Annotated in this window: 58 protein-coding genes; 16 read left to right on the top strand and 42 right to left on the bottom strand. The window is 61.2% G+C overall.

Features of this window, described 5'->3' with window-relative positions; translation table 11 throughout:
* Nucleotides 1-1179, bottom strand: a 1179-nt coding sequence (locus tag B0D71_RS29470; protein WP_133160967.1) for a type VI secretion system Vgr family protein, incomplete at its 3' end; no start/stop codon positions are given.
* A 243-nt stretch (nt 1180-1422) separates the two neighbouring features.
* Nucleotides 1423-2625 (bottom strand): NAD(P)/FAD-dependent oxidoreductase, encoded by a 1203-nt coding sequence (locus B0D71_RS29475; protein WP_103397836.1) that lies wholly within the window; start codon nt 2623-2625, stop codon nt 1423-1425.
* A 309-nt stretch (nt 2626-2934) separates the two neighbouring features.
* On the opposite strand from B0D71_RS29475, the gene B0D71_RS29480 reads away from it, so the two are divergent.
* Nucleotides 2935-3495: an RrF2 family transcriptional regulator gene (locus tag B0D71_RS29480; protein WP_103397837.1), complete on the top strand. Its 561-nt coding sequence runs from the start codon at nt 2935-2937 to the stop codon at nt 3493-3495.
* Between the two features lie 92 nt (nt 3496-3587).
* Here the strand turns inward: B0D71_RS29480 and B0D71_RS29485 are convergent, their stop codons facing one another.
* Nucleotides 3588-3923, bottom strand: a complete 336-nt coding sequence (locus tag B0D71_RS29485) for a hypothetical protein (protein ID WP_103397838.1) — start codon at nt 3921-3923, stop codon at nt 3588-3590.
* Nucleotides 3924-4210: 287 nt separating this feature from the next.
* On the opposite strand from B0D71_RS29485, the gene B0D71_RS29490 reads away from it, so the two are divergent.
* Both B0D71_RS29490 and osmE read left to right on the top strand, forming a co-directional pair.
* On the top strand, nt 4211-4450 hold the full coding sequence (locus B0D71_RS29490; RefSeq protein WP_103397839.1) for a hypothetical protein: 240 nt from the start codon (nt 4211-4213) through the stop codon (nt 4448-4450).
* Nucleotides 4451-4463: 13 nt separating this feature from the next.
* Entirely contained in the window at nt 4464-4814 is a 351-nt protein-coding gene (osmE, locus tag B0D71_RS29495; RefSeq protein ID WP_103397840.1) for an osmotically-inducible lipoprotein OsmE, read from the top strand.
* 123 nt (nt 4815-4937) lie between these two features.
* Here osmE and B0D71_RS29500 read toward each other — a convergent pair whose 3' ends face one another.
* The 10 genes from B0D71_RS29500 to B0D71_RS29545 all read right to left on the bottom strand — a co-directional run bounded on the left by B0D71_RS29500 (nt 4938) and on the right by B0D71_RS29545 (nt 13663).
* The gene (locus tag B0D71_RS29500; protein ID WP_103397841.1) at nt 4938-5138 is read right to left on the bottom strand and encodes an SPOR domain-containing protein; all 201 of its coding nucleotides are present in this window, start codon (nt 5136-5138) and stop codon (nt 4938-4940) included.
* A 117-nt stretch (nt 5139-5255) separates the two neighbouring features.
* Nucleotides 5256-5954 carry an alpha/beta hydrolase gene (locus tag B0D71_RS29505; RefSeq protein ID WP_103397842.1) on the bottom strand — a complete coding sequence of 233 codons (699 nt, stop codon included), beginning with the start codon at nt 5952-5954 and terminating at the stop codon, nt 5256-5258.
* Between the two features lie 45 nt (nt 5955-5999).
* A complete protein-coding gene (locus B0D71_RS29510) occupies nt 6000-6773 on the bottom strand; it encodes a 1,6-dihydroxycyclohexa-2,4-diene-1-carboxylate dehydrogenase (RefSeq protein WP_103397843.1) in 774 nt (257 codons plus the stop codon).
* Nucleotides 6774-6944: 171 nt separating this feature from the next.
* Nucleotides 6945-7958, bottom strand: coding sequence for a benzoate 1,2-dioxygenase electron transfer component BenC (gene benC, locus B0D71_RS29515; RefSeq protein ID WP_103397844.1), 1014 nt, complete (start codon nt 7956-7958; stop codon nt 6945-6947).
* 10 nt (nt 7959-7968) lie between these two features.
* Nucleotides 7969-8457 (bottom strand): benzoate 1,2-dioxygenase small subunit, encoded by a 489-nt coding sequence (benB, locus tag B0D71_RS29520; protein ID WP_103397845.1) that lies wholly within the window; start codon nt 8455-8457, stop codon nt 7969-7971.
* Nucleotides 8454-9818, bottom strand: a complete 1365-nt coding sequence (benA, locus tag B0D71_RS29525) for a benzoate 1,2-dioxygenase large subunit (protein WP_103397908.1) — start codon at nt 9816-9818, stop codon at nt 8454-8456. The genes benB and benA overlap by 4 nt, the downstream gene beginning before the upstream one ends.
* A 282-nt stretch (nt 9819-10100) precedes the next feature.
* Nucleotides 10101-11060, bottom strand: coding sequence for an AraC family transcriptional regulator (locus tag B0D71_RS29530; protein ID WP_103397846.1), 960 nt, complete (start codon nt 11058-11060; stop codon nt 10101-10103).
* A 168-nt stretch (nt 11061-11228) separates the two neighbouring features.
* Entirely contained in the window at nt 11229-12158 is a 930-nt protein-coding gene (gene catA, locus B0D71_RS29535; RefSeq protein ID WP_103397847.1) for a catechol 1,2-dioxygenase, read from the bottom strand.
* Nucleotides 12159-12213: 55 nt separating this feature from the next.
* Nucleotides 12214-12504 carry a muconolactone Delta-isomerase gene (gene catC / locus B0D71_RS29540; RefSeq protein WP_103397848.1) on the bottom strand — a complete coding sequence of 97 codons (291 nt, stop codon included), beginning with the start codon at nt 12502-12504 and terminating at the stop codon, nt 12214-12216.
* Nucleotides 12505-12514: 10 nt separating this feature from the next.
* On the bottom strand, nt 12515-13663 hold the full coding sequence (locus tag B0D71_RS29545; protein WP_165798769.1) for a muconate cycloisomerase family protein: 1149 nt from the start codon (nt 13661-13663) through the stop codon (nt 12515-12517).
* Between the two features lie 127 nt (nt 13664-13790).
* Between B0D71_RS29545 and B0D71_RS29550 the strand changes: the two genes are divergently transcribed.
* Nucleotides 13791-14678 (top strand): LysR family transcriptional regulator, encoded by an 888-nt coding sequence (locus B0D71_RS29550; RefSeq protein WP_103397849.1) that lies wholly within the window; start codon nt 13791-13793, stop codon nt 14676-14678.
* Between the two features lie 192 nt (nt 14679-14870).
* On the opposite strand, the gene B0D71_RS29555 is transcribed toward B0D71_RS29550, so the two are convergent.
* Nucleotides 14871-15110: a DUF1652 domain-containing protein gene (locus B0D71_RS29555; RefSeq protein ID WP_103397850.1), complete on the bottom strand. Its 240-nt coding sequence runs from the start codon at nt 15108-15110 to the stop codon at nt 14871-14873.
* Nucleotides 15111-15229: 119 nt separating this feature from the next.
* Entirely contained in the window at nt 15230-16129 is a 900-nt protein-coding gene (locus B0D71_RS29560) for a polysaccharide deacetylase family protein (protein ID WP_103397851.1), read from the bottom strand.
* A gap of 204 nt (nt 16130-16333) precedes the next feature.
* On the opposite strand from B0D71_RS29560, the gene B0D71_RS29565 reads away from it, so the two are divergent.
* Together B0D71_RS29565 and B0D71_RS29570 are read left to right on the top strand one after the other, a co-directional pair.
* Nucleotides 16334-17014 (top strand): SOS response-associated peptidase family protein, encoded by a 681-nt coding sequence (locus tag B0D71_RS29565; protein ID WP_103397852.1) that lies wholly within the window; start codon nt 16334-16336, stop codon nt 17012-17014.
* Nucleotides 17015-17275: 261 nt separating this feature from the next.
* On the top strand, nt 17276-17551 hold the full coding sequence (locus B0D71_RS29570; protein WP_103397910.1) for a hypothetical protein: 276 nt from the start codon (nt 17276-17278) through the stop codon (nt 17549-17551).
* A gap of 48 nt (nt 17552-17599) precedes the next feature.
* Here the strand turns inward: B0D71_RS29570 and B0D71_RS31530 are convergent, their stop codons facing one another.
* The 3 genes from B0D71_RS31530 to B0D71_RS29580 form a co-directional block, all read right to left on the bottom strand.
* Nucleotides 17600-17746, bottom strand: coding sequence for a hypothetical protein (locus B0D71_RS31530; protein WP_007978995.1), 147 nt, complete (start codon nt 17744-17746; stop codon nt 17600-17602).
* Nucleotides 17747-17812: 66 nt separating this feature from the next.
* On the bottom strand, nt 17813-18124 hold the full coding sequence (locus B0D71_RS29575; protein ID WP_165798771.1) for an AzlD domain-containing protein: 312 nt from the start codon (nt 18122-18124) through the stop codon (nt 17813-17815).
* Entirely contained in the window at nt 18124-18822 is a 699-nt protein-coding gene (locus B0D71_RS29580) for an AzlC family ABC transporter permease (protein ID WP_103397854.1), read from the bottom strand. The genes B0D71_RS29575 and B0D71_RS29580 overlap by 1 nt, the downstream gene beginning before the upstream one ends.
* 168 nt (nt 18823-18990) lie before the next feature.
* Between B0D71_RS29580 and B0D71_RS29585 the strand changes: the two genes are divergently transcribed.
* From B0D71_RS29585 to B0D71_RS29600, 4 genes are all read left to right on the top strand, one after another.
* Entirely contained in the window at nt 18991-19926 is a 936-nt protein-coding gene (locus tag B0D71_RS29585; RefSeq protein ID WP_103397855.1) for a sensor domain-containing diguanylate cyclase, read from the top strand.
* 285 nt (nt 19927-20211) lie between these two features.
* A complete protein-coding gene (gene dapA, locus B0D71_RS29590) occupies nt 20212-21087 on the top strand; it encodes a 4-hydroxy-tetrahydrodipicolinate synthase (protein ID WP_103397856.1) in 876 nt (291 codons plus the stop codon).
* A 60-nt stretch (nt 21088-21147) separates the two neighbouring features.
* A complete protein-coding gene (locus B0D71_RS29595; RefSeq protein WP_103397857.1) occupies nt 21148-21522 on the top strand; it encodes a DUF2784 domain-containing protein in 375 nt (124 codons plus the stop codon).
* A gap of 116 nt (nt 21523-21638) precedes the next feature.
* Nucleotides 21639-22556, top strand: a complete 918-nt coding sequence (locus tag B0D71_RS29600) for a LysR family transcriptional regulator (protein ID WP_103397858.1) — start codon at nt 21639-21641, stop codon at nt 22554-22556.
* Nucleotides 22557-22566: 10 nt separating this feature from the next.
* Here the strand turns inward: B0D71_RS29600 and B0D71_RS29605 are convergent, their stop codons facing one another.
* Together B0D71_RS29605 and B0D71_RS29610 are read right to left on the bottom strand one after the other, a co-directional pair.
* A complete protein-coding gene (locus B0D71_RS29605; protein ID WP_103397859.1) occupies nt 22567-24111 on the bottom strand; it encodes a sensor domain-containing diguanylate cyclase in 1545 nt (514 codons plus the stop codon).
* Nucleotides 24112-24196: 85 nt separating this feature from the next.
* Nucleotides 24197-24724, bottom strand: a complete 528-nt coding sequence (locus B0D71_RS29610) for a DUF3087 family protein (protein ID WP_103397860.1) — start codon at nt 24722-24724, stop codon at nt 24197-24199.
* Between the two features lie 234 nt (nt 24725-24958).
* Here B0D71_RS29610 and ppnN point away from each other — a divergent pair, with 234 nt between their 5' ends.
* On the top strand, nt 24959-26332 hold the full coding sequence (gene ppnN, locus B0D71_RS29615; RefSeq protein ID WP_103397861.1) for a nucleotide 5'-monophosphate nucleosidase PpnN: 1374 nt from the start codon (nt 24959-24961) through the stop codon (nt 26330-26332).
* A 90-nt stretch (nt 26333-26422) separates the two neighbouring features.
* Nucleotides 26423-26863 carry an NUDIX hydrolase gene (locus tag B0D71_RS29620; RefSeq protein ID WP_103397862.1) on the top strand — a complete coding sequence of 147 codons (441 nt, stop codon included), beginning with the start codon at nt 26423-26425 and terminating at the stop codon, nt 26861-26863.
* 182 nt (nt 26864-27045) lie between these two features.
* On the opposite strand, the gene B0D71_RS32535 is transcribed toward B0D71_RS29620, so the two are convergent.
* The 21 genes from B0D71_RS32535 to B0D71_RS29735 form a co-directional block, all read right to left on the bottom strand.
* Nucleotides 27046-27435, bottom strand: coding sequence for a DUF6124 family protein (locus B0D71_RS32535; protein WP_420825155.1), 390 nt, complete (start codon nt 27433-27435; stop codon nt 27046-27048).
* A gap of 462 nt (nt 27436-27897) precedes the next feature.
* On the bottom strand, nt 27898-28761 hold the full coding sequence (locus B0D71_RS29635; protein WP_103397864.1) for a CsgG/HfaB family protein: 864 nt from the start codon (nt 28759-28761) through the stop codon (nt 27898-27900).
* A gap of 31 nt (nt 28762-28792) precedes the next feature.
* Nucleotides 28793-29218, bottom strand: a complete 426-nt coding sequence (locus tag B0D71_RS29640; protein WP_103397865.1) for a curli assembly protein CsgF — start codon at nt 29216-29218, stop codon at nt 28793-28795.
* Entirely contained in the window at nt 29215-29607 is a 393-nt protein-coding gene (gene csgE / locus B0D71_RS29645; protein ID WP_103397866.1) for a curli production assembly/transport protein CsgE, read from the bottom strand. Before csgE ends, B0D71_RS29640 begins: the two co-directional genes overlap by 4 nt.
* Nucleotides 29604-30143, bottom strand: a complete 540-nt coding sequence (locus B0D71_RS29650) for a type II secretion system protein (RefSeq protein WP_103397867.1) — start codon at nt 30141-30143, stop codon at nt 29604-29606. Before B0D71_RS29650 ends, csgE begins: the two co-directional genes overlap by 4 nt.
* The gene (locus B0D71_RS29655; RefSeq protein WP_103397868.1) at nt 30118-30492 is read right to left on the bottom strand and encodes a type II secretion system protein; all 375 of its coding nucleotides are present in this window, start codon (nt 30490-30492) and stop codon (nt 30118-30120) included. Before B0D71_RS29655 ends, B0D71_RS29650 begins: the two co-directional genes overlap by 26 nt.
* Before the next feature lie 4 nt (nt 30493-30496).
* Nucleotides 30497-30970 (bottom strand): type II secretion system protein, encoded by a 474-nt coding sequence (locus B0D71_RS29660; RefSeq protein ID WP_103397869.1) that lies wholly within the window; start codon nt 30968-30970, stop codon nt 30497-30499.
* Between the two features lie 2 nt (nt 30971-30972).
* Nucleotides 30973-32811 carry a secretin N-terminal domain-containing protein gene (locus tag B0D71_RS29665; RefSeq protein WP_103397870.1) on the bottom strand — a complete coding sequence of 613 codons (1839 nt, stop codon included), beginning with the start codon at nt 32809-32811 and terminating at the stop codon, nt 30973-30975.
* The gene (locus B0D71_RS29670; RefSeq protein WP_103397871.1) at nt 32808-33326 is read right to left on the bottom strand and encodes a hypothetical protein; all 519 of its coding nucleotides are present in this window, start codon (nt 33324-33326) and stop codon (nt 32808-32810) included. The genes B0D71_RS29665 and B0D71_RS29670 overlap by 4 nt, the downstream gene beginning before the upstream one ends.
* On the bottom strand, nt 33326-33874 hold the full coding sequence (locus tag B0D71_RS29675; RefSeq protein WP_103397872.1) for a type IV pilus inner membrane component PilO: 549 nt from the start codon (nt 33872-33874) through the stop codon (nt 33326-33328). Before B0D71_RS29675 ends, B0D71_RS29670 begins: the two co-directional genes overlap by 1 nt.
* The gene (locus B0D71_RS29680; RefSeq protein WP_103397873.1) at nt 33861-34406 is read right to left on the bottom strand and encodes a PilN domain-containing protein; all 546 of its coding nucleotides are present in this window, start codon (nt 34404-34406) and stop codon (nt 33861-33863) included. The genes B0D71_RS29675 and B0D71_RS29680 overlap by 14 nt, the downstream gene beginning before the upstream one ends.
* Nucleotide 34407: 1 nt before the next feature.
* Entirely contained in the window at nt 34408-35211 is an 804-nt protein-coding gene (locus B0D71_RS29685; protein WP_103397874.1) for a hypothetical protein, read from the bottom strand.
* On the bottom strand, nt 35192-36898 hold the full coding sequence (locus B0D71_RS29690; protein ID WP_103397875.1) for a GspE/PulE family protein: 1707 nt from the start codon (nt 36896-36898) through the stop codon (nt 35192-35194). Before B0D71_RS29690 ends, B0D71_RS29685 begins: the two co-directional genes overlap by 20 nt.
* A gap of 84 nt (nt 36899-36982) precedes the next feature.
* A complete protein-coding gene (locus tag B0D71_RS29695; RefSeq protein WP_103397876.1) occupies nt 36983-37522 on the bottom strand; it encodes a response regulator in 540 nt (179 codons plus the stop codon).
* A 223-nt stretch (nt 37523-37745) separates the two neighbouring features.
* A complete protein-coding gene (locus tag B0D71_RS29700) occupies nt 37746-38699 on the bottom strand; it encodes a peptidylprolyl isomerase (RefSeq protein ID WP_103397877.1) in 954 nt (317 codons plus the stop codon).
* A gap of 13 nt (nt 38700-38712) precedes the next feature.
* Nucleotides 38713-40263: a cytochrome c/ABC transporter substrate-binding protein gene (locus B0D71_RS29705; protein ID WP_103397911.1), complete on the bottom strand. Its 1551-nt coding sequence runs from the start codon at nt 40261-40263 to the stop codon at nt 38713-38715.
* Between the two features lie 9 nt (nt 40264-40272).
* A complete protein-coding gene (locus tag B0D71_RS29710; protein WP_103397878.1) occupies nt 40273-40905 on the bottom strand; it encodes an SCO family protein in 633 nt (210 codons plus the stop codon).
* Entirely contained in the window at nt 40902-41558 is a 657-nt protein-coding gene (locus B0D71_RS29715) for an SCO family protein (protein WP_103397879.1), read from the bottom strand. The genes B0D71_RS29710 and B0D71_RS29715 overlap by 4 nt, the downstream gene beginning before the upstream one ends.
* A gap of 12 nt (nt 41559-41570) precedes the next feature.
* Nucleotides 41571-43523 (bottom strand): YncE family protein, encoded by a 1953-nt coding sequence (locus tag B0D71_RS29720; RefSeq protein WP_103397880.1) that lies wholly within the window; start codon nt 43521-43523, stop codon nt 41571-41573.
* A 201-nt stretch (nt 43524-43724) separates the two neighbouring features.
* The gene (mnxG, locus tag B0D71_RS29730; RefSeq protein ID WP_103397882.1) at nt 43725-49553 is read right to left on the bottom strand and encodes a manganese-oxidizing multicopper oxidase MnxG; all 5829 of its coding nucleotides are present in this window, start codon (nt 49551-49553) and stop codon (nt 43725-43727) included.
* Nucleotides 49554-49757: 204 nt separating this feature from the next.
* Nucleotides 49758-50366, bottom strand: a complete 609-nt coding sequence (locus B0D71_RS29735; RefSeq protein WP_103397883.1) for a lytic transglycosylase domain-containing protein — start codon at nt 50364-50366, stop codon at nt 49758-49760.
* Between the two features lie 206 nt (nt 50367-50572).
* Here B0D71_RS29735 and gspG point away from each other — a divergent pair, with 206 nt between their 5' ends.
* From gspG to B0D71_RS32030, 3 genes are all read left to right on the top strand, one after another.
* The gene (gene gspG, locus B0D71_RS29740) at nt 50573-51007 is read left to right on the top strand and encodes a type II secretion system major pseudopilin GspG (protein ID WP_103397884.1); all 435 of its coding nucleotides are present in this window, start codon (nt 50573-50575) and stop codon (nt 51005-51007) included.
* Between the two features lie 14 nt (nt 51008-51021).
* On the top strand, nt 51022-52209 hold the full coding sequence (locus tag B0D71_RS29745; RefSeq protein ID WP_103397912.1) for a type II secretion system F family protein: 1188 nt from the start codon (nt 51022-51024) through the stop codon (nt 52207-52209).
* 155 nt (nt 52210-52364) lie between these two features.
* Nucleotides 52365-53030: a hypothetical protein gene (locus B0D71_RS32030; protein WP_165798770.1), complete on the top strand. Its 666-nt coding sequence runs from the start codon at nt 52365-52367 to the stop codon at nt 53028-53030.
* Between the two features lie 84 nt (nt 53031-53114).
* On the opposite strand, the gene B0D71_RS29760 is transcribed toward B0D71_RS32030, so the two are convergent.
* Nucleotides 53115-54011, bottom strand: coding sequence for a LysR family transcriptional regulator (locus B0D71_RS29760; RefSeq protein ID WP_103397886.1), 897 nt, complete (start codon nt 54009-54011; stop codon nt 53115-53117).
* Between the two features lie 145 nt (nt 54012-54156).
* Here B0D71_RS29760 and B0D71_RS29765 point away from each other — a divergent pair, with 145 nt between their 5' ends.
* A complete protein-coding gene (locus B0D71_RS29765; RefSeq protein WP_103397887.1) occupies nt 54157-55584 on the top strand; it encodes a mechanosensitive ion channel family protein in 1428 nt (475 codons plus the stop codon).
* The last annotated feature ends 48 nt before the right edge of the window (nt 55585-55632 follow it).

Here is a 55632-nt window from a genome sequence, read left to right on the forward strand (position 1 = left end):
TGGGCGAAAGCACAGGCGCAGGGCGTAGGGCATGGCTTCGAAATCGCAGGTCAGGCTGCGGTCGCGGGCGGCGCGGATGGTGGTCTTTTTGATCACCACGCGGGGGGTGAAGGCCTTGGGTACGTCGCCGCTGATGGTCAGGACCTGACCCGGGGCCAGGGTGGCGCTGCTGCTGGTGCCGCTGAGGTGGGTCTGGTTGTTGAGGTAGCGTTCGTGGCGCAGGCGCGCGTAGAAAAAGCCGCTTTCGCTTTGCAGGTCTTCGTCGCGCAGGTGGGACTTGCCGAGCACGCGGTAGGGTTCGGCGTAGTGGTAGGCCTCGCCGTAAGTGTTGTCGGCGACGCCACGGGTCGTGGCCACGCCGTGGGTGGTGGGCTCGCCGAGGGTCTGGTCTACCTCGCCGTCGAGGTAGGCGCGGCTGTCGTCGGGGTGATAGGCGCGTACGCTGACCTGCTGCTCCACCACCCGGTGGCGGGTTCTCAGGGCCCAGACGCTGTCCTGCTCGCTGTTGCTGAAGCCCGAGGGCGAGCGCAGCGGCAGTTCGACGTCGAACTGGTAGCAGCGCTGGTCGTCACAGAACTCGACGACATCGAAGGCGAGCTCTTCGTGCTGGAAGCAGCGGTACCAGATGCCGACGTCGGCGAGGATCCGGCTGATGAAAGCCAGGTCGCTTTCCTGGTACTGCATGACTTGCTCGCGCTGCGGGTACTCGCGCTTGAGGTTGAAGCGAAAGTGCCCGGTGTCCAGACCATGGCGGTCGCGCAGAATGCTTTTGACGATGTCCGGTACGGATTGGTGCTGATAGATCCGCGTTTGCTGGCCGCGATCGAGCAGGGCCAGGCGCGGTTGCAGGGTGACTTCGTAGCGGGCTTCGTCGATTGAGCTGGACAGGCGCTGGCAGGCAGTGATGCGGCCGTACAGGGTGCGCAGCGGCATTATCGGCCTGGGCACTTCCCAGTCGAACACGGGTACGTTGGACGGCGCGTCGTACAGGCTGAACTCGGCGTATTGGCCGATGAATTTTTCCGCGCCGATGTCGAGGTCGCTGGCGGTGAATTCGATGCGGTAGAGGTAGGGTTGGCTGAGGTACTCATGGCCCTCGAAGGTGAGGACGTCGAGGTGGGTGTCGAGTTTGTCGATCTTGAGTGTGTGGCGGTTGTGGCCGAAGACGGTGCTGCTCATAATCAGTCCTTCCTGGTCTGAGGGGGACGTGCAGGAAAGGCTGTGCTTTCACCCGAGTCCTGGGGGGCGGAAGCTTTCACGAGGTTGACCGGGATAAACATCAGGTATTTCTGGCAATCGCGTAGGACGCTTCCGCATTTTAGAAGTGCATGTCTATGCGCACGGTGATTGCAATGGATGAAGCATCAAAAAAATCCCGCTCCGGATACCCGGGGCGGGATTTTTCTATTCAGATAACCGGTATCAGGCAATCGGAATCAGCGGATCAGCTGCAGCCCAGGCGGCGTTGCGGTCGGCCGCTGGCGGGTAGATCCATTGGGTATTGATCTGGGTTTTCAGCGACTTGGCCTCCTCCTTGACCCGCTTGACCTGACGATCCCAACCCTCGGTGTACACCGCGCCCCAGGCCCCGAGGTCCAGGCAGGTCACGTACTTCGGCTGGCTGTACGGCGTCGGGTCGACACCGAGGATCTGCGCCGCCACGTTATTGCCGGCGTGACGCCCCAGGACAATCGCGTGCTGGCAGGTCATCAAGGCGTAGTTGCCGATCTCGTCGCTGGCCGCGTAGGCCACGTCGCCGGTGGCATAAATGTCTTCCTGACCGATGACTTTCAAGTGTGCGTCGACATGCAGACGCCCCAGGTGATCACGTTCGGCGGGAATCTGCTCGGTCAGGGAGCTGGCGCGAACGCCGGTGGTCCAGACCACGGTTTTTGCATCGATGCGCGCCCCGTCGGACAGGGTGACGCCGTCGGTATCGACCGACACAACCGAAGCCTTCAAGTGCCATTTCACACCGGTCGCCACGCTGGCCTCGACGATCGATTCAGCGATTTCCTCACCCATCGAGCCGCCCACTTTATCGCCGCGGTCCACGATGATCACATTGATGTCGGCACGGTCACCGAGGATGGCCCGCAAGCGGGTCGGCATTTCAGTCGCCGTTTCGATCCCGGTGAAACCGCCACCGGCCACCACCACCGTGTTGCGCGCCTTGTTTTCGGGCTGGCTGGCCAGCGCCTTGAGGTGGTTCTCCAGGCGCACGGCCTGCTCGATCTGATCGACGTCGAAGGCATGTTCGGCCACCCCCGGCGTGTTCGGCGAAGCCAGGCGACTGCCGGTGGCCAGAACAAGTTTGTCGTAGCTGCAGACCTGTTGTGCACCTGCGGCATCGACATAGCCCACCTGTTTTTGCCCGACGTTGATGGTCTGCGCCGCGCCCTTGATGAACTTGACCCCTACAGCATCAAACAGATCGCCAATCGGCGCGGCCAGTTGATGGGCATTCGGTTCGTAGAAGCGCGGACGCACACGCAGTTCGGCCTGAGGCGCCAGCACGGTCACTTCAACATCGTTGTGGCCGTGAATGTCGAACAGGCGCGTGGCACTCAATGCGGTCCACATGCCACCGAAACCTGCGCCGATCACCAGAATGTGCTGTTTCATTTTTAACTCCAGGGGATAAACAAGTGTTGTGAGTCACGCTCATAGGGAGCGGGCATGAGGTCAGTATTTTTCGAGAATTGCTGACCGATGCCGCTCGAACAACTACGACTGTATTGATCCAAGTTAAATCCTGCAACCCGTTTTTTTCGATGGCAGCCATCGAAAGTGCCGACACCTCGCCAGAAAAGCCTCAAGAACGCGAATAACAAGGACTTTTCAAGCTGAAAAAGAAAATTCTTGGCGCGACGATTCGTTGCCTGGCTGGCTTTCGGCTGCTAGAATTGGCGACTAATCATGTCGGAGATTTGTATGTCTCTTTACAGCGCGGGTGTCGAATACGGCATCCACTGCCTGCTTTTTCTCGTAGGCAATGGCGGCGATTCGCGCGAGGCGAGCGTGCGCGACCTTGCCGAACTGCAAGGTGTTCCCCTGGACTATCTGGCGAAAATCTTCACCAAACTGGCCAAAGGCAAACTGGTGGTCGCCACCGAGGGTATGCGCGGGGGCTTCAAGCTGGCCCGGCCCGCTGACGAAATCACTTTGCTGGATATCGTCAACGCCATCGACGGCCGCAAGTCGATCTTCGATTGCCGGGAGATTCGTGGCCGTTGCGCCGTGTTTGACGGCGACCCGCCGGAATGGACAATGGAGGGTCTGTGCGCGGTCCATGGCGCGATGATGGTTGCGCAAAAACGCATGGAAGAAGCCCTCGCCCAACAAACCATCCTGGACATCGCCAGGAAATTCGGGCGCAAGGCTCCACCGGAATTTGGCGTCAAAGTGGAAAGCTGGATGAACGAGCGTCGCGAACGCAAAAGTGCCGCCCTGTCGAGCGAGCAAATCATCCAGACGACCAACCTTTCAGACTGACTCACACAAAAAAAACCGGATGCACACCAGGCATCCGGTTTTTCTCGACTCAGGCGAAAAGCGGTCGGCGACCGACTTTCTCTCTCCCGTGTTTACAAGCAGTCACGCACAACCTTGCGCAGGTCGCCGGACTTAGCCCAAGGCGGCCCCTGATACAGCGAAATCTGGCTGCCATCCTTGTATTTCACGATATCCAGCACTTCGTCGGCCGTGATCACGCTGGGCGCGGTGATCCGGTATCCATTGGATATCGAAATCTGGGTCGTATTCGAGACTTCATTTTGCCAGGCAGGCAGTACACACGCTGCATACTCTTTCGGCGTCTTCGTGCTGTGCTTGCTGACATTCGGCTCGCCCGGTACCAGCGACGCCGGCAACGAACACCCGGCCAGCAATGCCAGCGCGACTCCCCCCATCAACATCCGCATGCTGCTTCCTTAAATTCGAAAAAGAAAATGTAGCTCGCCGCTGTCCGCACAGCCATCCCAATGCTTGGGCGACAGTCATTGATATCGCTTTCGCCGGTAAGTTCCTTGCATGCGGTAATTTGATATCACCCTGCCCGTGAAAAAAACCGGCACTTGAGTAGAACAGCGTATTTTCACGTTCGCTTTCTATTTTCCGACCAAAGGAAATCCCGCTGATTCAGACGAACACAACATCCGGTGCGGTAAACGGGTCTAAAATTCCGGAGTGCAGTATTCAGGAGGTCATCATGTGGCTTAACGAATCGGAACAGGAACTTCGGCGTGATCTACAAGGGCTCGCGTCAGATTTGCGCTGGTCGGCAGTGGAGCTTTTGCGCATCGAGCAGCAACTGCGCCTGCTCGGGAACGAAATCGACGCGCAAGCCGTTCAAAAACTGTGTGCTTTGTTTCAGGGTGATGAAGAAAAACTGTCCGGCTATGCCGAGGAAGTGAAAGCCAAGGTCATTAGCCGCAACAAGGCTAAATAGCGGGAGCGCTGCCATGAACAGGCCTCTATTCACGCTGGTCGTCGCACTGACCGCGTTGGCAGGCTGCAGCACCAACTCGATCTACCAGGACCAGCCGCTGGTTGCGAAAGTCGATACCGGCATGACGCAGGAGCAAGTTCGGCAAATTGGCGGCCAGCCCCTGGCAGTCAGTGATCGCACCGTCGAACCCGGTACGTGCTTTGACTACAAACTGACTCATGCCGACCATCAGCAGCCATACAACGTCAGTTTCGATGGCCGTGGCATGGTCGACCACAAGAGCTTCATGACCTGCGCGGAATGGAGTCATACGCAGCTAAAGGCCCGGGAACCCTCTCGCCCCAGCGGAGGCGGCGGTTACTAGCGCCCTTGAGGATTTTGTAGGAGCGAGCGTGCTCGCGATGGGCTCAAGCGCGCCGGGGGTTAACCAGGCAACACGCGTTATCGTTCACGACCATCGCGAGCGAGCTCGCTCCTACAGGGGGCTTCATTTTGTTTGATCGCCGCCCGCAGGCCTGGCAGCACGCGCCCTGTAGCCGGGCAGCGAAGCGGCAAATGCCAGCGCTTCTTCCCGACTGGCAAACGAGCCAAGCCGATCACCCTGGGTGCATACCCGCCAGGGGCCGTTGTTCACGCTGAGTACGTCATAACCATTCATGTGCATCTTGTTCAACATCGGAACGCTCATAGTCACCTCCTCTCGGGCAGTGATCTCAGGTTGACTTGCCTACCTTACACCCACCCTTCTCCAAAATACCGACCAGACGTCGCCATGGAAATTCCCGAAATCGTCTGCACTTTGGCCCTAGCTCTTGGTCAACGCCGTCGCTGCCCTGTCGATCAATGCCGCCACTTCGGCGGGCATCGACGCCAGTGATGCATGGCTGGCGTTCAAGGTCAGAATCTCCCGGGCATTGAGTCGCGCGGCCATCCATTGCTGGTTTTGCGGCGCGATCATCCGGTCTGCGGTCGAAATCTGATACCACGATGGCTTTTTCTTCCAGGCCACCGTGCCAATGGTGTCAGCGAAGGTACTGGCCAGCGGCGCTTTCTGGGTGAGCCCCATGACCAACCCTTCGGTCGCCGGCAGATCCTGGCAGAAGCTTTCGTGATAGAGCTCAGGCTTGACCCACAGGTAACCGTCGCTGTCGGGAGCCAGGTTGGCCGCCGCTGCAGGCAGATTACGTTGTGTGATGCCACCGGGGCTTTCACCAGCGTCTGGTGCGAAGGCGGCGATGTACACCAGGCCCACCACATTCGGCTGGTCGCCGGCTTCGGTAATCACCGCACCACCATAGGAATGCCCCACCAGCAGTACCGGCCCCGGTACCTGGGCGACCATCTTGCGCGTGCGCTCGGCATCCTCGGCCAGGGACGTCAACGGCAACTCGACGGCACGAATGTGCGTATCACCGCGGCTAAGCAGTTTGACGATGACCTTGTTCCAGTGGGCAGCGCCGCCCCAAAAACCATGGACCAGCACGATCGTGGGTTTGTCACTCATCACCATGACTCCGTTGATTGCGGATGGGGTTGCCTGTCGCTCGCGTCAGCCCTGATCGCCGCCGCCCACGGGCATGACCATACCGGTGATATAGGACGCATCGTCGCTGGCCAGAAACAGAATAGCCCCCGCCTGCTCATCCAGCGTGCCGTAGCGTTTCATCAAACTGCTGTCGAGAGTCTGGTCGACGATCTGCTGGTACCAGAGTTTTTCCTGCTCGCTCTGCTCGGCACCGTTGCGGGGTATGCGTCGCGGTGGTGCTTCGGTGCCACCAGGCGCGGTGGCATTGACCCGCACGCCACGACCGGCGGTTTCGAACGCCAGACAGGCGGTCAAGGCATTCACCCCGCCTTTTGCCGCGCCGTAGGGCACGCGGTTGAGACTGCGGGTGGCGATGGAAGAGACGTTGACGATCGCTCCGCTGCCCTGCTCCAGCATGAACGGCAGCGCGGCATGGCAACACCACAAGGTCGGGAACAGCGAACGGCGAACCTCGGCCTCGATTTGCGACGCTTCATAGTGCTCGAACGGCTTGGCCCAGATCGTCCCGCCGACGTTGTTGATCAACACGTCGAGGCGACCGAAGCGCTCGACGGCGGTTTGCATCACCCGGCTGCATTCTTCGTATTGCTCAAGGTCGGCGGTCAGGGCCAGTACCTGACAGGTCGAGGCCAGTTGCTGCTGGACTTCGAACACCAGGTCGGAACGATCCACCAGGATCAGCTTCGCCCCTTCGGCGGCCATGCGCTCGGCCATCCGCTGGCCGATGCCTTGGGCTGCGCCGGTGATCAGCGCGACTTTTTCGTGAAATCTGTTCATGTGTACCTCATCGGTCAATGACGATGCATCGGTCGAAACACAATCCTGTAGGAGCGAGCCTGCTCGCGATGGTCGTAAACGAAAACGCGTATTTACTGGCTAAACGCGGAGTTCTCTAGTCCATCGCGAGCAGGCTCGCTCCTACATTGGGTCGTGGTAATCAGGGTCGACTCAAGCCGCGCTCGCGGCGAATTTCTCAAAGTAGAAGTTCGCAGGTGCGATGCCCTGTTCGCGGATGAACTGACTGACCGCCTCGACCATCGGCGGCGGGCCGCACAGGTAGACGTCGACGTCGCCATCGTTCAGATGCTTTGGCTCGATGTGCTGGGTCACATAGCCCTTGAGCGGGTGCTGGCTCTCGGGGCTGGCGACGCAGGCGCTGAAGGTGAAGTTGGGGATGCGCGCGGCAAAGGCTTCCAGTCGGTCGAGTTCCACCAGGTCGAAATCGTGGGTCACGCCATAGATCAGATGCAGCGGGTGATCGCTGCCCTGCTCGGCGATTTTCTCCAGCATCGCGGTGAACGGCGCCAGCCCGGTGCCACCGGCCAGCAACAACAGCGGCCGACGGATGTCGCGCAGGTAGAAACTGCCCAAGGGGCCTGCCAGCCTCATACTGTCGCCGGCCTTGGCCATGCCGGTGAGGAAGCTGCTCATCAAGCCGCCAGGCACGTTGCGGATCAGGAAACTGACCTCGCCGTCGCGCTGCAACGAGCTGAACGAGTACGCGCGGGTCTGCTCACTGCCGGGAATCCCCAGGTTCACGTACTGCCCCGGCAGGAACGCCAGTTTGCTCAAGGCCTCGCCCTTGATCGACAGCGCGATGGTGCTGTCGGACAGTTGGCGTACGGCGCTGATGGTGGCGTCGTAGCTGGCCTGACGGGTGCGGCAGACCTCTGAAGACGTCGGCACCCGCACCACGCAATCGCTTAGGGCGCGCATCTGGCAGGTCAGGACAAAACCCTGTGCGGCCTCATCAGGGCTGAGGGCGTCTTCGATGTACTCCTCGCCCAGATCGTATTGCCCGGCTTCGGCGAAGCACTTGCAAGTGCCGCAGGCGCCGTCGCGGCAGTCCAGCGGGATGTTGATGCCCTGGCGGTACGCGGCATCGGCCACGGTTTCGCCCACATTGGCATCAATGAACCGGGTGACGCCGTCTTCAAAATTGAACGCAATGGAATGGGTCATGACGGCCGCCTCACAAGTGGTAAACATCGATGACCTGGCGAACGTAGTCGTTCTTCAGAATCACTTTCTTGGCCTTGATGAGCGGGTTTTCGCCACGCACGTCGAGGGTGTAGAAACTGCTGCCGAAATAGCTGTCGACGGTCTTGTAGCGAAAGCTCAGGGTGTGCCAGTTGAAGCGCACCTTGCACAGTCCGTCGGCCTGTTCGAGCAGCTCGATGTTGCTGATGTTGTGGGAGGTACGGGTGTCCGGCACGCTGGCGCTGGAACGCTCGGTCTTGATGCGGAAGACGCGGTCTTCAAGGCCGGTGCGATTGCCGTACCAGATCAGCGAGATTTCCCGCTGCGGGTCTTCGGTCAATTCGTCGTTGTCGTCCCAGGACGGCATCCAGAACGTCGCGTCCGGGGCGTAAAGCTCCAGCCACTCGTCCCACTGCCGGTCATCGAGGTAACGAGCTTCGCGGTAGAGGAAATCGCGAACGGTATCAAAGGAAACGTTCATTGCACGTCCTCCACGGCGATCAGTTTCGACTGCTCGGCCGCCAGGGCCTTGAGCATGGTCTGCTGCCAGTACTTGTGTTGCAGCACGAACAGGCCTTCGTCTTCGGTGCGCACGCCACTGAGCAGCGGGTGCAGGTCGATCTCTTTGGCGGCTTCGTCTGCACCTTCGATCCAGTGCTCGGCACCCCGGGACATGTCGTTCCAGGTGGTGACGCTGCCCTGGTAGCTGGTCTGGCAGGAACGGAATTCCTCCAGATCGTCCGGCGTGGCCATGCCGCTGACGTTGAAGAAATCCTCGTACTGGCGAATCCGGCTCGACCGGGCGTGGTCGCTCTCGCCTTTCGGGGCGATGCAGTAGATGGTGATTTCCGTGCGGTTGACCGAAATCGGCCGGGCGATGCGGATCTGCGAGCTGAACTGGTCCATCAGGTACACGTTCGGGTACAGACACAGATTGCGCGAGTTCTCGATCATCCAGTCGGCGCGGGCCTTGCCGAAGTCTTGGGCCAGCTCATCGCGGCGCTCGTACAGCGGACGGTCCTCGGGGTTGGCCCAACGGGTCCAGAGCAGCATGTGGCCCTTGTCGAAGGAATAGAAACCGCCGCCCTGCTTGGCCCAGCTGCCGGCGCTCATGGTCGGGTTGCTGTCACCGGCCTCGCGCTGCTTGCGCTGGTTCTGGGTGGCCGCGTAGTTCCAGTGAACCGAGCTGACGTGGTAGCCATCGGCACCGTTTTCGGCGGTGAGTTTCCAGTTGCCTTCGTAGATGTAGCTCGAAGAACCGCGCAGCACTTCCAGGCCATCGGCGGACTGGTCGACGATCATGTCGATGATCTTCGCCGATTCGCCCAGGTGCTCGACCAGCGGCAATACATCGGCCTTGAGGCTGCCGAACAGGAAACCGCGATAGGACTCGAAACGCGCCACCTTGGTCAGGTCGTGGGAGCCTTCGCAGTTGAAGCTCGAAGGATAGCCGGCGTTGGCCGGGTCTTTGACTTTCAGCAGCTTGCCGGAGTTGTTGAAGGTCCAGCCGTGGAACGGACAGGTGTAGGAGCTCTTGTTGCCGGACTTGTGCCGGCACAGGGTCGCGCCGCGATGACTGCAGGCGTTGATGAAGGCGTTGAGCACACCGTCCTTGTTGCGCGCGATGAAGATCGACTGGCGCCCCATGGTGGTGGTGTAGAAATCGTTGATGTTGGGGATCTGGCTTTCGTGGGCCAGATAGAGCCAGTTGCCTTCGAAGATGTGTTCCATCTCCAGGTCGAACAACCGGGGGTCGGTGAACATCTCGCGCTTACAGCGATAGAGGCCCTGCTCGGGATCGTCTTCAAGCAGGGAATGCAAATATTCGGGTCGCAGGGTCATGGCCGCCGCCTCCATTGTTATTGTTCAGGCAGGGGTCATGCTAGGACGGGGCGACGGGGCGGAGTATCCGCGGGGTGCAGACCTTTATCCGTTTTGTGCAGGGCGAATTCGAGAGGGCAACGCTAAATCTGTGGCGAGGGGGCTTGCCCCCGTTGGGCCGCGAAGCGGCCCCGGCACTCTATCTGGATTACTGCTTCGTCCGGAATTACGGTTGCTGCGCAACCGAACGGGGGCAAGCCCCCTCGCCACAGCAAGCCCCTGTCCACAGGTTGTGCGGTGAACTCAATGCCGACGCTTGAGGGTATCGGACGGCAACTCGCCGAACTGTTTGCGGTAGCTGTCGGAGAACCGGCCCAGGTGCAGGAAGCCGTAGTCCATGGCCACTTCGGTGATGTTGCGCACGTTGCAGGTCGGGTCGCTCAGGCAGGCATTGATGCGTTCCAGGCGTTTCTGGCGCAGGTAGTTTTTCGGCGTAAGGCCGGCATTGCGCTCGAACAATCCGTACAGCGAACGCAGGCTCATGTGGGCCTGGCGTGCCAGTGCTTCGCTGTCGATGTCCTGCTTGAGGTGATTGGCGATGTAATCGGCAATCGCCTCGAAGGTGGCCGTCTGCGAGCCCGGTTCGAGGCGGCAGACATTGGTTTTCATCAGGCTGAGCATCTTGCTGACGATGATCTGCGTGTAATGCTCCTGCACCCTGGGAATCTGCTCGGTGGATTCGGCCTCCTGACAGATCATTGCCAGCAGGTTGACGAAACCTTCCAGCTCATTGAGCTGATAACGGTTTTCCAGAAACCTCACGCCCTGCTCCGGATAGCGCCAGCGCTGCTCATCGCAGACCGATTCAAACAAGCGGGTCGGGACTTTGAGGATGAATTTTTCGCAATCGGCGGAATAGGTCAGGTCCACCGGATCGTCGGGATTGATCAGCAGCAATTCGCCGGGGGCGAAGTAATGCTCCTGGCCGTGGCCGCGCCACAGGCAATTGCCGCGCAGCAGCACTTGCAGGTGATAGATGCTGTCCAGCGCACCGGACGTCACACGCACACTGGCGCCGTAGCTGATGCGGCACAGGTCGAGGCTGGCGAACTTGCGATGATCAAGGCTGGCCAGCGGACTGCCGGCACGGGGCATGAGAATGCAGTGGTTACCGACGTGCTGATTGACATAGCCCGACACCGCGTAAGGGTCGGCACGGTCGAATACTCTGCTGCGCTGACTCAACAGTTGAGCTTGCATCATCGGGTCACTCTCATTGTTGTTATGAGTTGCGTCGTTTCATTCTAGAACCGAAACACCTGTAGGAGCGAGCTTGCTCGCGATGGTCTCGAGAACACCGCGTTTAGCCAGTAAACACGCGTTATCGTTAACGACCATCGCGAGCAGGCTCGCTCCTACAGGGTTTTGCGATCAGTCTTCCAGTGCACGGACCCGCTCGTGGCGTTGTTGCTCTTGCGGCTGGGCAGACGACTGCAGGGTGAAATCGAAGTCGATTTCGGCAAAGCGACCGCTCACGCCATGGGCCGCCGCACGCTGCTGATCGTCACTGAAGGTGATTTTGGCGATCAGCTCGTCGCGGGTGGCGTAGGCGAAATCGTCGTGCAGGTATTGATCGCCGTCGAGGTTGATCTGGGTGGTCAGGTGGCGATGATCCGGCGCGGAAATGAAGAAGTGCACGTGCGCCGGGCGCTGGCCATGACGGCCCAGTTGATCGAGCAGTTGCTGGGTCGGACCATCCGGTGGGCAGCCATAACCCGACGGCACGATGCTGCGGAAACGATAGCGGCCTTCGGCATCGGTGACGATGCGCCGACGCAGGTTGAACTCCGATTGCGTGGTATCGAAGTACGAGTAGGTGCCACCGGTATTGGCGTGCCAGACGTCTACGACGGCGCCAGCCAAAGGTTCGCCAGCGGTGTTGAACACGCGGCCTTGCATGAACAGGGTCACGCCCGGATCGACGCCATCGTCGAGGCGCGCTTCGCCCTCGGACAACGGCGCACCGGCAACATACAGCGGGCCTTCGATGGTGCGCGGGGTGCCGCCGGATTTGCCGGCCTGTTCGTCTTCGGCATCCATCAGCAAGTCGAGGTAGTGCTCAAGGCCGACACCGGCCACCAGCAGCCCGGCTTCCTGGCGCGCACCCAACACGTTGAGGTAGTTGACGGCTTTCCAGAACTCTTCCGGAGTCACGGCCAGGTCTTCGATGATGTTCACCGAGTCACGCAGGATGCGGTAGACCAACGCCTTGGTCCGTGGATTGCCAGCGTCATTGAGCAGGCCGCTGGCTTCTTCGAGAAATTTCTGGACTTCGGCAGTGTGGGAAATCTTGACGTTCATTTTGAAGGGTTCCTCATCTTGTAATTATTAGCGTAGCGAGCTGAACAGGCTGGGCTCAGCGGTCATCGTCACGGATGGAAGAAGGATGCCGGCACATCGCGTCGATTTCGATGGCCATGTACGGGAACAGGGGCAATTGCATCAGCAGGTCATGCAGTTCCTGAACGCTGTCGACATCGAACACGCTGTAGTTGGCGTAGTGCCCGGCGATGCGCCACAGATGGCGCCACTTGCCCTGCTCTTGCAGGCGCTGGGCGAGGGTTTTCTCGTCCGCCTTCAATTTGGCGGCCGCTTCGGGATTCATGTCGACCGGCAGGTTCACGGTCATTTTTACGTGGAACAGCATAATGCTCTCCTCAGGCTTGATGAATGGCTGTGGATGTCTTGTCGCGGCGGAAGAACGCCAGGCGCTCTTCATCCAGGCTCAGGCCCAGGCCCGGTGTCTTCGGTACGTGCAGTTCAAAATCGCGATACACCAGCGGTTCGCTGAGAATGTCTTCGGTCAGCAGCAACGGGCCGAACAGCTCGGTGTCCCACGCCAGTTTGTTCAGGGTGACAAAGGCATGGGCCGAAGCCATGGTGCCCAAGCCACCTTCAAGCATGGTGCCGCCGTACAGGGCAATGCCGGCCGCTTCGGCGATAGAAGCGGTACGCAATACAGCACGCGGGCCACCGTTCTTGGCGATCTTCAGGGCGAACACCGAGGCTGCGCCTTCGCGGGCCAGGTTGAACGCATCCTCCACGCATTCGATGGATTCGTCGGCCATGATCGGCGCCGGGCTCATGGCGTTCAGGCGGGCCATGCCGGCGCGGTTGTTACGCGAGATCGGTTGCTCGATCAGGTCGATGCCGTTGGTACCGAGGATCCGGCAGGCACGAATCGCAACGGCTTCGTCCCAGGCCTGGTTGACGTCGACCCGCACACTGGCGCGATCACCCAGGGCTTTCTTGATCGCAATGACGTGGGCCAGGTCACGATTGACCTCCCCGGCACCGATCTTCAGTTTGAAGATGCGGTGGCGGCGCAGGTCGAGCATTTTTTCCGCTTCGGCGATGTCTTTTTCGGTGTCGCCGCTGGCCAGGGTCCAGGCCACCGGCAGCGCGTCACGTACGCGGCCGCCAAGCAACTCACTGACCGGCAGACCGAGGCGTTTGCCCTGGGCGTCGAGCAATGCGGTTTCGATACCGGATTTGGCGAAGGTGTTGCCACGGATGCTGCGCTCCAGGCGCAACATGGCGGCATTGACGTTGCCGCTGTCCTGGCCGATCAACAGCGGCGCGAAATGCGTGTCGATGTTGGTCTTGATGCTGTCCGGGCTTTCATTGCCGTAGGCCAGGCCACCGATGGTGGTGGATTCGCCGATGCCTTCGATGCCGTCGGCGCAACGCACGCGAATGATCACCAGGGTCTGGTTCTGCATGGTGTGCATCGCCAGCTTGTGCGGGCGGATGGTTGGCAGATCGACGATGATCGTCTCGATCGACTCAATGGCGGTTGCAAGCATTTCGATACCCGTCAGGTTCTTGAAGTTCTGGAATCGATTCTCGTACGGCTTTTTTTGCGATGCCAATATAGAATTGGTCTGACTTGATACCTTTAAGGTATGCAACCGATCCGCGTCTGGAGGCTCCATGGAACTGCGTCACCTGCGTTATTTCCAGGTATTGGCTCAAACCCTCAACTTCACCCGCGCCGCCGAGCTGCTACACATCGCCCAACCGCCCCTGAGCCGGCAGATCCAGCAATTGGAGGACGAACTGGGGGTGATGTTGCTGGAACGTGGCCGACCGCTGAAGTTGACCGACGCCGGACGGTTTTTCCACGAGCACTCCACCGCCCTGCTCGAACAATTGAACAAGGTCTGCGACAACACAAAGCGTATCGGGCTGGGTGAGAAAACCTGGCTGGGTATCGGTTTTGCGCCGTCGACACTGTATGGCGTGCTACCGGAACTGATCCGACGGCTGCGCAGTGGCGAGCCGCTGGAGCTGGAACTGGGGCTTTCGGAAATGACCACCCTGCAACAGGTGCAGGCGTTGAAGGCCGGGCGCATCGACATCGGTTTCGGCCGGATCCGTATCGACGACCCGGCCATCGTCCAGACCGTGCTCACCGAGGACCGCCTGGTCGCCGCCCTGCCCGCCGGTCATCCGTTACTCGCCGGCCCCATCAGCCTGCGGGAACTGGCCAGGGAACCCTTTGTGCTGTACCCCGGCAATCCACGGCCGAGTTACGCCGACCATGTGATCGCGCTGTTTGAGTCCTATGGCGTGAGCATCCACGTGGCGCAATGGACCAACGAACTGCAAACGGCGATCGGTCTGGTGGGGGCAGGAATCGGGGTCACGCTGGTACCGGCCTCGGTGCAATTGTTGCACCGCGACGACATCGGCTTCACCCCGCTACTGGAAGACAACGCCACTTCGCCGATCATTCTCAGCCGACGGGTGGGCGATATGTCGCCGGGGTTGAACCATTGTTTGCGGATGATTGATGAACTGTTGCCGCCCGCAGCTTAAGGAAATAGAACAGGTGGTGATCACCTGTGGCGAGGGAGCTTGCTCCCGCTGGGGCGCGCAGCGGCCCTAAAAGCCATTGCGCGGTTATGCTGAAATGAACGTATGAGCTTTTTGGGGCTGCTGCGCAGCCCAGCGGGAGCAAGCTCCCTCGCCACAGCAAGCGCCCTTACCACAGGTCAGTGTCCACCGGATTCAACCCGCGAAGGCCCGGCGTCCTGCCTTCATCTCGGTGCGCAACTCACCGACAAAATCGGAGATGGCGCGCACGCTGGTCAGTTCGGCTGTCGAAACGCCACTGATCAACAGCTCTACCCGCCCGGTGACGGGCTCGTAGACTTCGATGCGCAGCAGTCCAAGACTCTCCGTGCATTCGCACGACATCGGCTCAAAACCGGACTCTACGATGTTGCAAAGCACTGAAATCGGAACCATGGCCGGGGCCTCGGCGACAGTTGATCGGATTGGATCCGTCTCAGCATAGTTACACTTTCCGACACTGCAACAGAATCATTCGCAATGAGTGTTATCCGGCTCTCATTTTCTGCAGGTTTTTAACGGGCGTTTGCGCCCCAGATCCAGTTCCAGAACCCCGGCAACTCGACTGGCTGCGAACCGTCGCGCACGGTTCGCGCCATGGCGGCCCGCAGCAATGCGGCCTGATCCTCGTAAAACGGCTTGTCCGCGGTTTTCACCCCGGTCTCCCGGGCGCTGTCGAGCAGTATCTGCAAGTATTCACGGGTATGCCGGGCGGTATAACGGTTGAGGTCGTGGAAGGTCACCACCACCGGAATCACTCCATCGACCACCGGCAGTTCGCCACGGGCAATGCGTTCGCGCACTTCGGACATCGAGCGCAGCATGTGCGAGCGGCGCCGGGGGCTGGCGTTGAAGCCCCAGATCTTGCCGTCATTGGCGCTCAAGTCCGTCAGCAATACGTGCAGGCCATGCTGCTGATAAGCGGCGAAGGTGCGTTTGTCGTAGTTCCAGAATGGCGGACGCAACAGGATTGGGGGGGCGCCGGTAATCACCGCGATGTCGGCACTGCCATCAGCGAGGGCCTGTTCCAGCACCTGCGGCTCGAGCGAGCGATGATTGGTGTGCCAGGGCGTCGCCGTGTGAAAGCCCAGGATATGACCTTCGGCGTGTTCGCGCCGCATGATCTCCCGGCCCAACTCACTGCCACCTGCTCGCGGTGCCCGGGTTTGCACGAAGAACACAGCCTTGATCCCCGGTTGCAGCGGGTTTTGCGCCAGGCTCTCAAGCACCGTGACGGTCGGATTCCACCAGCTCGATGCACTGGGGCCGTCGTCGAAGGTCAGAAGAAAGCGGATCGGTGGTTGTGCACTCAGACGCTGTTCGGTCTGCGCGGTCATTTCGATGGGAGCCGCAATGCACCCCAGCAGACCAACTGCCATGGCGCATACCGTTAAAACCTTGAACAAGTGCTTCATGTTTTGCCTTGGGTCAGACCATCACGGTCACGCTTCAATTGGCCAGAATCCTTCACCGGATCATCCGTCCTTACCCCCATTGGGCGGCGGGTCGAGGTTGGATAGGGTACACAGGGTTTGGTTCCGGTGCTTGCCAGGCCCGTTTCGTCGCGAGCTACTAAACTGAAATCTCCGGTCAGAGCGTCTCAACCAGAGTGTCAGGCCATGTGTGGACGACTGTCGCAATACCGCGGGATTCACGACTTCGTGGCGGTGCTGAGCATCCCCGACGCGCTGATCAACCACGTCGGCAACGAACCCCTGGCGCACTATAACGCCGCGCCCACCACGCAACTTGCCCTGCTGCATCTGGAGAATGAGCGGCTGCATGCCGACGCCGTGCGCTGGGGTTGGCGCCCGCACTGGGCGACGGACCGCGTGGCACCGATCAATGCCCGGGTCGAGAAGGTCGCCCACGGTCCTTACTTCCGGGCAGTCTGGCCGCATCGCGCGATCTGCCCGATTGATAACTGGTTCGAATGGGTCGACGCCGGTGACGGCAACAAACAACCGTGGTTGATTCGGCGGCGGGATCGCAAGCCGGTTTTTTGCGCGGCGATCGGCCAATACCCCGTTGGCGGAGCCCCGCACAGAGAGCACGACGGTTTCGTCATCTTAACGGCCGACAGCGCAGGTGGCATGCTTGACGTGCATGACCGACGCCCGGTGGTGTTCTGCCCCGAACTGGCGCGGGAATGGCTGGACCCGGCCACGCCCAAGGAACGCGCCGAAGAAATGGCCTTATCCCAGGGCGAGGCCAGTGACGTATTCGAGTGGTACAAGGTCGACAAGGCCGTTGGCAATGTCAGGAACCAAAGTGCCGCGCTGATCAATAAAGTTTCATGAACTTATCAATAACGACAGTAAGGCAGTCATTAATAACATTCGTATATACGGGTATTGGCTCTACAACGTCAGGACGTGTGTTTCAAACAAGTAACAACTCAACTGGGACGTTTGTACCGCCTGTCAGACTCTGTAGTCGAAATAGATACAATCCCAGCAACTACGGCTAGCATTCGCGCCGGATTTCCGGCAGCTCAACTAGTTGACCAAAGAGTCAACAAGCAGGGAAATCTCATACAACTTGCCTTGCAGAGAACGAAATTGCGCGACGACAATAAAAACGATCGGGTCGTGGGTCTGGCGTGCGTTCATCTTACAAAGACGGAGCACTACCAACTCGACTGCTTTATCAAGCAATACATACAAACCCGCAACCTGCGATCTGTTCCCGATATCCATGAAATCCTGAGTTCAACCCTTGAACACTATCCGGGCAAACCGCCGGTGATGGTCAATGAACTGAACGCCTGGATCGACAAGACATTGGGATATCGCGCAGCCCACCCCGAATTTCCAGAGGTCCTGGAACAAGGGTGATCACGACAAAGCCCCGCTCAAAAGGCGGGGCTTTGTCGTATGCGCCGGTCAGAACTTGCGGTCAGGCTCTGACAGTTCCGTACCGTCGTCAGGATGCTTCCAGTCCGGTACCGAACGCTTCTGCTGCTCAATCTCTTCTTCCGTAGGTTCGTCCACGTCCTCTTCCGGGTCCGGACGCTTGGGTTCATTGGCCATGTTCACCTCTCTTCCTGAAGGGATCGCTCATCAACTTTAAGCGTAGAACAGATCGCCCTGCCCCGCTCACAGCCACCCGCGCAGCAAAAAGAAGAAGCCCATGCTCAACAACATGCTGAGCAACGTATTGCGCGTGTACAGCACCAGCCCGACCGCCACCAGCGAGCTGATCAGATAGGGGTTGTCCCAGTGCAGGTTCAGCTGTTTCTCCGGCATGAACACAATCGGCCCACAGATCGCAGTCAACATGCCCGGCACGGCAAACCCGAGGAACTGCCGGGCATTGCTGCTCAGGCGTACCGGCAGTCGCGGTTCCAGAAAAACATAGCGGTTGAGGAACACCAACACGCCCATTCCGACAATCACAGCCCAGACCATCATGTGCGTCCACCGTAGAATTTATTGCAGACAAACCCGGCGGTCATGCCCGCCAACCCCGACAGCACCAGCGCCGAGCCCCATTGCCAGTAGCTGAACAGCACCGAGCAGAACAGCGACACCGCCACGCACACCACAGTCGGCACATTGCGCACCACCGGGGTGATCAAGGCAATGAAGGTGGCCGCGATGGAGAAATCCAGGCCAAGGTGTTCAAGGCCGGGAATGCTGCTGCCGAGCACAATGCCTGCCAGGGTGAAGAGGTTCCAGGCGATATAGAACGTCAGGCCGACACCCAAGGCGTACCAACGGTTGAATTGCTGTTTGTCGTGCTGGCTGGTCAGGGCGAACAGCTCATCGGTGAGCAAGAACCCCAGCCCCGCACGCCAGCGCCCCGGCAACGGAGAAATCACCGAGCGCAGGCTCATCCCGTAGAGCAAATGCTGGGAGGTCAGCAGCAAGGTGGTGAGCAAGATCGAAAAAATCCCGGCACCGCCCTTGAGCATGCCGATGGCCACCAGTTGCGCGGCACCGGCAAACACAATGCTCGACAGGCCCTGGCCTTGCAGGGGTGTGAGGTTGGCTTCAATGGCCATGGAACCGGCCAGCAAGCCCCAGGGCGCGGTGGCCAGGGACAGCGGCATGATCGCTGCGGCCCCGCGCAGAAAGGCGCTGCGCGGCATGAGTGAGTTGGGCATGACGTTCTACAGACAGGGAAAGACCTGAGACTGTGCCAGCACTCGCGGCCGAAGGCTTGAACAATCTTGCTCACTGATACGACTGCATGCCATTCATCGGCTACCCGCTTGATTCGCCTCGGTGGTAGCAACATGATGGCGCTGCATTTTCATCGAGGCCGGCCCTTCATGAGTTCAGTCGAAACCGACAGCGACGTTTACAAAACCCTGCTTGAGTCGACCAAGGCCATTCCCTGGCGCATCGACTGGAAAACCATGACGTTCAGTTACATCGGGCCACAGATCGAAGAACTGCTGGGCTGGAAGCAGCACAGCTGGGCTTCGGTCAATGATTGGGTCGAGCGCATGCACCCGGATGACCGCAACTACGTGATGGACTTCTGTGTCTCACAATCGCGGGCCGGCATTGATCACGAGGCCGACTATCGCGCGCTGACCGAAAGCGGCGAGTACGTGTGGATCCGCGATGTGGTGCACGTGGTGCGCAAGGACGGTGAAGTCGAGGCGCTGGTGGGTTTCATGTTCGATATCAGCGAGCGCAAGAAAACCGAAGAACACCTGATCCGCCTGCAAAAGCAGCTTGAAGAGTATTCCTTCCAGGACGGCCTGACCGGCATCGCCAACCGGCGCATGTTCGACACCGTGCTGGAACGCGAGTGGAACGCTGCCCAACGCACCGGCTTGCCGTTGTCGGTGATCGTGCTGGATATCGATTACTTCAAGCAGTACAACGACCATTACGGCCACATCAAGGGCGACGATTGCCTGCGCCGCGTCGCGCAAACCCTGTCGATGGCTGCCAACCGACCGCGGGATTTCATCGCCCGGATCGGCGGTGAAGAGTTTGTCTGGCTGCTGCCGGAAACCGATGCCGAGTCCGCGCGGCTGGTGGCGCACAAGTGCCTGCACCTGATTCGCCAACAGCAGATCCCCCATGAATTTTCGAACGTTTCGCGGCTGTTGAGTATCAGCCTCGGCGTCGGCACCACCCTGGCATCGATGCATGTGACGGCCCTGGAATTCGTCGAACAGGTCGATCACCTGCTCTACAAGGCCAAGCACAATGGCCGCATGCGCGCTGAGTTCGCTGACTTTCGTGATTGACAAACGGCGCGCCGGCTTTTAAAACTGGACGCCTCACTCAGGGTGTAAGCACGTATGTCCGCAACCTTCGACCTCAACACTTCCGTCATTGGCTTGATTGCCAAGGCGCAAGGTTGCGTTGCGAACACCCTCAAATCGAAGAAACAGTCGCTCATGTGACCGGGGCGCGCTGTCCCGTCAGATGAGCTGACAGGACATTGAGCGCGACGGACCACCCTCCCCTTGCTTACTCTCCCTCTACGCTCCTGACGGTGACGAAATCGGTCAACCATCAGGAGAAAGTGCATGTCTGCGTTTCAAGGTATCTGGGTTCCACTGGTCACACCGTTTCACAACGGTGCCATCGATTTCGCCGGCTTGCGCCGGCTGGTCAGCCATTTGCTGGAGAGCGGCGTCGACGGCCTCATCGTTTGCGGCACCACCGGCGAACCGGCGGCGATGGGCAAACTTGAGCAACTGGCGGTGCTCGATGCGGTGCTGGAGCTGGCGCCTGCGCAACAGGTGGTCATGGGCCTGGCCGGTAACAACCTCAGCGAGTTGTTGCAGTTGCAGAGCGAGATCCTCAAGCGACCAGTGGCTGGCCTGCTGGTGCCGGCGCCGTATTACATCCGTCCGTCCCAGGCCGGTCTCGAAGTGTTTTTCCGCACGGTCGCCGATGCCTCCAGCGTTCCGCTGATTCTCTACGACATCCCATACCGTACCGGCGTGGCCTTCGAGCAGGCGACCCTGCTCAATATCGTCGCCCACGAGCGCATCGTCGCCATCAAGGATTGCGGCGGTAACTTCTCGAACACCCTCGCCTTGCTCAACAGCGGCCAGGTCGATGTGCTGTGCGGTGAAGACAACCAGATCTTCAACGCCCTGTGCCTGGGCGCCAAAGGCGCGATTGCCGCGTCGGCGCATGTCCATCCCGAACTGTTCGTGCAGTTGTACCAGCAGATCCGCGACAACCGGTTGGCGGATGGCCGCGCCACATTTTTCCGTTTGCTGCCGCTGATCAACAGCCTGTTCCTGGAGCCCAACCCGGCCCCGGTGAAAACCGCGCTGGCCCTGCAAGGCTTGATCGGTGATGAACTGCGTGCACCGATGCAACGCAGCAGCGAATCGATGACCGAACGCTTGAAAGGCGTGCTCAGCGCATTGGAGCGCGACAATCGATAGAGCCCCCGCCAACGGCCCGAGTACCATGGAGCGATTCGTTCAGCCTTCAGGGGCACCGACATGCTGTACCGAATCGCCGCAGACGGGCTGATGCTGTTTCACTTGCTGTTCATCGTGTTTGTGTTGTTCGGCGGGTTGCTGGTGCTCAAATGGCGCCACCTGATCTGGTGGCATCCGCCGGCCGCGCTGTGGGGTATGGCGGTGGAGTTCTTCCACCTGCCCTGCCCACTGACCGACTGGGAAAACCGCATGCGCCAAGAGGCCGGGCAAAGCGGCTATGGCGGTGGGTTCATCGAGCATTACATTTGGCCGGTGATTTATCCGGCGGGCCTGACGCCCGGGATTCAACTGGGGTTGGGCAGCGTGGTGTTGGTGATCAATTTTCTGGTCTATCTGCGACACTTCAGGCAATGGCGTTTGCGCCGAACGTCCTGAATCTGTAGGAGCTGGCTTGCCAGCGATGGATCGGGAATCTTGCATCGCACTTGCGGACGTCATCGCCGGCAAGCCGGCTCCTACAGGGTTGCGATTTTCGTTTGAGGATTTTGCACATGCTGTCGACCGAAGACCTGGCGCTGCTCGAAGCGATCCGCGAAACCGGCAGCCTGTCGCGGGCGGCGGCGCACCTGGGCAAGGCGCCGTCGACCGTGTCCTATGCGGCGCGGCAACTGGAGGAGCGCTTCGATGCGTTGTTGTTCGACCGCCGCCGCTACCGTTTGCAACTGACCCCGGCGGGCGAGTTGCTGGTCAACGAAGCGGCGCGGCTGATGCAGGACGTCTCGCGCCTGACCCAACGGGTCCAGCAAGTCGCCAATGGCTGGGAGAGCCGCTTGTGGATCGTCACCGACGAACTGCTGGAGTTCGAGACCCTGATCCCGGTGATCGACGAATTCGACGCGCTGCAATCCGGCGTACCGCTGCGCATCACCCAGGAAGTACTCAAAGGGGTCTGGGAGGCCCTGCGCGAAGGCCGTGCGGACCTGGTCATTGGCGCCACCAATGAACCACCGGCCATTGCAAACTTGCGCTGGATGCAACTGGGGGAAATGGAATGGGTGTTTGCGGTGTCGCCCAAACACCCGCTGGCCAAGGCCAAGGGCCCGATTACCCGGGCCATGGTCGCGCAGCATCGGGCCATTGTCGTGGCTGACTCCTCCAGAGTCACCGAGGGCAGCACCTACGGCGTCACCGGCGGGCAAACGGTGCTGGCCGTGCCGACCATGCGCGCGAAAATCCTCGCCCAGTGCAATGCGCTGGGGGTGGGTTGGCTGCCGCGGCACCGGGTTGGCTCGCTGCTGAAAAACGGCACGCTGATCGAGAAGCCGATGGCCGACCCGCGCGAGCCAAACATCCTGTACGCCGGCTGGCGTGGGGACCATGACGGTCGCGCCTTGGGCTGGTGGCTGGAGCAGCTGAAAAAACCCTACCTGGCCACCCGACTGGTTCAGGGAACAGACCGGTTTACTTGACACCTGACGTTCAGTTGGCAATCACGCTCATGTTCCGCCCACTGGCCTTGGCCACGTACAGCGCCTTGTCTGCTGCACCCATCAGTTCTTCGGGGCGGACCTGGGACGCGGTATTGCAGGCACACACGCCAACGCTGACGGTCACGGCGCCTTCCGGGCTGTCACTGTGGGCAATGTCGGCCTGCAGCACCGCGCGGCGAATTTTCTCCGCCACCAGAAATGCCCCCACGTAGTCGGTGCCGGGCAGCACCACGGCGAACTCTTCGCCACCATAACGGGCGGCCAGGTCACCGGGGCGCTTGATGTTGTCCGTGATGATCGCACTGACCTTGCGCAAACACTCATCACCGGCCAGGTGGCCGTAGCGGTCATTGAAGGGTTTGAAATGATCGACATCGATCATCAGCAGCGCCAGCTCGGTCTGGTTGCGTCGGGCGCGGCCCATTTCGGCATCGATGAAAGCGTCGAGCTGACGCCGGTTGGCCAGCCCTGTCAGCGCGTCCTCCAGGGCCAGGCCTTCGAGGTTGCGATTGACCGCCAGGAGCTTGTCCTGGGTGTCCAGCAACTCGACCTGCACCAGGTTCTGCTGCTTCATCAGCTTGATCAGTCGGAACCCCAATACGCCGAGAACACTCAGCAACAGCGCGACGATGCCGGCGCTGAGCAGGGTTTCCCGGCGCCAACTGGCCAGCACTTCATCCTTGTTCAACGCGGTAAACACGATCAGCGGATAACCCTCGACCCGACGATAGCCTATCACCCGCTCGACACCGTCGATGACCGACGTGATCGTGGCCGTGCCCGCATCGCCCTTGGGCAACAACTGAGTGAACAACGGGCTCTTGGCCAGACTGGTGCCGATCTCCGTCTCCTTGAAGGGCCTGCGAATGACAATGCTGGCATTGTCGGCGATCAGGTTGATCACCCCGTTACTGCCCATGTCGATGCTGTCGTAGAGCTGCAGGAAATGACTGAGGTAAATCGTCGCCAGCGCCACCCCGGCAAAGCTACCGTCGGGATGATTGACCCGGCGCGACACCGTCACGATCCACTCACCGCTCGAACGGCTCTTGATCGACGGCCCGATGTGCGGCCCGCGACTGGGGTTGTCGCGATGGAAAATGAAGTATTCGCGGTCGGAATTGTTGACGCCGGTCTGGCCGGCGCCATTGGAATTGGCGATCCACTGACCTTTTTCGTCGAAAACGAACAAGCCGTGGAGCTGGCTCAACTCACCGCGCTGAGCGTAGAGCAATTGCGGCAGCCGGGATTGATCCACGCCGTCGTGTTCCAGACGATCGACCAGGGTAAACAGCAGCGTATCGGCCTGCTTGATCGTTGCCCGCGCTTGCGATGCCAGGGTCTGCGCAAGGTTGGACATCGCCACTTCCTTGTCATGCAGCTGGTACTGGCGTGAACTCCAGGCCTCCCAGATCACGATAATCATCATCGACAGGCACACCGCCACCAGCAGTATCACCGCCGAGCGGACTTTGAGCCGGGGCACGGCTGGCCGAAGCATTTGAATATGATCGTTGATCGATGGATGTCCCATGGTGCTCCCTGGGTGTCTATGACAGGGCGAGCCGTCCTGACCGCCGTTTTTTGCTCACTATGCCCGATCCGGGCTCGCAATGATGTTAGCGCGATGCCTGCTTTACCGCCTCCAGCCACGCCGGATCCAGCCGTATCTGTTCGGTTTCGATGCCCTGCGCTTGCATCCGTTCCTTGTGCTGGTCCATTTCACGGATCAACTGGGCGTGGTCGCTGGAGTTGCCATCGAGCTGATGCATCTGGTTCAAGCCCAAATGGTAGAAACGCAACAGCTTCATCGCAACCGGATCACCCCGCTCCACGGCCGCCGTTACATGATGCATGACATTGGTGATGCTCATCAGGCTGCGCTTGAGTTGCCAACTGTAGACCGCAGGCTTCATCCATTCCTGGCGCCAGAACACTTTGCGCATCAGCGCCGCCATCGCCAGCACCGCGACAAACACGCCACCGACGTTGAACCGCAGGTTGTCGCCCCCCGGCGTGCCGAACAGTGCCACCGCCACCGAGGACAACAGCATCGCCAGCGCGAGAAAGATCAGGGCGATGATGACCGTGCTGCGCCGCGTCTGTTGCCGGTAGGTGTCGGCGTTCATCGGCTGGATTTCGAACATTGCGTCGGGTTTCCTGAGCTTCAATGGTAAAAAGGGGTCTGAGGCAAAAAGACTGCGGGCCATTATCGCCTCTGCGAAGGATTTAGCTATGCTGGGGCTCCTTTTCATCTTTTCATCGTCAAGCGAGGGACATGGCGAGACCGCGCAGTTCGTGCCATCTTCTTTTATGAATACACATTATTCGGATGCCATTCGTTGTTGCTGTGTGAATGACATCGTTTTAAGGATTATTGAATGACCCAACGCCAAGTTATCAACGCCTCCGTCAGTCCCAAAGGCAGCCTGGAAACGCTCTCGCAACGAGAAGTCCAGCAATTGAGCGAAGCCGGTTCCGGCAGCACCTACACCCTCTTCCGCCAGTGCGCCCTGGCCATCCTCAACACCGGCGCCCATGTCGACAACGCCAAGACCATCCTTGAAGCCTATAAGGATTTTGAAATCCGCATTCACCAGCAGGACCGCGGCGTACGCCTGGAACTGCTGAACGCCCCGGCCGACGCCTTCGTCGACGGCGAAATGATCGCCAGTACCCGGGAAATGCTGTTCAGCGCCCTGCGTGACATCGTCTACACCGAAAACGAACTCGACAGCCAACGCATCGACCTGAGCAACTCCCAGGGCATCAGCGACTACGTCTTCCACCTGCTGCGCAACGCCCGCACCCTGCGTCCCGGCGTCGAGCCGAAGATCGTGGTGTGCTGGGGCGGGCACTCGATCAACACCGAAGAGTACAAATACACCAAGAAAGTCGGCCACGAACTGGGCCTGCGCAGCCTGGACATCTGCACCGGTTGCGGTCCCGGCGTGATGAAAGGCCCGATGAAAGGCGCGACCATCGCCCACGCCAAGCAACGCATCCACGGCGGCCGCTACCTGGGCCTGACCGAACCTGGGATCATCGCCGCCGAAGCGCCGAACCCGATCGTCAACGAACTGGTGATCCTGCCGGACATCGAAAAACGCCTGGAAGCCTTCGTCCGTGTCGGCCACGGCATCATCATCTTCCCGGGCGGCGCCGGGACGGCCGAAGAGTTCCTGTACCTGCTGGGCATCCTGATGCACCCGGACAATAAAGGCCTGCCCTTCCCGGTCATCCTCACCGGGCCGAAACACGCCGCGCCGTACCTGGAACAACTGGACGCGTTCGTCGGCGCCACCCTGGGCGACGCCGCCAAGCAGCACTACCAGATCATCATCGATAACCCGGCCGAGGTGGCACGGCAGATGACCTTGGGCCTCAAGGCGGTCAAGCAGTTCCGCCGCGAGCGCAACGATGCTTTCCACTTCAACTGGCTGCTGAAAATCGACGAAGGCTTCCAGCGCCCGTTCGACCCGACCCACGAAAACATGGCCAGCCTGAAACTGAGCCTCGACCTGCCGGCCCACGAACTGGCGGCCAACCTGCGCCGCGCGTTCTCCGGCATCGTCGCCGGCAACGTCAAGGACAAGGGCATCCGCCTGATCGAAGAACACGGGCCGTACCAGATCCGTGGCGACGCGGCGATCATGCAACCGCTGGAGCTGCTGCTCAAAGCCTTCGTCGCCCAGCACCGGATGAAACTGCCGGGCGGCGCGGCGTATGTGCCGTGTTATCGAGTGGTGGCGTAACCCTTTCGGCAGCGCTATGCCGATGTAAGCCTTGCCGTCGCGAGCCGCAGCGAAAGCTGCGGCTCGCTTACTTCTATGGAAAGAAAAAACATGCGCCAACGTGATTCAGCGCGACTGCTGGTAATCAATCCTTCGAAACAGGTTCTGCTGTTTCACTTCCAACACAAAAACGATGCCCTCGCCGGCCAAAGCCACTGGGCGACACCCGGTGGCGGGCTTGAGCCGGGTGAATCCTTTGAGGCTGCGGCGGTTCGTGAACTGTTTGAAGAAACCGGACTGAAAGTCGCTGCCGTAGGCGACAGCGTTGCCGAGCGGCGTTTTCCGATGATGCTGCCCAGTGGTGAAACGGTGCTCTCGGTTGAACGGTATTTCGTGGTTCACACCGACAACGAACGCCTGTCCCGTGAGGGGTGGACGGCTCACGAAGTTCAGGTAATGGCGGACCATAAATGGTGGTCGCTGGCAGAGCTGCGGGAGACCCGCGAAACGGTGTGGCCGGAGCGGTTGATTGAGATGTTGAAAAACGCCTGAAGCGTTCCGGCGTACACGAACCCTGTGGCGAGGGGGCTTGCCCCCGTTGGGCTGCGCAGCGGCCCCAAAACAGGCGATGCGGCTTTTCAGGCCGACCGCGCTGAATGGTCTTACGACTGCTTCGCAGCCGAACGGGGCGGTGCGGCGGTCCGACAAGCCCCCTCGCCACAAAAGCTCGGTATTCAGTCCAATGGAGCAACGTTGTCCAACGCGCGATTGACTGCCAGATCCGCCAGCATGATCACCTGCTGGATGCCCAACAACATGCTGCGCTGCGGGCCGTCCAGGAATGTGGCGAAATCACTGGCCATGACGCTTGCAGAAGCCAGCGATTCACAGGCGTGGGCCAACAGGCTTTCGGTGTCGATGTTGGGCGCGATGATGAACATTGTGCTGGGGTTGTGGGGTGTGGTGCTTTTGAGGATGGCGGGTTTGAGGTGAAGAGCGGAAGCACGTTGAGTGGTGCTTCGGTTGCTGACTCGGGGGGATTGGGTGTGGGTTTGATCATGGTGAAGCTCCTTGATTGATGGAGCCGCCACGATTCGCTGCGAAACGAAGAAGGTGGCAGCCATACGCAGGTTCGCAGACCGGGAATCAAGGAACCCGGCAGACCCGAAAGTCTCCCGCGCACAGCCGCCATAACGCAAAACAATGGGCGAACAAAAAGCGCCAACTGCAAAGGAACGGTGGCGCTGAGCGCCTTGATTGACCCGGGCTGCGAAACCCGATCGCTGAATTCCTACAACCCTGTCTGACAGCCACAATGCTTTGTGGCGAGGGAGCTTGCTCCCGTTCAGCTACGCAGCAGTCGCAAATCCATTCAACGCGGCCTGTCTGACAAACTGCATCGCCTGATTTTGGGGCCGCTTCGCGACCTAGCGGGAGCAAGCTCCCTCGCCACATTGCTGGTGTGAGCCAGAAGATTTTTATCGGATGTAATGCCGCCATCGCTGGCAAGCCAGCTCCTACAGGGATCGGGTACATCAGGGGAGAGCCTGGTCGGCCCGAAGGCCGCTGCGGCCAAAAAACCAGACTCACTGCGAACTCTCCGGATCCACCTTGTTCTGCGTCAGATACCGCTCCAGCGTCTCGTTCGGTGCAGGCTGAGAATTATCCCCCGCCACCTGCCACAACCGCCGCTCGATCCCCTGCGCCAGCAAATGCCCCACCGCCGATTCGATCGCCGACAGCACACACAACTGCGCCGGCTCGTTGGTGGTGTAGCCAACTTCCGCTTCAAGCAGCTTTTTGAACTCGATGAACTTGAACACCCCGGCACTGCGACCGACCGAGTAAATGGTCTTGCTGGTCATCACGTTGGCCAGCACCTGCCCGCTGCGCACGTCCACCGCCCGCAGGTTCACCGTGACCTGATCCACGCGATACTCACGGGAAATGTCGATGCCCAGGTAGCGTGCCCCCTCCCCGCCACTGCGCACGTTGGTGTCGTAGGCGATGATCCCGCCTTCGAGCATCATGTTCGCCGCTTGCAGCGGTGGCAGTTCACCCAGGATGTTCACCGGCGTATTGGGTTTCTTTTGCGAGGCGCGGATGATCTTGCGCTCGGTCAACAGGTTCTGCAGCCCTTCACGCTCCAGCACCACAAACCAGCCACTGGCCTGCAAGGCGTCCATCAACATGCTCGCCGCGCCCTGGGTCACGCTGGTGGAAAACGAGCTGGCCGGGGTTGGCTTGTATTGCCCGGTCTGGTCGCGGAAGCCGTACACCACGGCCATCAACTTGCCCTTGGGTCGAGGCATGTTCAACAGATCGTAATAGGTCGAGGCCCTGGGGGTCAGGGTCGGCGTTTCAGTGTCTTGCTCGGCGGACATCGGTTCACGCAGACCGCAGCCGGAAAGCGCCGCCAACAGCATCCCTAGCACAATTATTCTTTTCATATCCGTAACTCCCCATCGGCCCATATCCCCGTCAAGGGGTGGTGGTGATGCCGTTTACCTGGATTTCCGAAACTTCACCGGTTGCCCGGTCGGTCACACTGATCGTCAATGCCCCTGAGTCATCGACGACGTTGACGATAAAGGCATCAGTCGACAGGCTCCCCGTGTTGCCAGTGGAGATGTTGTCCAGCAGTTGCCCTAGCAACCGCGATTGCAACTGACTGGTAAACCGTTCCAGCGCCGAAGTGCCGGCCACAGTGGTACGGTTGTTCAGATCGGGGTCGTCGTAGTCGTTCTGCGCCTGGGCGTTGTTGAGCAACCAGGTGCCGTTCAACGGGTTGCCGCCGAACGACGGGTTGATGGGCGTGTAGACCAATTCGGTGGCATGGACCAGGCCACAACTCCAGAGCCCGAGTAACCACAGTCCCCTACGTTTGCCGACAGTGCTTTTTTTCATAGTTCGTCCCTCTCAAGGTCGGTCGTGTCCTGCAACAAGGCTTCCAGCTTGCGCCGCACGATTTGCGCGCGGACCTGGTCGGCAGCCTCATAGGCCTCGTCTTTCAACTCCACGGTGTTCGGCGGCAAGAAGCGCCGATAAACCAGTCGCTGCTGAAACTCCACGGTCACCAGGCTGCCCCAGCGTGCTGAAGGTCTTTCACGTACCACCAGGTTGAAATCCATCGGGCTGGTGGCACGCAGGCGTTCACTGAATGAGTAATAAAAGTCATGGCCGATGTGCGAAATCGTGTCGTCGATGATGAACCCCAACATCTCGTCGTCATCTGCCGCCTGGGCGAAACTCGCCATCAGCGTCAGGGCCAGTGCCGCCAGCCACTGCCGGCTCAAGGCTGCAATGCCTCAGATGCGCTGGACTGTGCTTTCGGTGGCCCGTCGGCGCCATCGAGGAAGGCTTTCTCGGCCACGAACTGCCAATCCTTGTAGCTGGCCATGCCGTTGAAGTCCGACCACTGACTGGGGAAGTTCACCTGCTTGAGCGGCTTCTCCGTGGACGGGCAATACACACCGCTGATACGTCCGTCGATACCGCGCATCAGCTCCCATTCGCCACCTGTCATCGGTTCCGCGTACAACTGCCGGATATGGTGCTTGGCCGAGGGGAAACGCTCGTCCTGCAACAGGTCCGCGAGTTCTTTCGGGTACATGGCCACACCGGGCGAACTGCGGTAATAGCTGCGCAGCGCCTGGGCATACTGCGTACCGACCCAGAGCAACTGGTTTTCCCGGTCCCGGCGCGAAGCGGTGGCCCACAACTCACCGGCACTGGCCAGGCCCATGCCCATCACGGCGATCAGAAACAGCACACCCAGGTAGGTGAAGCCGTCCTGGCCCGAAGGCTTACCACTCGGAATAAAGGCTGCCATCACGCGCCCTCCCGCTGGCGCCACTCTTGATATCCGCCACCCCGCCCGCCACGCCATCCGGTGGCGCGACCATGACCCAGGTGTCCTTGCGCTCGGCAATCGGGTCCAGTGGCTGGTTACGCAGGTAGCGCAGTTCGACCAGCTGTTCGATGGAATCGGGATAACGCCCGGTGTCGCCGTAGTAGTGATCCAGCGCCTCGCGCATGGACGACAGGCTCTGGCGCAGGGTGGTCTCTTTCGAGGCCTCCAGGCTGGTGAAGTAGCGTGGCAAGGCGATCGTCATCAGGGTCGCGATGATTGCCATGACCACCATCAGTTCCAACAAGGTAAAACCCTTTTGCCGACGCATATGCTCACCACTCCCGATAGGCGATGCCATTGAGACCCTTGCCCCGGGCCTTGGAGTAAACGTCAAAGACGTCCTGGCCCTCGCGGGGGTTCTCAGCCGAACTGTCATAGGAACGCAGCCCCCAGCCGCCCTCGTCGTCACGCTTGACGGTTGCCAGCGGATCACGGGGGATGCGCCGCAGGAAATAGAACTTGGCCCCCTTGGCGCTGCGCACATCACGCACACCCTCGACCAGCACTTTCAGGTTCGGCGGATAGCCGTTGCTGTCGAGCGACTTCTCGATATAGCCGGCGTCGAAGGCGCGCTTGTAGGCGTCGATGCCATCGCGGATCTGGTACAGCGCGGTCCGCAGTTCCTGCTCTTTGCCCCGGCGCACCACAGTCTCGGTCAGCGGTGCGGCCATGCCGGCCAACAGGCCGACCAGGGCAAGCGTCACCACGACTTCGATCAGGGTAAAACCGCGTTGCGAGGCGCTCATGATCAAGGCTTCCCGACAGTAACGGTGGTGGCGATCGGTGCGCTCATGGGGGCGCCCATGGGGGCGGCCTGAACAGTTGTGCTCATCGAACGGTCCGGTGCCTGGATGTGCATGCTGGTTTCGGTACCGGTCGGGAATTCCATGTCCGACGGGCTCTGGTACGGCAGGTTGCGCACGATCCGCGGGGTGATCGACAGCACCAGTTCGGATTTGCTGACGTCGTCCTTGTTGCTGCCGAACAGGCGGCCCAGGCCAGGAATATCGCCAAGGCCTGGGATCTTGTTACCGCTGGCGCCGTGATCGTTGCGCACCAGGCCGGCGAGGATCTGGGTTTCGCCATCATGCAGACGCAAGGTGGTCTGGGCGTTGCGGGTATCGACCTGGACCGGAATGGTGCCCTGAGGGGTCGGCGCCAGCGGCGTGGCGTTACTGACTTCCAGCGCGACCTTGATCGCCACTTCGTTGTTCAGGTGCACGATGGGCTGCACTTCAAGCTTCAGACCGACGTCGAGGTAGGTCACGCTTTCGGTGATCACCGGGCCCTGAGTCGAAGGCACCGAAGTGGCGCTGATGATCGGCACGCGCTGACCGATATGGATGCGCGCCTGTTCGCGGTTGCTCACCCGGATCACCGGGCTGGCCAGGGTGTTGATGTCTTTGTCCTGGGCGTTGATCTTGAGCTGGGGCGATGGCGTGAAGGCAATCCGGCTGGAGTCGATGCCTTTGAGCTGATCGAGAATCGACACTGGCGAGCCGTCGCTGTTGATCACGCCGAAGGTGTTGGGCCATTGCAGGCCAAGGTCGAGAATGCGCTGGCGGGCCACTTCCATCACTTCCACTTCCAGCACCACTTCGGGGTTGGACTGGTCCTGCGATTGCAGGAGTTTTTCCGCCATGCGGATGGCGTCGCCGGTGTCGCGCATGGTCAGGGTATTGAGACGTTCATCGACGAACACGTCGCGGGTCTTGAGCATGGTCTTGATCATGTTCAGCGCGGTGTTGGCATCGATGCTGGTCAGGTAGAAGGTGCGCATCACCAGCTCCTGATAATCCTTGAGCTTCTGCGGCGAGTCCGGGTAGATCAGCAAGGTGTTTTCATTCACCACTTTCTGATGCAACTGGTTCTGTTGCAGCAGCAAATCCACGGCGTCTTCGATGCGCACATCACGTACGAAGATCGTGGCTTTCATGTCCGGGCGCAGGTCCTTGTCGAAGATGAAGTTCAGGCCGGCGACCTGGGACAGCACTTCGAAAATGGTCTTCAGGTTGGCGTCGCGAAACTCCAGGGTCACCGGCCGGTCCAGGCGTGTACGCAGTTGCGGGTACTGCACCACGTTGCGGCTCTGCACCAGGCGGATGTTGTCTTGCAATTCCCGGGCACCCTCGTTCTGCGGGTCCAGTTCGAGAATCTGCTTGACCTGGCGGTCGGCACCGTAGATGTCACCGCGACGCAGGTCGGCACGGGCCAGTTCGAGTTTCTCGTCCATGCTGCGCAGGTAGTCGAGTTGACGCAGGGAGTCCTGGGCACGACGGTTGTTCGGTTCGAGACCCAGGACCCGGCTGTAGGCCAAGCGGGCCCCGGCGAAATTACGCTGGGCGCGATCCATGTCGGCCTGGGTCAGCAGTGCTGTCACGGCGCGGGCCCGACCGCTGTTGAGCGCTATGTGCAGATCGGTATCGCGAGGGTTCTCGCGCAATCCCTGTTCGATGCGAGCCAGGCCGGCTTCGTACTGGCCTGACTCCATCAGGGCGGAAGCTTCGTCCTTGGCAAGTTGCGCCGAACTGCAGGCGGCCAACCCGGCACAGAGGCAAAGGCTCATCAGCAAACGGGATTTGTTCATTCCGTACTCCCCACAGACAAAGTCTGAGCTAAATGCAGAGGCAGGTAGACCAGGCTCAATTCCTCATCGGAAATACGCTCGATCCGCCAGGTTTCGTCGATGACATCCCCTTTGCGCACGACGTATATTTTTTCGCCGTTCTGCAAGAACACCTGCAGATCGGAACGGTCATCCAGCCTGCCAACAAACTGGAAGGGCAACGGCGGTGCAGTGGGGACTTGCACCTCCTGAGTCACGACGACCGGTTGTTCAATGACGGTGCCGAGGACCGGCGCCGGTTTCCAGCTACGGGCGGCGAACAGGTCGCCCGCCGGGCTCAGATCCTTGATCGGTACTACCGCAGTGGCGGTCGATGCAGCCGCCACTGCGCCCGTGCTCTTGCCCTTGGTTGGTGTTGCCACGGCGGCCACCGCAGGGTCGCTGTCGTCAGCCTGTTTGAAGTATTCGGGACCCCAGGCCAGCGTTGCCGCCACCCCGAAGAACGCCACCCAACCCACTACTCGCTTGGTATTCATCATGACCTCGACAGGTAAAGGGTCATGCGGATCCGCCCGGTCAGGTCGGTATCGGCGATTTTCTTGCGCTGCAGCTCCACATCCTCCAGCACCACCGCCGGCAACTGGCCGAGCAAGGCGTGCAGGAAACGCCGCAGTTGCGGATAGCTGCCCCGTACCGGCAGCAGAATCTGATAACGGGCCAGGTGCGTCTTGGGGTCCACGCCCAGGGAGTATTCACCCCGGGACAAGGTGATGCGCTCTTGGGCGGCCAGGGCGTAGATCTTGTCGATGGCCACGGTGGCCTGAGGCTGGGACGGCAACTTGCTGCGGAAGTCGTCGAGCTGACGCTGCGGTATCACCGGCGCCGCCACGCTACCGTCTTCGACCTTGGCCAGATACTCGGTGGCTTCGCGGGTCTGCTGGCTGAGGCTTTGCAGCGACTGCCAGTCCGGCAGCAACCCGACCAGGCCATAACTCATCGCCAGCACCAGCATGCCCAACCCTGCCAGCCCCGGAACGCCCAGGCCTTGCAGGTATTCGTGGACAATCAATCTAGGGATTTGCATCGCCGATCTCCCAGGTAGCCGACAGGTTGAATTGCACCGGGTGTTCCGGCACGTTGGCGACAATTTCGTGGCTCAGCAGCGACACGTCGGACAGCTCGTCGCTGGCTTCGAGGCGGCGGTGGAAATCGAGCATGGCGTCCAGGTCCATCGCCTCGGCGCTGATCCGCACCTGGCCTTTGCGAGCGTCGGGGGTCAGGGTCAGCAGGGCAATATTGTCCCGCGGCATGGCTTCGAGGGTGGCGAACAGGCGTTCCCAGGGGCGGCGCAACTGCTGGGAGACCTTGCGCATTTCCGCCAGGTTCTGCGCCTGCTCGCGAGTTTCCGCCGGGGTCAGGCCGGGCTTGCCGCCGTTGTCGCCGGTGAGCACCCGCTGTGTGGTTTGCAAGTGGCCTTGCTGTTGTTCGGCCTCGTTGCTCAGGTGCTGCTGCACCAGAGCGCAAGTCAGTGTCAGCACCACGCCACCGGCCAGCAGGCTCCAGCCCAGGGGACCGGCACGGCGGCGCGGCTGAAAGTCGAGCATCAGGGGGCGCATGTCAGGCCACCGCCCGAGACATGACGTACAGGCAATCGCGTACGGCTGTCCGGTCTTCTTCGAGGGTGCGCAGGTGCACACCCGGTACGTCGGGATGCGAATCGATGCGCGCCGGTGCATGCAGGTAGACATTCAACGGCCGTTCGCTGGTGGAAGCCTGTAACTGGTTTTCACGGCCGATCAACGCAGTCAGCGCAGCATCGCTGTCGTTGCTGCCCACCGAACGCACCGAAGTCCAGCGCCCTTCCCGGGCCAGCAGCAACACGCTGCGTACCGGTTCGGCGACCACGAACAGGAAGTCCCCGGCATCAAAGCTTTGATCGAAATGGTTGAACGCCGCCATCAGGTACGGCTGCACCGAACGCAGGCGCAAACCGCGAGCGCTGACCACAGCGCGCAGCCGTTCGAGCAAGTCCTGTGGCAGCGCAGTGGCGATGCGGTCATAACCGGCAGGTTCAGGCGAAAGCACCAGGTTCCAGGATTGTGTCGGGGCACCGTAGAGGTCTTCGAAACACAATTGGGCGAAGCCGAGCAATTCGGCCGGGCTGCTGATCTGCTCGCTCCAAGGCACCAGGCAATAACGGCTGAAGTGCCCGGAGATCACCACGGTCAGTTCCGCCCTGGCAACGGAGTGTTCGGCCAGTAAACGGTCGAGGGTGTCGAGGGCCACCGTCCAGGCGTGGAAACCTTCGTCGATGTAGCCGACGCTGCCCAGCCAGCGGGTTGCATTGCCTTGCCGATGCCCCAGGCCAACACCACTGGCGCCGAGCACGGCGACAAATTGCTCACGAGATAAAAGTGACACGATTGATCTCCTCGAGAGTAGTCCGGCCTTGTTCCACCAGCTCCAGCGCGGACTCGCGCAACAGACGCAAACCCCGCTTGCAGGCGTGGGCCTTGATTTTCGAAATGGGTTGGCGCTCGACGATCATCTGCCGCAGTTCGTCGTCCAGGTGCAGCAGTTCGGCAATCGCGCTGCGTCCGCGATAACCGGTGCCCCGGCAATGCCCGCAGCCCTTGCCGTGGACGAACTGGTAGTGAGCGACCTTTTGCCGATCAAGCCCCGAGATTTCCAGCTCTTCGTCTGTCGGGCTGTAGGGGCTGCTGCAACTGGTGCAGACCAGGCGGATCAGGCGCTGGGCCAGCACGGCATTGAGCGCCGAGACCAGGCTGTAAGGATCGATTTCCATCTGGGTGAAACGACCGATCACGTCGAACACGTTGTTGGCGTGGATGGTGGTGAACACCAGGTGACCGGTGAGCGCCGATTGCACGGCGATCTGGGCGGTGTCCGGGTCGCGGATTTCACCGACCATGATCTTGTCCGGATCATGCCGCAGGATCGAGCGCAGGCCCCGGGCGAACGTCAGGCCTTTCTTCTCGTTGACGGGGATTTGCAGCACGCCCGGCAGTTGATATTCCACCGGGTCTTCAATGGTGATGATCTTGTCCACGCCGTGGTTGATCTCGGTGATCATCGCGTAGAGCGTGGTGGTCTTGCCGCTACCGGTAGGCCCGGTCACCAGCACCATGCCGTAGGGTTCGGCAGCCAGCCGGCGCAGTTGGCGCAAGGTCTCTTCTTCAAAACCCAAGGCTTGCAGTTGCACGCCACAGACTTTGTCGGCGAGGTCCTGTTTGTCGAGTACCCGCAGCACCGCGTCTTCGCCGAAGATGCTCGGCATGATCGACACCCGGAAGTCGATCTGCCGGCCGCTGATACCGACTTTGAAACGACCATCCTGAGGCACGCGTTTTTCGCCGATGTCCAGTTCGGCCATGACCTTGACCCGGGAAATCACCTGCTCGGCGAACTCGCTGCCCTGGATCTTGCTGATGTTGTTGAGTACGCCATCGATCCGGTACTTGATCACCAGGCCGCTGCCGGTGGTGCCAAGGTGGATATCGCTGGCGTGCATTTTCAGCGCGTCGTACAGGGTCGAGTTGACCAGTTTGACCACCACACTCGAGTCTTCGCTGATGCTGGTCAGGGACAGGCTTTGCAGGGTATCGATTTCGGTGCCGCCTTCGGCCTGGGCGTTGAGCGATTCCACCGCATGGAAGCTCTCTTCGTGACGCGCCAGGTACGCCTTCAGGTCGTCGGCGTGCACCAGGTACAGGGGGGCGCCATGCAGGCATTCATCGATCCAGGCCAGGCGCGCAGTGTCAAAGGGGTCGGCGAATACACCGATGACCGCATCGTCATGGCGCAGCAGGATGAATTCGCGCTTGAGGCATTGGGCCAGGGTCACCCGGTCGAACACCGGGGTGGATTTGAACAGGCTGTCGGTGTCGAGCACCGGGTAGTGCAGGGTCACGCCCAGGCACTGGATGAACGGCATGGGCGCCAGTTCGCTCAATCCCCCGAGGGCGTCCAGCATCCGTTCGCCGGAACTGGTGGCCAGGGCTCGGGCCTGGGCCAGTTGTTCACTGGTAAAACGAGTCGGTACACATTCCGGTTGCGCCGGTTCTACGGCAAGGGATAGACGGTCCATGGCTTGCTCTCCAACGCCCGGGGCTTTGAGCCCTGTCGACGCGGCGAGCAGTTTCGGCAAAGGCCGGAACGTCTTGTCGCGCCACTACTCCCCGGTGAGCAATTGTTCGTCGTCTGGTGCCATGGAGGCCGATGTGTTTTTTCGGCGATCTGCAAGCACCCAACTACCGTCGTACAACTGCAGCGGGAAACTCTCGGTCCTGCTCTGGCGTCGTTCGACGAATCCCTCGGAAGTGCTCACACCCACACCCGTTCTGGTCTCGCGCCGCCTACCCAGAAGATCAAGCACTGCACGGGCCAATTCCGCCAACGGAAACGGTTTGAACAGGATATGGCTGACTCCCAGTAGCCGGGCCCGCTCGCAAACTTCCGCGGTTGGATGCCCTGTGATCAGCACAAAATGGCACTTCCTGTTCTGGCGGACGGCATCGAGCACCTGAAAGCCTTCCATATCGGGCAAGCGGTAATCGAACACCATCACATCGGGTGCGAAATCGCCAGCTTCCGCGATTCCTTGTGCACCGTCGTGAGCAATCCGGACATCCAGCGCTTGCGCCTGCAGGTAACCCTGGAGGTTTTCCGCCAGCAGCTGTTCGTCATCAACAACCAGTACTTTGTTTAACAAGGTCGACTCCTTGAAACCGCAGGTCCGGGATTTGAACCTGGCAGAGTGCGTGCCCTGAGAGGACTAACGCACACTTCATGCCAGACTGAGCGCCGGTAATTATTGGTCTTCATGTCCTTGAATTTAAAAACAATGCCTTTTCGTGCGGCAACCCCATCCCCCAAAAACGGGGAAAGCGATCGGATTGGCATTGACGTTTTTCCCCCACTGTTGGGGAACCCCCCTATTGATCGTCAATCCGCTCGATTCGATTACGCGAGCGCAATTGCGCCAATGCCTGCAAGCGAGCTTGAACCTGTTGTTGCCGGGCAAGGTAAGCCCGAACCATGTCAAGTCCTTGCTCTTCTGGGACATTGGTCGCCTCCATGTGGTTCTCTAAAAAAATCAGATGCCAGCCCACCGAGGTACGCACGGGTTCGCTGACAGCCCCCGGTGCCAGGGTAAACGCGGCAGCCTCGAACTCCGGCAACATCCGTCCACGGGGAAAATAACCCAAGTCGCCCCCTTCGCTGGCCGACGCGTCTTCGGACCCGCTGCGCGCAACGCTGGCGAAGTCGGACCCTGCAACGATCGACGCTCTCATCGCGATTAAGCGTAGCCGCGCGGCCTCGACAGTGGAAGCGTCAGCACCGGGCGCTACCTTGATCAGGATATGCCGGGCCCGCACTTCTTCGGGCCGGTTCATCTCGGCACGGTGTTCCTCGTAGAACGCCCGAACCTGTTTTTCGTCCGGCTCACCGGCCTGGGTGAGGTCATTGAACACTTGCCGGGCCGCCAGTTCACGGCGGGTGTACTCGGTGTAGCCCGCTTCGTCGAAGCCGGCGTCCTCAAGACGCCGGGCAAACACCTCGGCGCCGCCCATGGCCTGACGGGTCTGGTCGACCTGGTCTTTAACCATGGCATCACTGATCACCACGCCACGCTTGACGGCCTCCTGCCACAACAATTCGCGGTCGATCAAGGCATCCAGCGCGGCCTTGCGCAGTTGCTTGTAGGCTTTCGGATTGCGAATGTTGCCTACCGCCCGCCCCTGATCCTCCAGGTATTCGGCGAAGTAGCGCTCCAGGCGCAGCTGGGAAATTTCCTCACCATTGACCCGCGCCGCAGCCGGGCCACTGCTGCACCACGCCACGGGCACCCAGAGCGTCAACAGGGCCAGCAAAGTGTTGAGTTTCATGATCGGCCTCCGGTCAGGGCATGGCAGCAATGGGTTTATAGGGGGCGACCAGATAAAAACGCTGGTCCGGCAGATCCACCGTGACGATATGCGCACCGCTCAAGCCCTGGCGCCGGCCGGGACCAAAGCTGATCAGTGGCGTCAGCCCGGTATCAAAGTCGTGCAGGCCTTCCAGGGCACTGACCAGTTTCTCGCGGCTGGCATCGCGCCCGGCCTGCTTCATGCCTTCGCTGAGCAGCATCATCGAACTGAACGCGCCCACCTGCAGCACCGCGTGCTGGCCGCCCAGGCCCTGAAGTTCACGCAATTGAGTCAAGGCCAGGCGGCCGGCCAGGGTCCAGTCGCTGGGCACGAACGGATAGGCCAGGAACACCCGCCGGGAAAATCCGCTGGGCACCTGTATCAGGTTGCCCGCGACCTGGTTCGAGGCAGCGAACAGGTAAGGCACCTGCCCCGCCGTTTGCAAGCGCTCGGCCAGTCGACTGAAGCCGCTGCTGCTGCCCATGTAAAACACTGAGCGCGACCCCAAGGGCAGATCATCCCTGGCCGCGTCATAGGCTTGCAGGCTCACCTTTTGCCAGGCGTGCCCCTGCAGATACTGACTGAGTTCCTGCGCAGCAAGCCGTTGGCCGGATTCGTCCGGATAGGCGATCAGCGTCGGCCCCTGAAGCACTCGCAGGCTGGCGGCGGCGTAATCGGCCAGGGCGATCAATTGCTCGCGAAGCCCCGGCAGCGGCTCGAAAATCTGCGGGCTGGCGAGGGACGTGCCCTGCAAGGACAGCGGCCCGATCAGGGGAATGCCAGCCCGTTCCAGTCGCACGGTGAGTTCCACGTCCAATGCCGGCGCCAGCGGTGCGATGAGGGCAAACACCTGCTCTTGATCGATCAAGCGGTCCAGCGCCTGTTCGGCACTGGCGCGATCGGCACCGGGGTCGAGGATGGTCAGGCGCACCTGCCGACCGTGAATACCGCCCGCCTCGTTGATACGCGTCACGCACCCCTTGAGCACCGCCGCCACCGTAGCGCCCTCCTCGCTCAATGGGCCGGTGCCCGGCAGCAAGGTGCCCAGGTTAAGGCTGTCGGGGGTCAGGCCTGGATCGCGGTCTTCGGCCAGGCGCTTGAGATACGCCGTGAGGTTGCGTTGATCGTTCATCGACAACACGAACCGTGGCATCGTCGGATCGAGCCGGTTATTGCCAGGGTCGCGCCCCTCCTGCACCGCCCGCGCCAGGGTACTGTCGCTGTAGGCCGGATAACTGCGGCCGTTGATGTGCTGCTGGCCATGGCTGCTGGTCAGCCGCGACCAACTCAGGTCCGGTGGTCGCACCCCGCCCTCCGGGCGCCCGAGGCCGTCTTCGCCATGACAGTTGGCGCACGGCAGGCTGGTGGCCGGCAGCAACATGCTCGATGCGCCGACCCGGGCCATGATCGGTTCCCCGCTCGCCGACACACCTTCGCGGTACAAGCGCTTGCCGGCACTTTCGTTGACGCTCAGCGGCAGCGCCTGGGCGCTGAGCGTGAGGCCGCCGAGGAGCAGCAGGCCAAGGACGAGGGCAGTATTCATGGCCATGGCTCAGCGCTCCGCCACGGGCATTGTCAGCAGCTGCAAACGCTGGGCAATGGCCGCGGCCGGGGCATCCGGACGGATTTTGCTCCAGCGTTTGTTCGCCACGTCACCGACGATCAACTGGGTGGAGTGCTGCTCGGGGGTCGGCACGATCTGACCGATGCGACCCAAAACAAGGTCCATTTGCGCCTTGTCGCCGGTGAGAAAAAACCAGTGGGGCCCATCGACGCCCTGTTTCAAGGTGTAAGCCTTGAGTACCGCCGGGGTGTCCCGCAGCGGATCACTGGTAAGGGAGATAAAGGTGACGCCGTCGGCCTTGTCACCGAGCACTTCACGCACTTCTTTGAGCTTGCGGGTAATCAACGGGCAAGCATCGTCACAACTGGTGAAAATCACATTGAGCAGCACCACACGGTCCTTCAATGCGTCGCTGTAGAAGCGCAGCGTGTTGCCGTTCTGGTCCTGCAACGGCGTGTCGGTGAACCAGGTTTTCGCGTCGTGGGTGCCGGTGGACGGTGCCGCGACGGCCACCGCCGGCGCCGACGCTGGCGCAGCTTGTTGATGCCCTTCGTGGGCAAAGGCCACTGAACTGAAAATGCAGAAACAGACGCTCAGGGCGAACCAGTCGATGGCTCTCATGGCTGGTGCTCCATGGCGATGGCGGTGTGCTTGGCGTGGGTATTGCGTTCACCACTGAGCCTTTCGACGGCCCGGGCCAGTTCCGTCGGGTCGGTGAAGCCGTAGTAGCGGGTCCAGAAACGGTTGTTGCCGTCCCCCACCAGAATCAGCGGCGAGTGGTTCTTAAAGTCACCGCTGTAGGCGCCCAGGCCCTTGAGGGTGGCATTGACCGACTGCGGCGAACCGGTCAGCCAGCTCCAGCCCGGCCCCTGCTGGAAAGTGCGGGCGTAGTCGTTCAGGCGCTTGGGATCGTCGCGCTGCGGGTCGATGCTGATCGACACCAGTTGCACCTCGGTGCCGACCCGCGCGCCGAGCTGTTTCTGCACCTTGCCCATGATCGAGGACACCACCGGACAGACCGTGGTGCAACTGGTGTAGATGAAGCCCATGACCACGATCTTGTTGCTCACCAGGTCTTTTTCCAGGCTGACGACCTTGCCGTCCTGGTCCAGCAGGGCCACGTCGGCAAACTTGATCGGGGCGGTCTCCGGGCTGGCCTTTTTGCTCGTCATGTCGTGCCCGGAATGCTCGTCCGTCGAGTGGGCCAGCGCCTGGCCAATACCGATGGCCAAGAGGCAGAACGTCAGCAGGCCACGATGTGCGAATCGGTTCATGTCAGTTTCCTCTTAGTGGGTATCGCCGGGTATGACCCGAACACTGGCAAAGGTCTTGTCATCGAAACTCGAGCCCAGGGACGCAGCCCGCACGTGCAGGTACCAGGCACCGCTCTGGTCGAGGGTCACCGGGGCTTCATAAACACCGTCGGCGACCTCCAGGGCGGCGACCTGCTGTGGTCGCGAAGTCGGGGCGCGGAAGTAGCGCACCTGAACATCCTTGACCCCGCTGCGCTGCGCTTTCTGCTTGCCCTCGACGATGCGGAAGCGCACCACGTACGGGCTGCCCAGGTCAGCGGTGAACTGGTCGAGCATGAACTCGACCTTGGGCATCCCACGGTGCTGATCGAGGTTTTTGTCGGCCTCTACCAGGGTGCTGAAGCAGTGGATGATGTTCGGCTGGTTAAGCAGGAACGCCACGTCGAAACGCCCCGCCGCCGGCAGCTTGACCCGCGAGCTGTATAGTCCCGGTTCGATTTCCCGCAGGCTGCGGTCAATGACCAGCGCCGCCCGCGCCACCTGTCCGCGATTGGGGTAACCGGACATCGGCGCGTTCATGCCTTCGGCGTAGAAGTAGGTGGTGTTGTCCACCGGGTTGACCACGAACACCGCGTTATCGTCCCGCGATACCGCCAGGCTCGACGCCAGCGGCAGGTCACCGGCCATCCGCGGTGCCTGAGGTCCGGCTTCGAAACTCTGGGTGATCGGCGTGCGGCCCTCGCCGAGGGATGCCAGGTTGATCATCGTGACTTTCGGCGAAGCCAGCCCGCGCACATAGGCATAGGCCTTGGTGAACACCACTTGATAGGGTTCGGCGGAGACGTTCAGTTCATGGATCAACGCGTCGTTGGCGGTGTCGATCACCGCGGCCTGGTTCTCCAGGGTGTTGAGCACGATGCCAAAACGACCGTCGGCGCTGAAGCCCATCGGGCCCAGCCCCTGTTTGAGCTTGATCACCCGGCGCACCGACTGACTGGCGCTGTCGACCACCGTCACTGTGCCGTCCTGGCCATCGGCCACATAAGCGGCACCGGACAGCGGCGAATACACCACGGACAAGGGGTGCGTACCGGTCTTGAGTTGTTTGCTGATGCTCAGGCTGGCGATGTCGACGATGCTCAGGGTGCCGTCGTCGCGGTTGGTGACAAAGGCGAAACGGCTGTCCTTGCTGAACGCGATTTCGTGGTGCCCGGCCCCGGTGGCCAGGTGCTTGAGCGGTTTGAGGCTGGCGGCGTCGATCACCGTGACCCCGGATTGCCCGTCCTTTGCGGCATTGTTGCCGACCCACAGCAAGCGTTCGTCCGGTTGCAGGGCCACGCGTACCGGATTGCTGCCGGCCGCTACCGAGTCGATCACCTTGAACTGTTCACTGTCGATCACCGCCACCTCGCCGGCGGTGGGCATCGAGACAAACACCCGCTTGTTGTCCCGGGGCGTCACCCAATCCATCGGCGGCTGTTTCAGTTCAATCCGCGCCAGGGTGCTGGTGATACCGCCGACGGACACCGACGGGTCGACCACCGAAACGCTGGCATCACGGTTCATCACCAGCAGGAAGTAGCTGTTGAGGTCGAGTAAGGGGCGTGCGCCGATATTCGATTTGAGGAACGTGCCGACCCGCGACTTGCAGCTCCTGTCGCGGCCCTGGGCCTGGTCGGCGGCGACGGACTCCGGGTCGAGCCAGGCACCCGGCGCGACGCCGGACAAGGGTTGGCCCGAGGCTTTGTCCGTCACGCGAAATTGCACATCGGCAAAGCCACCCTCGCGCAATACGCCGTCCTCGGCCAGCGGCTTCACATCAAAAACCACCGAAACCCCGTCACGCTCCAGCGTCCGGTTGCTCCAGGTGTCGGGCAATGCAACTTCGCTGAGCATGCTCGCCGGCGCGGTTCGCCAGACGCCGAGCCAGATCAACGCCATCCCGAGGATCAGCGCACTGCTAACGACTTTGATGGTCCTGTCCATTACACATCTCCTCTTCACACATCTGTGCCTGCCTAACCAGGAACAATGCATTTCTCTGTGGCGAGGGAGCTTGCTCCCGATGGGCTGCGCAGCGGCCCCAAAAAAATTTGGGGCCAACGCAGATTTTGTGAGTGCTACGCACTCAAGCGGGAGCAAGCTCCCTCGCCACAGATATCCATCACCTGCTCTATTTTTTAGCGCCTACGGTGTCGGTGCCGTTGTCGGCGCCGGTTCATTCGTGACCCGCAGCAAGCCCCAAAAACCGGCGGTATTGCCGAAGGACGCGTTGTCGCGGTACAGGTAATCCCCCGCAATTGCATTGGCGCCGCCAGCGCTCGGGTGCATGGCACTGAAGTGCGCGGCCGGCAGCACGCTTTCCCGGGCGCCGACATACATCGACATCGGGTTCAGGCCGAACCGCACCGAACCCACGCCTGGGGCGCCCATCGGATAGCCATCGACATCGCTCTTCTCCGACAGGAACGGGTTGACCGACCAGACGTGACCGTCAAGCTGGAAGGTCGAGCCGCGACTGCCGCCGGTAGGCATCAGCACATGGGTGCGGAACGGCTGCCCCGGTTTCACGTAGAACACGGGCGTTTGCGGATCGCCGCCCACCAACGCGTTGCTGTAGGCCATGTGGGCGTTGGGCACGTCACCGAAGCCAAAGCCACCGGCACGACCGAACGGTGCATCCGGAGCGAGGCCGAAGCGGTACCACATAGGCTCGGTCTTGTAGTTGATGGCCATGCCGGCGTTGTCCTTCGGATCGTTCGGCACGCCCATGCCTTCCGAGGCGATACCTTCCACCGGCCGTCCACCCGCCCAGCGCAGGTTCAAGGCACGCTGCCAGACCATCGCAAAGTCGCGGTAAACCGTCTGCCCCGTCGCTGTGACCGTGGCCGATGCACGCTTGGCATCCTCGACCCAGGTGGCGCCGACCGGCAGCACACTCATCGCCCCGCCGAGGCCTTTTTGCGGCTGCTTGATCACATCCGCCGGGGTGAAATTCAACCCGCCGAACTCCACCGCCGTGGCGTTGATGTTGTCGACGCTACGGCCCAGTTGGGTCACCGGTTTGCCTTCACGCTCCAGGTGCCCGGCGTAGTACTGGTAGGTACGGGTCGGATACGCACCCGTGTTGCCAACCCGTGGCGGCACGGTCTGGATCGGGTTGGCGCCGACGTTGGTGCCGTCGGACTTGGTGATGTCGTAGGCCAGCAATTGCGCATGCAGACCGACATGGCTGGAAGGCCGCAACAGGTTGTTGTTGAAGGTGGTCGAGCCGTAACTGTCATGACGGTCACGTTTGACCAGCCCCTGCAGGATGGCGGTCTGGGCCAGGTCAGGCATCACGCTCGGCAGACGGTTCTCCAGGGTGATGTTGATGCAGTCCCCGGCCGCTGCGCGCAGTACCAGCGGTTCGACAGGCACGCCCGCCTTGAGCTTGCCGGTGGTCGGGTCGAGGTCGGTCTTGCGCACGTAGAGGATCGCGGTCGGGTCATGGATCGGCCCGCTCTGGCCACCGATGGTGATGGTTTCGCCGTCCTCGGGATCGGTCACCGTTACCCGGGGAATGCTCACGGTTCGCGAGTTGAACACCAGGGTGCCGCCCGCCGGATTCAGCGGCCCGCCGACATGCTGGCCAAGCCCCTCAGGGTCGCCGATGGACAAGCCCAGCGGGTTGCTCAGGATGTCGTTGGCCAGTGCCGCCACCACCTCATAGTTGCGCTGCACGGTAGGCCTTGTGCCGATGCCGTTCGGGTTGGCGCTGATCCGTGGACAGGTGCCGTCGAATGCCACGGTGTTGCGCATGCCCGCCGGTTTCGGGTTGTTCGGCAGCGCGAACAGGTCGTTGCGTTGCGCGGTGTAGTTGCGCATCACGCCCCAGATACCGTTCCAGTAGCCTTCAATCGAGGCGTCCATCGAGTACAGGTAATCACCGGTGCTCGCCGCGGAACTGGAGAGCATCGACACCGGCGCAATGAAGCCCATCTGCTCGGAAATCCCGACCATTTGCGAGGCGCGCCAGCCTGAGTTGGAGCTGTTGCCATAGCCGGTGCCGCTTTGCAGCCACTTCACACCGTGCAGGGTGACGTTGTGCTCTTCTTCATGGCCGCCGGCATGCACCCGCAACCGCACGTTGTCGCCGGTATAGGTGCGCAGCATCGGCGTGAACGGGTCACCCGGTTCTGCACCGCCACGGTTGATGTGCGGCGGGAACAGCGTGGTGCCGCCAGTCGGGCCGGTGGCCGAAGTCACCAGGTTGGGCGCCAGGTTCATTGCCGGGATCGCACGGTCGGTACGGCTTTGCATGGCGAACGACAGATCGCCCCCCATCCCGTCGGCCTGCATGCCGCGCTTGCCGTCCGGGCCGACCTTGTTCGGGTCGAACACCCGCAGGCCCAGGGGCTCGTTGCGGTAATTGACCACGAACATGCCGGGGTCATCCACCGAGATCGCCTGTGGGCATGGCCGGGTCGGGCAGCCCGGCTTGATGCCGCCGCGGGCCTCGACCACCGACTCGAGCAGGTTGCTGGCGTTGTTGCGTACGGGCGGGTTGATCGCGTAGCGGAAGCTGTCGGCCGTCGCCGGGAACGCCTGCGGATTAGGCACGCCATTGGGGCCGGCGCCAACGTACACGCCGGCTTCGTAAGCGTGCTGGAAGTCACTGTATTCCAGGAAGAACTCACGGAAGCTGTCGTTCTTGCCGTCACCGTCCAGGTCACCGGTAGAGATCACCGCTTGCCAGGAGGTCGGCCCGCCATCCGAACGCGCACCGTTGTACAAAGGCTCGCCGGTTTCGGCATGGAACCAGGTGGACCCGGCCGGTTCGGCCAGCACGGTGGCGTACAGGCCAATCTGTTGGTGAGTCGATGGGCCGAGGTGGTCGTGGGTGAAGATGGTCCCCAGTCCACGGTCGACACCCTTGGTGTTGATCACCGGGTCGATGAACCAGCGCTGCATCGCCGTGCGCGCGCCCATCCAGTCGGCCCGGCCATATTGGCCGAAGAACGGATGGCTCTTGGCTTTCGGGCAGGCCGGCGTGCCGTCACGCGGGTCGGCGCCTTCGCACTGATTGAACGCGCGGATGGCATGGATGCGTTCCACCACGGCACCCGGGGAAAGCACGCCGTCTTCGTAGTTCCAGCCGTTGGAAGAACCGTCGGCGGACGTCAGGTCCCACTTCGGCAGGTGAATGTGCTGGCCGATCACGTCGGTCGGGGTGCGCACCTGATAGTCGTCCATCTCATAGGTGGCCGGCACCAGGTTGGTTTGCTGGTACTGCACGCAGTCGAAGGTGTTCATGCGCATCACCAGCGGCTCTGGCGGACGCTGCTTGGTGATCACCGGCCAGGCGTCTTCCCACAACGCCAGAATGCGCGCCTGCGGAAAGTGGTAGCCGACCTTGTTGTACACCGCGTCGAACTGGATGTTGGCGGCCTTGTAGATGCGCGGACGGTCGGCGGTAAAAGTCGAGGAGCCGGTGAAGGACATCCCGTCGATGCGCTCGCCGCTGTTGTATTCACCGCTGCCGGCGCTGCTGGTCAGGCGTTTGGCCCGATCATCCATGCACGGCTCGTAGAACGGTGCACCGGCAATCGGCAAGGCGCCATTGGTGCGGAAGTTGCGTGCCACCACTTGTTTGCCCGGCAGCACGGCGAAGCTTGGGTGCTCCTTTTTGGCGTGGAAGGCCATGGCCGCCTGTTCGACCTCAGTGCCCTCTTCCGGTAGGTAAATCGGTTTGGCGCGCTTCACTTCCTTGGAGAAATCCAGCGACGTGGTCACCGTGTGCGCCTCGCCACCGGCAGACACGCCATCCAGCGCATGGCGCCCCAGACCACCGTCCCAGCCACCGGACTGGTTCGGGTCGAGGTTGGCCCACAGTCCATTGCCGCTGGTTTTCAGGGCCTGGGCCTTGGCGGCATCGAGCATGTCCAGCGGCGGGGTTGGCGGGCGTTGGCCGACCGAACTTTCCATGCCGCCGATCCAGAATGGGAAACCGGGGTTCTTCAGACTGCCGTCGGCGTTGCGGTTGGCTTCGCTGCGATCGACCAGCGCCAGCGAGCCGATGGCCTGGACACCGCCATTGCCGCCGTCGTCATCATCATCGTCGTCATCGTCGCCCGCGGCCACCAGGGTCTGGCCGATTTTCGGCACCACGGCGACCTTGCCCGGCATTGGCGCCATGGCTTTGCCAGGCAGCGGTACGACCGCCGGGATCGGCGTACCGGCGATGATTTCGCCATCGGGCAAGGCCCGCGCGCCCGCCGCCGGTTTGCCGCTGCGCAGCGCATAGGGTTTTTTGTGGAAGCCGTCGGCACCTTGCTGGGAAACTTCGAGTCGGGTGCCTTCTTCAAACACATCGTGCACCCGCCACATGGCCCACATGCCTTGGGCGAAGTGCGGGTAGAAGTGGCAGTGATAGATCGCATCGCCTGCTACCCGGTTACGGTTACCCGAACCACCGTTGGCGATTTCGTAGGTGTAGCCGGCACCCGGGCCGATACCCTGGGCGTCCAGGTAATCGGTGTTGTCATCGTTCGGGTTGTACAGCCATTGATGCCCGTGCAGATGGAAGATGTGGTGTTCGTAGCCGTTATGGGTGTTGCGGAATTTGACGAAGTCACCGATGTAGCTGTGATTGACGTTGGACGGTTCCGACGGATACAGCGCCATGGTCGCCTTGACCCCGACCTGATCGGCACGCGGCACTTCGCCGGGGCGAATGTTTTCCAGGCCGGCGTTGGCCGGTACGTCCACCAGCATCGCCACGTCGCCCACGGTGTGCGAGCTCAAGAAAAACTCTTCATAGGCGCAGGACAGGCAATCGTGCATCGGCCCCACGCCCAGACGGTTGGCGACCACTTCGGCGCCCATGCCGCCGGAGCCGTAGTTGATCATGAACGAGTCGCGGGTCGGCTCCAGCACATGGCCCATCACCGGGTCTGCAAAGTACGCCGGGAAGGCTTGGGTGACCGCGGTTTCATCCTGGAACTGCGAAGCGAAATCGCGGAACGGCTCCAGCCGGTTCGGCAATGCCGGATTGCGTTTGCCCATGGCTTCCAGCGGATAGGTCGATGGCGGGAAGCTGCCGTCGGCATTGCTGCCCATCACGATCGCATCGCTTTCGCTGGAAATGATTTCACTGCCTTCCACCATGTTGATGATCGGTGCACCGGCCTTGCCTTCGCGAATCCATGGCTCGCGTTGCGGGTAGCGCGCCTGGTAATCGACGATGGGCTGTCCGGCCGGCGTACGTCCGGTGCTGGCCAGGCGCATTTCTTCTTCGGTCAGGGTGTTGCGGTAAGTACGACCACCCTTGGGCACGACCACCACCTGGGCGAACAACCCATTGGCGTTATTGCCCGCACCGCCCTCGCCACCGAAGGTCGCGCCACGGCTGCTGACATCGAACGCACCTTCGCGCTCGGCGTACAACGTATAGGAGCGGCTGCTGCCCGGGGCGACGAGACTGTTGGAGTTGCGCCCGGTATAGGAGGCGATGTCATCGATGCTGTTGACGGCCTGCATGCCGTTGACCTGAAAACCGACATGACGGTCAGCCACCTGCTCATCGGCCTTGAAGTTTTCGGCGTTGCCGGTCTGGCCGCCCTCGTCCTCCTCTTCCTCGCCCTCTTGCTCAAACCCGTCATGACTGCCCGGGTTGGCCTGATAGGCCAGCAGGTTCTGCAGATTGATGGTCAGGCAATCGCCGGCTGCCACTCGCAACACCAGCGGACGCGGACGCTTATCGGGCCGCAGGGAAACCTTGCCCGGCACTGCCGCGCCCCCTTGGGCGAGGGAAATGTCATGGTCATCGACCACATCGCGACGCAGGGCGAACATCATGCCGTTGACGTTCTGCGCCCCCAGGCGGTTGAACATCAGCGGCTGATCGAACGCCACGACGTTGGCCACCAGGTTGCGCTCACAACGAGCGGCTGCGCTGGCAATCTCGATGCCGAGCATCGACGTCACCAACAACAGCAAATTAATCAAGGACGGGGCGTGGGATATGCCGATCATAGTCTCGGGCCTCGATGCGGGTTTTCAGGGAACGATTCAAGTCAAATCGTCGAGAGCAATCCGCGTGCCACAAATAATTACGTTATTAATCAGTAAGTTATAATTACGACTTAATACGCCGGGGGATATTCCCCACCCAATCCCCCATTTTCTCGCCGGGGCCACTATTCCCCACTATTGGGGAATTGCGCCCCAGGGCCGCGATCACAGCGGCGCATCCGCGGCCAAGCCCTGCAAACGCCGATACTGGTTCAGCACGTTGGGCACATAACGCTGGGTTTCGGCGAACGGCGGGACCACGTTGCCGCGGCTGAGTACCGCTTGCGGGCCGGCGTTGTAGGCCGCCACGGCAAGGCGAATATCGTTGTCGAACATCGTCATCAGGCGCTTGAGATAGCGGGCGCCGCCCTGGATGTTGGCCTTGGGGTCGTAGACGTTGGTCACACCCATTTCGCGGGCGGTGTCGGGCATCAATTGCATCAGTCCGCGAGCGCCCTTGGGTGAGGTAGCGCGGGCGTTGTAGCTCGATTCGGTCTTGATCACTGCGTGTAGCAGCGCCGCCGGCAGTTCGTTGGCCGTGGCCGCCGCCGACACCAGCTCGGCATAGGGTTGCGCGGCGATCATCTGCGGTTGCTGGTCGAGGCTGACGACCGCCGCATCGGGCTCACGAATCACCCGTTCATAGTGGCGACCCGGGCGGTGGACATTGGACAGGACGTAGCTGCCATTGGCATCCACGGAAACAAACACATCGGCCTGTGCGGCGCCAGTCAACACAAGCAGACCCAGCAACCCGGTGGTGAGTGATTTCATTGTTATACCTCCCCTTCCCGGCCCCGGAAAATGGGGGTATTGCCCCAATGGCCAGTCGTGCAACAGCCATACGCAAGCACTGTGCCGTAACTGAGAAGGCCCGTAGTACGGGGGGTGCAGAAGGATCACCAGAGGTGAGCATGGCAATTGCATACAGTTATATGGCAACCACATAGCAACTCTGCTATCGACTGTGCGAGGTCATCATGAATCAGCATCTGCGTTATGCCCGGCGAACCCAAAGCGGGTTCACCCTGCTCGAACTGTTGGTGGTGCTGGTGGTGCTGGGGCTGTTGGCCGGCATCGTGGCACCGAAGTATTTCGCCCAACTGGGTCGTTCCGAAGTGAAAGTAGCCAAGGCGCAAATAGAAGGCTTGAGCAAAGCCCTGGACCTTTACCGCCTGGAAGTTGGCCATTACCCCTCCACCGAACAAGGCTTGCAGGCGCTGGTCACTGCCCCCGCCGACGAACCGCGCTGGACCGGCCCGTACCTGCAGAAAAAACTCCCGCAAGACCCTTGGGGCCGCAACTACGCCTATCGCTATCCCGGTGAAAACAGCGAGTACGACCTGTTGTCCATGGGCAAGGACGGGCAACCCGGCGGCGAAGGCGAGAACGCCGAAGTCACCAACTGGAACTGACGGATATGGCGACCATGCGCTTTCATCTCAAAGCCGTCGGCAAGGCCGGTGTTGTCTCAATGACCGTCGATGCGCCGGGGCACAGCGAAGCCAGGCGCATCGCCGAGGACCAGGGCCTGCGGGTGGTCAGCCTGCACGCCGAGCGCCATTGGCGTGCGTTGCGCCTGCACAAGCGCGAGACGTTCAACCTGGTGCTGTTCAGCCAGGAGCTGACCACATTGCTCAACGCCGGCCTGCCGTTGATCGATGCGCTGGAAAGCCTGGCGGAAAAGGAAAACGCGCCACAAGCCCGCAAGACCCTGAGCGAGCTGGTGCGCTTGCTGTACGAAGGCAAATCGTTTTCCCAGGCCTTGGGCCAACTGTCGGCGGTGTTCCCGCCTTTGTACGTGGCGCTGGTGCAGTCCAGTGAGAAGACCGGCGCCGTGGGCGATGCCCTGGGCCGCTATGTCAGCTACCGACAGCGCATGGACGAGGTTCGCCAGAAGATCATCAGCGCGTCGATCTACCCCATGCTGTTGCTGGTGGTGGGCGGCGGCGTGGTGTTGTTTTTGATGGGCTACGTCGTACCGCGCTTCAGCCTGGTGTTCGAAGGGCTGGGGTCGAACCTGCCCTGGTTGTCGCAGATCCTGATGAGCAGCGGCATGTTCCTTCACGCCCATCAGGGCGAATTCTTCGGTGGCCTGCTGGCCATCATCGTCGCCCTCACCCTGCTCCAGCGCCAACCGGCCTTTCGTCGGGGACTGGACCGTGTGATCGAAAAACTCCCCGCCGTGCACCAGCGCATCTTCATGTATGAGCTGGCGCGCTTCTACCGTTCCCTGGGCATCCTGCTGCAAGGTGGCATCCCCCTCGTCACCGCCATGGGCATGGTTCGCAACCTGCTCACCGTCGCCTCCCGCAGCCGGCTGGACCAGGCCTGCGAACGGGTGCGCGAAGGGCAATCGTTGTCAACCGCGCTGGAACTCAATCACCTGGTGACCCCCGTGTCCCTGCGACTTCTGCGCGCCGGTGAACAGTCCGGCAACCTTGGGCAGATGATGGAGCGCAGCGCCGACTTCTACGACGAAGAAATCAGTCGCTGGATCGAATGGTTCGTGCGGCTGTTCGAACCCTTGCTCATGACCTTCATCGGCCTGTTGATCGGGGTGATCGTGATCCTGATGTACATCCCGATTTTCGAACTGGCCTCGAGTATTCACTGACCCCTTGGAACAGGGTCGTGCCGTACGTTGCTTTTTTCAGCCTCCAAACTGAATAAATCAGGCCGTCGAGGTGTTTAACAAGCTCCAATGGGAAAAAAGCAGCACGTTGCAATGTTAATCAACGTTCCAATCTGAATAAAAAGACGGAGAACGACATGCACATCAATAAGCTTTTACTGGCAGTAGCTATTGGCGCGGTTCTGTCGGCGTCTACCGTATTGATTCCGGACAGCCTGTCCGGGGTATCCAGTGCTCAGGCCAAGGATGGGAGTGGTGGCGGCGGTGGGGGTGGTGGCGGTAGTGGTGGTGGCGGCGGTGGCAATGGAGGCGGCGGCGGTGGCAATGGAGGCGGTGGTGGCGGCAATGGAGGCGGCGGCGGTGGCAATGGAGGCGGTGGTGGCGGCAATGGAGGCGGCGGTGGCGGTGGCAATGGAGGCGGTGGCGGCGGCAATGGCGGCAGTCACGGCGGAAACGGCAGTGGTGGCAACAGTGGTAGCGGAGGCAACAGCGGCAGCGGCCACAGCGGCGACCATGGCAGCAACAGCGGCCACGGCAGTGCCAACAGCGGTTCGAGCCACTCCGGAGCGGTTTCATCCTCAGGGCGCAACGGCACCCATGATGAACCCGGGGATGACCATGGCGTCCATGCCAACGGCGAGCCCGGCGATGACCATGGCGTGCACGCCAATGGCGAGCCCGGCGATGACCGTGGCGTCCACGCCAATGGCGAAATCGGCGATGACCGTGGCGTCCATGCCAATGGCGAGCCTGGCGATAACCGTGGTGTCCATGCCGAGCCAGGCGATGACAAAAGGAGCTGATTCCTACTGATTCCCATACAACACAAGACCCTGTGGGAGCAAGCTCGCTCCCACAGGTTCATTTGAGTCAGGTACTCCGCGTTTCTACAACCCACCCTCAGACTGATCCAGTTCCTCACGCAAAAACTCAACCAGCGCCTGCACCGGCCGCGAACTCTGCCGGTGTTGCGGATAGACCGCCGACAACGTCAGCGGCTCCGGCCGCACATCCTCCAGCACCTCCACCAGCCGTCCATCCTGCAACGCCGAGCCGACAATGAACGTCGGCAAATACGTGATCCCCAGGCCGGCGATGGCCGCGTCCTTGAGCAATTCACCGTTGTTGACCCGCATCCGCCCGCTGACATTGACGCTCAATGGCTTGCCCTGCCCCGCAAAACGCCATTGCACCTGGCGACCATGGCCGTATGGCAGGCAGTCATGACCGTGCAAGTCCTCAGGTTTGAGCGGTGTGCCGCGCTCGGCCAGGTACGTGGGACTTGCGCAGTACACCCGTTCAATGGAGGCAATGCGTCGGGCAATCAGCGTCGAGTCTTCCAGTGTGCCGATGCGCAACGCCAGGTCGTAACCTTCTCCGAGCAAATCCACCGGACGGTCGCTCAAATCCATCTCCACGGTCACGTCGCGATAGCGCTGCAAAAACACCGGCAGCAGGCACCCCAGATGCGCCAGTGCGAACGACAGCGGCGCACTCACACGGAGGGTCCCGCGTGGCTCGGTGGTCTGGCCGGCAATACCCTGCTCCACTTGTTCGACTTCGCTGAGCAGGCGCAAGGCTGACTCGTAATAACTCTGCCCAAGCGGCGTGACATCCAGTCGCCGGGTCGAGCGATTGAGCAAGCGCACGCCCAGGCGCTCTTCAAGTTGCATCAAGCGGCGGCTGACAAACTGCTTGGACAGGCCCAGTTGATCGGCAGCAGCGGTGAAGCTGCCGGAGTCCATGACCTGGCAAAAAATACGCATATCTTCGAAGGGGTTCATTGTCACATCCGGGTTGACAGTCAAACACTGTATAGCCGCTTTTTCCCTTCCGGGCACAGCATTAATCTTCGTTCACGGCGCAGATATCACCTTCCCCTCAGGCGCTGCGATCTTTTTGCCGCAAACATTTAAATGGAGTTTCCCCATGTCCTTGCTCCTTGAGCATTTGCTTTCCCTGAGCGCGCTGCTGTTGGTAGTCGACGCCCTGCTCTGGCACCTCGCGCCATTCAAGCATCGCGTCATCCGGGTCGGTGTGCGTCTGGCGTTGTTCCTGCTGTTCAGCGCGGTGATCATCAACGCCGGCGTCAGCCCGTTGCAGGCGCCATTGTTTGCCGATGATCGCGTGACACAGTTGGGGGCCACGGCGCTGGGGATTCTCTGGTGGCTGTATGCCGCGCGGGTACTCACCGAAGTGATCGGCTTGGTCCTGATGCGACGCATCGGCCATAGTGGCCGGCTGTTGCAGGATGTCATCGGCGCCCTGGTGTTCCTGGCTGCCGTCGTGGCCGCCGCTGGCTACGTACTGGAGTTGCCGGTGAAAGGTTTGCTGGCGACCTCCGGCGTCGTCGCCATCGTCGTGGGTCTGGCATTGCAGAGCACGTTGAGCGACGTGTTCTGCGGCATCGTGCTCAACACCACCAAGCCGTATCAGGTCGATGACTGGGTTTCCATCGACGGCGTTGAAGGCAAGGTACTGGACATCGACTGGCGGGCCACCCATCTGCTGACCAGTGCTGGCAGCACGGCAGTGGTGCCGAACTCGGTGGCGGCCAAGGCGAAGATCGTCAACCTCAGCCGCCCGACCAACCTGCACGGGGTGTCGATCAGCATCCAGGTGCCCAACCACATCCGCCCGCGTCGGGTGCTCGATGCCCTGGATCGTACCCTTCAGGGCAGCAGCAGCCTGCTGCTCAATCCGCCGCCGAAAGCCATGCTCAAGGAGGCCGGCGAAACCATGTCCGAATACGTGGCCAGCGGCTTCATCGCTGAACTGGGCAAAAAGGGCGAAGTACGCAACCAGCTGTTCGACCTGGCCCATCGGCACCTCGAAGCAGCAGGCATTTCACGGCAGCCCGATGGCGTGATCGAGCCGTCGACCCGCGCACGGGCCTTGCTCGACGAAGTGAAAATCTTCCGCTCCCTGAGCACCGAGGAACGTGATCGCCTGGCCCGCAACATGGTGGCGCAGCAATACGCCGCCGGTGAGGTGGTGCTGGATCTGGAAGAAGTACCGGACTGCCTGTTCGTCATCGCCACCGGTGTGGTCAGCGCCACGGTCCCCGACGGCAACACGCAGATCGAAGCCGGCCGCATGGGGCCAAGTGAAGTCATGGGCGAACAAAGCATCCTCGCCGACACGCCGTCCCAGGCACGGTTCACCGCCATGACCTCAAGCATCATCTACCGCCTCGACAAATCCCTGACCCGCAGCTGCATGGAGCAACGACGGGAAGTCGACCGGGCGTTGAACAAGCTGCAAGCGGTGCGGCAGCAGAACAGCCGGATGGCGTTGATGGCCAAACCGGTGGTGGTCAGGAAAGGAGGTTTTTTGAGTTGGTTGCAGAGTCGCTGATCCACGGTTCACACAAAAAACCTGTAGGAGCTGGCTTGCCAGCGAAGA

Source organism: Pseudomonas laurylsulfativorans (assembly GCF_002906155.1).
GTDB classification, from domain to species: domain Bacteria; phylum Pseudomonadota; class Gammaproteobacteria; order Pseudomonadales; family Pseudomonadaceae; genus Aquipseudomonas; species Aquipseudomonas laurylsulfativorans.

Coding starts and splice junctions, on each gene's coding strand:
- B0D71_RS29745 (WP_103397912.1), top strand. CDS start 51,022: ATGCGCTTTCATCTCAAAGCCGTCGGCAAGGCCGGTGTTGTCTCAATG.
- B0D71_RS29650 (WP_103397867.1), bottom strand. CDS start 30,143: ATGGCAGCCTTTATTCCGAGTGGTAAGCCTTCGGGCCAGGACGGCTTC.
- B0D71_RS29545 (WP_165798769.1), bottom strand. CDS start 13,663: ATGCTTGCAACCGCCATTGAGTCGATCGAGACGATCATCGTCGATCTG.
- B0D71_RS32535 (WP_420825155.1), bottom strand. CDS start 27,435: ATGGCTGCCACCTTCTTCGTTTCGCAGCGAATCGTGGCGGCTCCATCA.
- dapA (WP_103397856.1), top strand. CDS start 20,212: ATGTCTGCGTTTCAAGGTATCTGGGTTCCACTGGTCACACCGTTTCAC.
- B0D71_RS29530 (WP_103397846.1), bottom strand. CDS start 11,060: ATGATGCAAGCTCAACTGTTGAGTCAGCGCAGCAGAGTATTCGACCGT.
- catA (WP_103397847.1), bottom strand. CDS start 12,158: ATGAACGTCAAGATTTCCCACACTGCCGAAGTCCAGAAATTTCTCGAA.
- B0D71_RS29660 (WP_103397869.1), bottom strand. CDS start 30,970: ATGAGCGCCTCGCAACGCGGTTTTACCCTGATCGAAGTCGTGGTGACG.
- osmE (WP_103397840.1), top strand. CDS start 4,464: ATGAACAGGCCTCTATTCACGCTGGTCGTCGCACTGACCGCGTTGGCA.
- B0D71_RS29705 (WP_103397911.1), bottom strand. CDS start 40,263: ATGAATACTGCCCTCGTCCTTGGCCTGCTGCTCCTCGGCGGCCTCACG.
- B0D71_RS29620 (WP_103397862.1), top strand. CDS start 26,423: ATGCGCCAACGTGATTCAGCGCGACTGCTGGTAATCAATCCTTCGAAA.
- benA (WP_103397908.1), bottom strand. CDS start 9,818: ATGACCCTGCGACCCGAATATTTGCATTCCCTGCTTGAAGACGATCCC.
- B0D71_RS29565 (WP_103397852.1), top strand. CDS start 16,334: ATGTGTGGACGACTGTCGCAATACCGCGGGATTCACGACTTCGTGGCG.
- B0D71_RS29655 (WP_103397868.1), bottom strand. CDS start 30,492: ATGCGTCGGCAAAAGGGTTTTACCTTGTTGGAACTGATGGTGGTCATG.
- B0D71_RS29505 (WP_103397842.1), bottom strand. CDS start 5,954: ATGAGTGACAAACCCACGATCGTGCTGGTCCATGGTTTTTGGGGCGGC.
- B0D71_RS29710 (WP_103397878.1), bottom strand. CDS start 40,905: ATGAGAGCCATCGACTGGTTCGCCCTGAGCGTCTGTTTCTGCATTTTC.
- B0D71_RS29560 (WP_103397851.1), bottom strand. CDS start 16,129: ATGAAGCACTTGTTCAAGGTTTTAACGGTATGCGCCATGGCAGTTGGT.
- ppnN (WP_103397861.1), top strand. CDS start 24,959: ATGACCCAACGCCAAGTTATCAACGCCTCCGTCAGTCCCAAAGGCAGC.
- B0D71_RS29585 (WP_103397855.1), top strand. CDS start 18,991: ATGAGTTCAGTCGAAACCGACAGCGACGTTTACAAAACCCTGCTTGAG.
- B0D71_RS29760 (WP_103397886.1), bottom strand. CDS start 54,011: ATGAACCCCTTCGAAGATATGCGTATTTTTTGCCAGGTCATGGACTCC.
- B0D71_RS31530 (WP_007978995.1), bottom strand. CDS start 17,746: ATGGCCAATGAACCCAAGCGTCCGGACCCGGAAGAGGACGTGGACGAA.
- B0D71_RS29610 (WP_103397860.1), bottom strand. CDS start 24,724: ATGTTCGAAATCCAGCCGATGAACGCCGACACCTACCGGCAACAGACG.
- B0D71_RS29640 (WP_103397865.1), bottom strand. CDS start 29,218: ATGAAAAAAAGCACTGTCGGCAAACGTAGGGGACTGTGGTTACTCGGG.
- B0D71_RS29700 (WP_103397877.1), bottom strand. CDS start 38,699: ATGAAACTCAACACTTTGCTGGCCCTGTTGACGCTCTGGGTGCCCGTG.
- B0D71_RS29635 (WP_103397864.1), bottom strand. CDS start 28,761: ATGAAAAGAATAATTGTGCTAGGGATGCTGTTGGCGGCGCTTTCCGGC.
- B0D71_RS29480 (WP_103397837.1), top strand. CDS start 2,935: ATGTCTCTTTACAGCGCGGGTGTCGAATACGGCATCCACTGCCTGCTT.
- B0D71_RS29735 (WP_103397883.1), bottom strand. CDS start 50,366: ATGAAATCACTCACCACCGGGTTGCTGGGTCTGCTTGTGTTGACTGGC.
- gspG (WP_103397884.1), top strand. CDS start 50,573: ATGAATCAGCATCTGCGTTATGCCCGGCGAACCCAAAGCGGGTTCACC.
- B0D71_RS29500 (WP_103397841.1), bottom strand. CDS start 5,138: ATGAGCGTTCCGATGTTGAACAAGATGCACATGAATGGTTATGACGTA.
- B0D71_RS29510 (WP_103397843.1), bottom strand. CDS start 6,773: ATGAACAGATTTCACGAAAAAGTCGCGCTGATCACCGGCGCAGCCCAA.
- B0D71_RS29605 (WP_103397859.1), bottom strand. CDS start 24,111: ATGGGACATCCATCGATCAACGATCATATTCAAATGCTTCGGCCAGCC.
- benB (WP_103397845.1), bottom strand. CDS start 8,457: ATGAACGTTTCCTTTGATACCGTTCGCGATTTCCTCTACCGCGAAGCT.
- B0D71_RS29595 (WP_103397857.1), top strand. CDS start 21,148: ATGCTGTACCGAATCGCCGCAGACGGGCTGATGCTGTTTCACTTGCTG.
- B0D71_RS29670 (WP_103397871.1), bottom strand. CDS start 33,326: ATGAATACCAAGCGAGTAGTGGGTTGGGTGGCGTTCTTCGGGGTGGCG.
- B0D71_RS29550 (WP_103397849.1), top strand. CDS start 13,791: ATGGAACTGCGTCACCTGCGTTATTTCCAGGTATTGGCTCAAACCCTC.
- B0D71_RS29575 (WP_165798771.1), bottom strand. CDS start 18,124: ATGGTCTGGGCTGTGATTGTCGGAATGGGCGTGTTGGTGTTCCTCAAC.
- B0D71_RS29485 (WP_103397838.1), bottom strand. CDS start 3,923: ATGCGGATGTTGATGGGGGGAGTCGCGCTGGCATTGCTGGCCGGGTGT.
- B0D71_RS29555 (WP_103397850.1), bottom strand. CDS start 15,110: ATGGTTCCGATTTCAGTGCTTTGCAACATCGTAGAGTCCGGTTTTGAG.
- B0D71_RS29765 (WP_103397887.1), top strand. CDS start 54,157: ATGTCCTTGCTCCTTGAGCATTTGCTTTCCCTGAGCGCGCTGCTGTTG.
- B0D71_RS32030 (WP_165798770.1), top strand. CDS start 52,365: ATGCACATCAATAAGCTTTTACTGGCAGTAGCTATTGGCGCGGTTCTG.
- benC (WP_103397844.1), bottom strand. CDS start 7,958: ATGACCCATTCCATTGCGTTCAATTTTGAAGACGGCGTCACCCGGTTC.
- B0D71_RS29675 (WP_103397872.1), bottom strand. CDS start 33,874: ATGCAAATCCCTAGATTGATTGTCCACGAATACCTGCAAGGCCTGGGC.
- B0D71_RS29665 (WP_103397870.1), bottom strand. CDS start 32,811: ATGAACAAATCCCGTTTGCTGATGAGCCTTTGCCTCTGTGCCGGGTTG.
- mnxG (WP_103397882.1), bottom strand. CDS start 49,553: ATGATCGGCATATCCCACGCCCCGTCCTTGATTAATTTGCTGTTGTTG.
- B0D71_RS29715 (WP_103397879.1), bottom strand. CDS start 41,558: ATGAACCGATTCGCACATCGTGGCCTGCTGACGTTCTGCCTCTTGGCC.
- catC (WP_103397848.1), bottom strand. CDS start 12,504: ATGCTGTTCCACGTAAAAATGACCGTGAACCTGCCGGTCGACATGAAT.
- B0D71_RS29680 (WP_103397873.1), bottom strand. CDS start 34,406: ATGCGCCCCCTGATGCTCGACTTTCAGCCGCGCCGCCGTGCCGGTCCC.
- B0D71_RS29490 (WP_103397839.1), top strand. CDS start 4,211: ATGTGGCTTAACGAATCGGAACAGGAACTTCGGCGTGATCTACAAGGG.
- B0D71_RS29475 (WP_103397836.1), bottom strand. CDS start 2,625: ATGAAACAGCACATTCTGGTGATCGGCGCAGGTTTCGGTGGCATGTGG.
- B0D71_RS29600 (WP_103397858.1), top strand. CDS start 21,639: ATGCTGTCGACCGAAGACCTGGCGCTGCTCGAAGCGATCCGCGAAACC.
- B0D71_RS29580 (WP_103397854.1), bottom strand. CDS start 18,822: ATGCCCAACTCACTCATGCCGCGCAGCGCCTTTCTGCGCGGGGCCGCA.
- B0D71_RS29690 (WP_103397875.1), bottom strand. CDS start 36,898: ATGGACCGTCTATCCCTTGCCGTAGAACCGGCGCAACCGGAATGTGTA.
- B0D71_RS29720 (WP_103397880.1), bottom strand. CDS start 43,523: ATGGACAGGACCATCAAAGTCGTTAGCAGTGCGCTGATCCTCGGGATG.